The 57,671-nt window shown below is 51.9% G+C and carries 47 protein-coding genes and 1 tRNA gene (1 of these 48 running past the window's edge); 28 read left to right on the top strand and 20 right to left on the bottom strand.

Annotation, left to right across the window (positions count from 1 at the left end; genetic code table 11):
• On the bottom strand, positions 1-534 hold the 5' portion of the coding sequence (locus ACN0RL_RS05445; RefSeq protein ID WP_417514496.1) for an ACP phosphodiesterase. It extends 42 nt beyond the left edge of the window; 534 of the gene's 576 nt are visible here — the first part of the coding sequence; the start codon lies at positions 532-534; its stop codon lies beyond the left edge, outside the window.
• 248 nt (positions 535-782) lie between these two features.
• Here ACN0RL_RS05445 and ACN0RL_RS05440 point away from each other — a divergent pair, with 248 nt between their 5' ends.
• Entirely contained in the window at positions 783-2,195 is a 1,413-nt protein-coding gene (locus ACN0RL_RS05440; protein ID WP_417514732.1) for a TrkH family potassium uptake protein, read from the top strand.
• Positions 2,196-2,218: 23 nt separating this feature from the next.
• On the opposite strand, the gene glgP (ACN0RL_RS05435) is transcribed toward ACN0RL_RS05440, so the two are convergent.
• The 5 genes from glgP (ACN0RL_RS05435) to glgC form a co-directional block, all read right to left on the bottom strand.
• On the bottom strand, positions 2,219-4,759 hold the full coding sequence (gene glgP, locus ACN0RL_RS05435) for an alpha-glucan family phosphorylase (protein ID WP_417514494.1): 2,541 nt from the start codon (positions 4,757-4,759) through the stop codon (positions 2,219-2,221).
• Between the two features lie 36 nt (positions 4,760-4,795).
• Positions 4,796-5,152, bottom strand: a complete 357-nt coding sequence (locus ACN0RL_RS05430; RefSeq protein WP_417514492.1) for a PilZ domain-containing protein — start codon at positions 5,150-5,152, stop codon at positions 4,796-4,798.
• Between the two features lie 104 nt (positions 5,153-5,256).
• On the bottom strand, positions 5,257-6,744 hold the full coding sequence (gene malQ, locus ACN0RL_RS05425) for a 4-alpha-glucanotransferase (protein WP_417514490.1): 1,488 nt from the start codon (positions 6,742-6,744) through the stop codon (positions 5,257-5,259).
• Entirely contained in the window at positions 6,741-8,480 is a 1,740-nt protein-coding gene (locus ACN0RL_RS05420; RefSeq protein WP_417514488.1) for a glycoside hydrolase, read from the bottom strand. The genes malQ and ACN0RL_RS05420 overlap by 4 nt, the downstream gene beginning before the upstream one ends.
• Positions 8,470-9,735, bottom strand: coding sequence for a glucose-1-phosphate adenylyltransferase (glgC, locus tag ACN0RL_RS05415; protein WP_417514486.1), 1,266 nt, complete (start codon positions 9,733-9,735; stop codon positions 8,470-8,472). The genes ACN0RL_RS05420 and glgC overlap by 11 nt, the downstream gene beginning before the upstream one ends.
• A gap of 191 nt (positions 9,736-9,926) precedes the next feature.
• Between glgC and glgB the strand changes: the two genes are divergently transcribed.
• The 3 genes from glgB to glgP (ACN0RL_RS05400) are packed head-to-tail and all read left to right on the top strand — an operon-like array spanning position 9,927 to position 15,896.
• Entirely contained in the window at positions 9,927-11,840 is a 1,914-nt protein-coding gene (gene glgB / locus ACN0RL_RS05410) for a 1,4-alpha-glucan branching protein GlgB (RefSeq protein ID WP_417514484.1), read from the top strand.
• Positions 11,837-13,288 (top strand): glycogen synthase GlgA, encoded by a 1,452-nt coding sequence (gene glgA / locus ACN0RL_RS05405; protein ID WP_417514482.1) that lies wholly within the window; start codon positions 11,837-11,839, stop codon positions 13,286-13,288. The genes glgB and glgA overlap by 4 nt, the downstream gene beginning before the upstream one ends.
• A gap of 55 nt (positions 13,289-13,343) precedes the next feature.
• Entirely contained in the window at positions 13,344-15,896 is a 2,553-nt protein-coding gene (gene glgP, locus ACN0RL_RS05400; protein ID WP_417514480.1) for an alpha-glucan family phosphorylase, read from the top strand.
• 17 nt (positions 15,897-15,913) lie between these two features.
• Here glgP (ACN0RL_RS05400) and ACN0RL_RS05395 read toward each other — a convergent pair whose 3' ends face one another.
• Positions 15,914-16,573 (bottom strand): alpha/beta hydrolase, encoded by a 660-nt coding sequence (locus ACN0RL_RS05395; protein WP_417514478.1) that lies wholly within the window; start codon positions 16,571-16,573, stop codon positions 15,914-15,916.
• A 36-nt stretch (positions 16,574-16,609) separates the two neighbouring features.
• A complete protein-coding gene (locus ACN0RL_RS05390) occupies positions 16,610-17,803 on the bottom strand; it encodes a 1-acyl-sn-glycerol-3-phosphate acyltransferase (RefSeq protein ID WP_417514476.1) in 1,194 nt (397 codons plus the stop codon).
• Positions 17,804-17,990: 187 nt separating this feature from the next.
• Between ACN0RL_RS05390 and recQ the strand changes: the two genes are divergently transcribed.
• The gene (recQ, locus tag ACN0RL_RS05385; RefSeq protein WP_417514474.1) at positions 17,991-19,859 is read left to right on the top strand and encodes a DNA helicase RecQ; all 1,869 of its coding nucleotides are present in this window, start codon (positions 17,991-17,993) and stop codon (positions 19,857-19,859) included.
• 20 nt (positions 19,860-19,879) lie between these two features.
• Here the strand turns inward: recQ and ACN0RL_RS05380 are convergent, their stop codons facing one another.
• Positions 19,880-20,434 (bottom strand): DUF4442 domain-containing protein, encoded by a 555-nt coding sequence (locus tag ACN0RL_RS05380; protein ID WP_417514472.1) that lies wholly within the window; start codon positions 20,432-20,434, stop codon positions 19,880-19,882.
• A 175-nt stretch (positions 20,435-20,609) separates the two neighbouring features.
• On the opposite strand from ACN0RL_RS05380, the gene ACN0RL_RS05375 reads away from it, so the two are divergent.
• From ACN0RL_RS05375 to selD, 5 genes are all read left to right on the top strand, one after another.
• On the top strand, positions 20,610-21,587 hold the full coding sequence (locus ACN0RL_RS05375; protein WP_417514470.1) for a hypothetical protein: 978 nt from the start codon (positions 20,610-20,612) through the stop codon (positions 21,585-21,587).
• A gap of 165 nt (positions 21,588-21,752) precedes the next feature.
• Positions 21,753-23,273: a GNAT family N-acetyltransferase gene (locus ACN0RL_RS05370; protein ID WP_417514468.1), complete on the top strand. Its 1,521-nt coding sequence runs from the start codon at positions 21,753-21,755 to the stop codon at positions 23,271-23,273.
• A 115-nt stretch (positions 23,274-23,388) separates the two neighbouring features.
• A complete protein-coding gene (locus tag ACN0RL_RS05365; protein WP_417514466.1) occupies positions 23,389-23,787 on the top strand; it encodes a hypothetical protein in 399 nt (132 codons plus the stop codon).
• Between the two features lie 42 nt (positions 23,788-23,829).
• Positions 23,830-24,453 (top strand): phage tail tube assembly chaperone, encoded by a 624-nt coding sequence (locus ACN0RL_RS05360; protein ID WP_417514464.1) that lies wholly within the window; start codon positions 23,830-23,832, stop codon positions 24,451-24,453.
• Positions 24,453-26,729, top strand: coding sequence for a selenide, water dikinase SelD (gene selD / locus ACN0RL_RS05355; protein ID WP_417514462.1), 2,277 nt, complete (start codon positions 24,453-24,455; stop codon positions 26,727-26,729). The genes ACN0RL_RS05360 and selD overlap by 1 nt, the downstream gene beginning before the upstream one ends.
• Before the next feature lie 2 nt (positions 26,730-26,731).
• Here selD and senB read toward each other — a convergent pair whose 3' ends face one another.
• Entirely contained in the window at positions 26,732-27,745 is a 1,014-nt protein-coding gene (gene senB, locus ACN0RL_RS05350; RefSeq protein ID WP_417514460.1) for a selenoneine biosynthesis selenosugar synthase SenB, read from the bottom strand.
• 204 nt (positions 27,746-27,949) lie between these two features.
• On the opposite strand from senB, the gene ACN0RL_RS05345 reads away from it, so the two are divergent.
• From ACN0RL_RS05345 to ACN0RL_RS05335, 3 genes are read left to right on the top strand one after another with little or no spacing between them, the layout of a single operon-like run.
• Positions 27,950-28,825, top strand: a complete 876-nt coding sequence (locus ACN0RL_RS05345) for a putative selenate ABC transporter substrate-binding protein (protein ID WP_417514458.1) — start codon at positions 27,950-27,952, stop codon at positions 28,823-28,825.
• Complete coding sequence (locus ACN0RL_RS05340; RefSeq protein ID WP_417514456.1) at positions 28,825-29,475, top strand: ATP-binding cassette domain-containing protein; 651 nt, start codon at positions 28,825-28,827, stop codon at positions 29,473-29,475. The genes ACN0RL_RS05345 and ACN0RL_RS05340 overlap by 1 nt, the downstream gene beginning before the upstream one ends.
• Positions 29,476-29,491: 16 nt before the next feature.
• On the top strand, positions 29,492-30,958 hold the full coding sequence (locus ACN0RL_RS05335) for a PhnE/PtxC family ABC transporter permease (RefSeq protein WP_417514454.1): 1,467 nt from the start codon (positions 29,492-29,494) through the stop codon (positions 30,956-30,958).
• A gap of 23 nt (positions 30,959-30,981) precedes the next feature.
• Here the strand turns inward: ACN0RL_RS05335 and cls are convergent, their stop codons facing one another.
• Genes cls through ACN0RL_RS05320 form a run of 3 tightly spaced genes read right to left on the bottom strand, consistent with a single transcriptional unit; the run spans position 30,982 to position 33,282 of the window.
• The gene (cls, locus tag ACN0RL_RS05330) at positions 30,982-32,412 is read right to left on the bottom strand and encodes a cardiolipin synthase (RefSeq protein ID WP_417514452.1); all 1,431 of its coding nucleotides are present in this window, start codon (positions 32,410-32,412) and stop codon (positions 30,982-30,984) included.
• 39 nt (positions 32,413-32,451) lie between these two features.
• The gene (locus ACN0RL_RS05325; RefSeq protein ID WP_417514450.1) at positions 32,452-32,751 is read right to left on the bottom strand and encodes a hypothetical protein; all 300 of its coding nucleotides are present in this window, start codon (positions 32,749-32,751) and stop codon (positions 32,452-32,454) included.
• A gap of 30 nt (positions 32,752-32,781) precedes the next feature.
• Complete coding sequence (locus ACN0RL_RS05320; protein ID WP_417514448.1) at positions 32,782-33,282, bottom strand: hypothetical protein; 501 nt, start codon at positions 33,280-33,282, stop codon at positions 32,782-32,784.
• Positions 33,283-33,386: 104 nt separating this feature from the next.
• Here ACN0RL_RS05320 and ACN0RL_RS05315 point away from each other — a divergent pair, with 104 nt between their 5' ends.
• Genes ACN0RL_RS05315 through ACN0RL_RS05305 form a run of 3 tightly spaced genes read left to right on the top strand, consistent with a single transcriptional unit; the run spans position 33,387 to position 35,590 of the window.
• Positions 33,387-34,307: an ABC transporter ATP-binding protein gene (locus tag ACN0RL_RS05315; RefSeq protein ID WP_417514446.1), complete on the top strand. Its 921-nt coding sequence runs from the start codon at positions 33,387-33,389 to the stop codon at positions 34,305-34,307.
• Between the two features lie 24 nt (positions 34,308-34,331).
• A complete protein-coding gene (locus ACN0RL_RS05310; RefSeq protein WP_417514444.1) occupies positions 34,332-35,093 on the top strand; it encodes an ABC transporter permease in 762 nt (253 codons plus the stop codon).
• Entirely contained in the window at positions 35,093-35,590 is a 498-nt protein-coding gene (locus tag ACN0RL_RS05305; RefSeq protein ID WP_417514442.1) for a DUF192 domain-containing protein, read from the top strand. The genes ACN0RL_RS05310 and ACN0RL_RS05305 overlap by 1 nt, the downstream gene beginning before the upstream one ends.
• Here the strand turns inward: ACN0RL_RS05305 and ACN0RL_RS05300 are convergent.
• On the bottom strand, positions 35,587-36,369 hold the full coding sequence (locus ACN0RL_RS05300; RefSeq protein ID WP_417514440.1) for an enoyl-CoA hydratase: 783 nt from the start codon (positions 36,367-36,369) through the stop codon (positions 35,587-35,589). The genes ACN0RL_RS05305 and ACN0RL_RS05300 overlap by 4 nt on opposite strands.
• Positions 36,370-36,811: 442 nt before the next feature.
• Here ACN0RL_RS05300 and ACN0RL_RS05295 point away from each other — a divergent pair, with 442 nt between their 5' ends.
• The 6 genes from ACN0RL_RS05295 to drt3b all read left to right on the top strand — a co-directional run bounded on the left by ACN0RL_RS05295 (position 36,812) and on the right by drt3b (position 45,407).
• Positions 36,812-38,020, top strand: a complete 1,209-nt coding sequence (locus ACN0RL_RS05295) for a tyrosine-type recombinase/integrase (protein WP_417514438.1) — start codon at positions 36,812-36,814, stop codon at positions 38,018-38,020.
• Positions 38,007-38,837 (top strand): hypothetical protein, encoded by an 831-nt coding sequence (locus tag ACN0RL_RS05290; protein WP_417514436.1) that lies wholly within the window; start codon positions 38,007-38,009, stop codon positions 38,835-38,837. The genes ACN0RL_RS05295 and ACN0RL_RS05290 overlap by 14 nt, the downstream gene beginning before the upstream one ends.
• Before the next feature lie 1,128 nt (positions 38,838-39,965).
• Positions 39,966-40,163: a helix-turn-helix transcriptional regulator gene (locus ACN0RL_RS05285; protein ID WP_200371812.1), complete on the top strand. Its 198-nt coding sequence runs from the start codon at positions 39,966-39,968 to the stop codon at positions 40,161-40,163.
• A gap of 427 nt (positions 40,164-40,590) precedes the next feature.
• Positions 40,591-42,210, top strand: coding sequence for a replication endonuclease (locus ACN0RL_RS05280; RefSeq protein ID WP_417514434.1), 1,620 nt, complete (start codon positions 40,591-40,593; stop codon positions 42,208-42,210).
• Between the two features lie 13 nt (positions 42,211-42,223).
• Positions 42,224-43,423: an antiviral reverse transcriptase Drt3a gene (gene drt3a, locus ACN0RL_RS05275; RefSeq protein ID WP_417514432.1), complete on the top strand. Its 1,200-nt coding sequence runs from the start codon at positions 42,224-42,226 to the stop codon at positions 43,421-43,423.
• A complete protein-coding gene (gene drt3b, locus ACN0RL_RS05270; RefSeq protein ID WP_417514430.1) occupies positions 43,416-45,407 on the top strand; it encodes an antiviral reverse transcriptase Drt3b in 1,992 nt (663 codons plus the stop codon). The genes drt3a and drt3b overlap by 8 nt, the downstream gene beginning before the upstream one ends.
• A gap of 467 nt (positions 45,408-45,874) precedes the next feature.
• Here drt3b and ACN0RL_RS05265 read toward each other — a convergent pair.
• The 4 genes from ACN0RL_RS05265 to ACN0RL_RS05250 form a co-directional block, all read right to left on the bottom strand.
• Positions 45,875-45,961, bottom strand: a tRNA-Leu gene (locus tag ACN0RL_RS05265).
• 97 nt (positions 45,962-46,058) lie between these two features.
• Positions 46,059-47,072: a c-type cytochrome gene (locus tag ACN0RL_RS05260; protein WP_417514428.1), complete on the bottom strand. Its 1,014-nt coding sequence runs from the start codon at positions 47,070-47,072 to the stop codon at positions 46,059-46,061.
• Positions 47,073-47,086: 14 nt separating this feature from the next.
• Positions 47,087-47,731, bottom strand: a complete 645-nt coding sequence (locus ACN0RL_RS05255) for a c-type cytochrome (protein WP_417514425.1) — start codon at positions 47,729-47,731, stop codon at positions 47,087-47,089.
• A 51-nt stretch (positions 47,732-47,782) separates the two neighbouring features.
• Positions 47,783-48,406 carry a class I SAM-dependent methyltransferase gene (locus ACN0RL_RS05250; protein WP_417514423.1) on the bottom strand — a complete coding sequence of 208 codons (624 nt, stop codon included), beginning with the start codon at positions 48,404-48,406 and terminating at the stop codon, positions 47,783-47,785.
• A gap of 184 nt (positions 48,407-48,590) precedes the next feature.
• Here ACN0RL_RS05250 and ACN0RL_RS05245 point away from each other — a divergent pair, with 184 nt between their 5' ends.
• From ACN0RL_RS05245 to cydC, 4 genes are read left to right on the top strand one after another with little or no spacing between them, the layout of a single operon-like run.
• The gene (locus ACN0RL_RS05245) at positions 48,591-50,018 is read left to right on the top strand and encodes a cytochrome ubiquinol oxidase subunit I (RefSeq protein ID WP_417514421.1); all 1,428 of its coding nucleotides are present in this window, start codon (positions 48,591-48,593) and stop codon (positions 50,016-50,018) included.
• 2 nt (positions 50,019-50,020) lie between these two features.
• Positions 50,021-51,022, top strand: a complete 1,002-nt coding sequence (cydB, locus tag ACN0RL_RS05240) for a cytochrome d ubiquinol oxidase subunit II (protein WP_417514419.1) — start codon at positions 50,021-50,023, stop codon at positions 51,020-51,022.
• Positions 51,023-52,738 (top strand): thiol reductant ABC exporter subunit CydD, encoded by a 1,716-nt coding sequence (cydD, locus tag ACN0RL_RS05235; RefSeq protein ID WP_417514417.1) that lies wholly within the window; start codon positions 51,023-51,025, stop codon positions 52,736-52,738.
• Positions 52,731-54,350 carry a thiol reductant ABC exporter subunit CydC gene (gene cydC, locus ACN0RL_RS05230; RefSeq protein ID WP_417514415.1) on the top strand — a complete coding sequence of 540 codons (1,620 nt, stop codon included), beginning with the start codon at positions 52,731-52,733 and terminating at the stop codon, positions 54,348-54,350. The genes cydD and cydC overlap by 8 nt, the downstream gene beginning before the upstream one ends.
• Before the next feature lie 10 nt (positions 54,351-54,360).
• Here the strand turns inward: cydC and ACN0RL_RS05225 are convergent, their stop codons facing one another.
• A complete protein-coding gene (locus ACN0RL_RS05225) occupies positions 54,361-55,602 on the bottom strand; it encodes a saccharopine dehydrogenase family protein (RefSeq protein WP_417514413.1) in 1,242 nt (413 codons plus the stop codon).
• Between the two features lie 188 nt (positions 55,603-55,790).
• Between ACN0RL_RS05225 and ACN0RL_RS05220 the strand changes: the two genes are divergently transcribed.
• Both ACN0RL_RS05220 and ACN0RL_RS05215 read left to right on the top strand, forming a co-directional pair.
• Positions 55,791-56,132, top strand: a complete 342-nt coding sequence (locus tag ACN0RL_RS05220) for a hypothetical protein (RefSeq protein ID WP_417514411.1) — start codon at positions 55,791-55,793, stop codon at positions 56,130-56,132.
• Positions 56,133-56,144: 12 nt separating this feature from the next.
• Positions 56,145-56,621, top strand: a complete 477-nt coding sequence (locus ACN0RL_RS05215) for a hypothetical protein (RefSeq protein ID WP_417514409.1) — start codon at positions 56,145-56,147, stop codon at positions 56,619-56,621.
• Between the two features lie 16 nt (positions 56,622-56,637).
• Here ACN0RL_RS05215 and ACN0RL_RS05210 read toward each other — a convergent pair whose 3' ends face one another.
• Positions 56,638-57,480, bottom strand: coding sequence for a putative RNA methyltransferase (locus ACN0RL_RS05210; protein WP_417514407.1), 843 nt, complete (start codon positions 57,478-57,480; stop codon positions 56,638-56,640).
• Positions 57,481-57,671: the final 191 nt, after the last annotated feature.

Below are 57,671 nucleotides of genomic sequence, written 5' to 3'. Positions count from 1 at the left end.
TGATAAAAAATGATCTTCAAGTTCAGAATGCAGCGGTCGTATCTCGTTAATGATTCCTGCAAAGGAATTCTGGAACCGGATGCGGGCTGCGACTCTGTCGAGGGCATATCCAATGTTGTCGAGACTGCGGTAGGACCCGAACCAGTCGTGCGAAACCATGTGTCGGGTTGCCCTGCTCATATCTGGCGTCATCAGGTCTTCGTTGGCTTGTAGTTCGGTATAGACGTCTCTAATGAAGGTGTTCTGGTCGGCATCGGTAAACTCGCTCCAGTGGCGCAGAAGAAAATGGTCGTACAGAACATCCAGAGCCACCCCCGCAAATTTGCGTCGCTGTCCGGAAAAAAGCCGTTTGCTTGCAAGCACATCGGGATGTTTGTCGGTAAAACTGTCCACCGCCAGATGGTGACGAACGCCAAGTCTTACGGTGTGCGGAAGCGCCGTGAGATCGACGCCCCGGGTGAAGTCCCCCAGCAGGCTGCCCACCCGCGCTTCGGGCGAGTCCGGGGCAAGAAAAAGATGGGCAAGATGGTTCAACGTTCGATTCCCGGGTTGCTCATGTTGATAGTCACTAACGAGACTGCATCAAACTGCGTTGTTTTTCCATATCGAAAGGCTTTATCAGGCCATAACTGACGGTGTTTTAATGCTGGGTTCATAAAACCTCAGGCCCCCGGTTTCCTTGCGGATGAGGTCCACCGCAGGTATTCTGACGCATCTCTCGGTTCAGCTGATTCGGGCATCCATTGCGAAACCTCTATCCTGTTGTTTTTATTGTCAGCCTTATGTTTGTGCTGTTGAGCATATTCATGACGCTGCCGGTATTTTTGTTGCTCGGCTCAGGCGCGCCGAACGCAGCGTCATTTGTGGAATCAGCTGCCATTGTCTTCGGCATCGGTATGTTGGGTATTGCATCCACGTACAGGCAACCCCGGGACCTGAAACCACGTTATATGTTCGTGCTTACGGTATCCTCCTGGTTCATTATCGCCCTGCTCTCTTCACTTCCTTTTTATCTTAGCGGCCATGGCATTTCTGCAGCAGACGCATTTTTTGAGGGTGCCTCCGGTATAACCACAACCGGTGCGACGGTGTTCAGTGGTCTGGATACCATGGATAAGGATCTGCTTCTTTGGCGCTCTATTTTGCAGTGGATAGGCGGGATCGGGATTATCGGCATGTTCGTAGCCGTGCTGCCGTTTCTCCGTGTGGGCGGAATGCGGTTGTTCGCCACAGAATCGTCGGAATGGACGGATAAAGCGCTTCCGAGAATGAAAACACTGAGCCGCGGACTGCTTTTCGTCTATCTTGGTTTTTCAATCATTGCTGTGGTGACCTACTGGTTTTCAGGCATGACGCTCTTCGATGCGTTCAACCACGGCTTGACCAGCATCGCCACGGGTGGCTTCTCCACATCAGATCTGAGCATGGGCAAGTTCAACGATCTGATCCTGATGGAAGCTTCATTCTTCATGATGATCGGCAGCTTGCCGTTCTTCCTGTTCGTAAGGGAGCTACACGGCCAGCGTGGGGTGCTCTTCAGGGATCAGCAGGTCAGATTGTTCCTGACTATATTGCTTGTGGTGCCTGCGCTTCTCACGCTTTACCGGTGGTCTGTTTCTCCGGTGCCTTTTGATCCCCTGCACAATTACGTTGCAACGCTGTTTAATGTCACATCTGTGGTTACAACGACCGGCTATGCGTCAGAGGACTATTCGGCCTGGGGGCCTCTGGCTTTTGTGCTGTTTTTCTTCCTGATGTTCATCGGTGGGTGTTCAGGTTCCACCTCAGGGGGAATGAAAATTTTCCGTTTTCAGTTGTCACTGATCGTGCTCCGCGAGCAGATGATCCGTTTATTGCACCCCCGGGCGGTGCTGACCCGCAACTACAACGGCCGCGCTGTCAGTGACGATATTATCGCGTCGATGATCGCCTACACCTTCATATTCCTGTTGTGTCTGTTGCTGATCACCGTATCGCTGGCCGCTATGCAGCTTGATTTCGTAACATCTTTGTCCGGGGCGCTGACAGCGTTGACGAACGTCGGGCCCGGGTTGGGCGATATTATCGGCCCTGCGGGCAACTTCGGCCCCCTGCCCGATGCCGCCAAGTGGGTTCTGGCTGTCGGCATGCTCATGGGGCGGCTGGAGATTTTGAGCGTGGTAATTGTTCTATCACCGGCGTTCTGGCGTAGCTGAGGCAGAGCAAGCCGCTCATGGCGTCACTTCAGCCAGAGAACTGCCTGGTTTTCCATCGGTAGAGTGAGGCGTTCGTCTTTCAGGCGAAGACGAGGCGTGTAGTGACCTTCCGGCCTGGCTGGCACGATGCATTCGTATACAAAGCCGTGGCTGGATCCGCTCAGTGCGTATTTCATGTCCATTACGGTAACGCTCCGGGGGCCATATTCCGAAGCTTCCGCCACTAATTCAACTGCAATACGTGGCTCGGGAATACCATCCAGGTAGGCATCCACGGTAAATCTTTGCGTGCCATCTGCCTCCTGAACGTTTACGGCACTGAAACGCAACTTTGGCCAGTGGCTGTCTATTTCGCGGTATTCCCTCACGATTTCAGCTGCGGTTTTCGGGTCGCGCTGACGCCCCAGCTCGATCATTGGTAAATAGAAAGCGTCTATGTATTCCCGCACCATCCTGTTGGCCGAATACTGCGCCGTTAATTTATCCATGCTCATTCGAATTCGGTTCAGCCATTTCCTGGGTAGTCCATCCTCGTCTACCTGGTAGAACTCCGGTATTACCTGTTGTTCCAGAATTTCATAGAGCTCCCGCGCATCGTCATCATCGTGCTTGTCGGAGTTTTCGAGTTCGTCAAATGAAGCTCCGGGGCGGATAGCCCAGCCCAATTCATCAGTCCAGGCCTCAGCCCACCATCCATCATGTTGCGACAGGTTGAGACCGCCATTTACGAGTACTTTCATGCCGCTGGTACCGCAGGCTTCCCAGGGGTGTCTGGGGCAATTCAGCCAGACATCTACGCCCTGAACCAGCTGGCTGGCCACGCCCAGATCGTAATCCTCAACAAAAACAACTTTGCCCTGAACTTCCGGCCGCCGTGAAAACTTTTTCCAGAGTTTGATCAGTTGCTTGCCATAGCGATCATAGGGGTGCGCTTTACCCGCAAGAACAATCTGCAAAGGTCGGTCGCGGTTGTTGAGCAGGCGTATCAGGCGTTGTTCGTCCTTCAGGAGCAAATCAGGCCGTTTGTATTCAGTGAAACGACGCGCAAAACCAAGAGTCAGTGTTTCGCTGTCCAGAAGCAAGCCACAGGCGGCGGCCTGCCCTTTTCCGGACGCATCTGCAGTATCGTGCTCACAATGCTGGCTGGCCAGGCGCTTCCGAAGATACTGGATGAGCCGAGAGCGCTGCGCGAGGCGCATGTTCCAGAGGTCCTGGTCCAATGTATCGGCCATCGGACAGGTTTTCAGAAGCGAACGCCGCCACCTGTCTTTGCCGCACGCCTGAGTCCAGATTGTATCGGACTCCGGAGAATCCCAGCTGGGGGTATGCACGCCATTCGTTACGTATCCTGCAGGTATATCTTCAGCGGGCCAGCGCGGAAAAAATGGCTGAAAGATTGCTTGCGTTACTTTCCGGTGAATTTTACTGACACCGTTTACCCGGCCACTCATATTCAAGGCCAGCCAGGCCATATTCAGCGAACCGGCGGCGGTAGTTTCAGAACTTGCATCATTGGAGCTACCCAAAGCCAACAAATGTTCAGGGGTCAGCTCACTGCTTCTCAGCCAGGGTTCTACATACAGCTCTATCAGAGATTCAGGAAACACATCGAATCCTGCTGCTACGGATGTATGTGTGGTAAACAGATTCGTTGGCCGGTTGGCCATGCGAGCTGTATCAAAATCGGTCTGGTGATCCGCTTGCCAGCTTAGTGCACGCTCAATCAGGGCAAGTGCGCAGTGGCCTTCGTTCAGGTGGCAAATGGCCGGTTGAATGTCCATCTGCCGGAGCAGTCGCCAACCCCCGATGCCAAGAACCATTTCCTGTTGTAACCGCTTTTCCGGGTCCCCACTGTACAGCTCGCTCGTGATACCGCGATCTCCGGGTTCGTTAAGAGGGTCGTTGCTGTCCAGCAAAAGCAGCTGGCAGCGTCCGACCTGAGCTTTCCAGGCTCGCAGCCGAATATCCCGGCCGGGAAACGGCACGGTTACTCGCTGCCACTGCCCATCCTCGTCTCTTAGCGGTGAAACCGGGAGCATGGTCGGATCGTTGTAGGGATAGAATTCGAGCTGATCGCCTTTCGTATCTATAGCCTGACGAAAGTAGCCTTGCTGATAAAGCAGACCAACGGCAGTAACGGGTACGCCCAGATCACTGGATGCTTTGAGAAAATCACCCGCAAGAACACCCAGCCCCCCACTGTATAGCGGCAGGCATTCACTGAGCCCGTATTCCATACAGAAGTAGGCAATGCCACGCTCAAGATTCCCGGAACAATCGTTCGAGTACCAGGTTTCGGCCAGAGTAAATTCATCGTGAGCCTTGACCTGTTGCTGGTAGTGCCTGAGAAATGCGGGATCTTTGGCGAGTTCTTCCATGCGTTCGCCGGAAACACTGTTCAGTACCAGCCAGGCATTGCGCGTGCTGTCCCAGATTTCTGCGTCGAGGGCTCGCCAAAGCACATCACCGCCGTGATGCCAGCTCCAGCGCAGATCCAGTGCCAGTGAAAACAGACCGGCCAGAGACTCTGGTAACGACCGTGATGTATAGGCTGCCAAAGTCACTGAGCCGGCCCCGTGTGAGATGAAAAAGCGATGTTGTTAACCCTGCTTGAGAGCAGGAGAATAATAGCTGGACATCTGATGCTTATCTAACCATTGGATGAGTTTGGATATAGCGAAAGCATCGCTGTTTGTTTCGCCAAAATCCAGCCCTAACCCCTTGTCAATCTTGCGCACAACATAAGCTTTGAGGCGGATAAATTTTTTCTCTGAGTCACCTGGAAACTGTATTTCGATTTCCAGCATCTGGTTCAGTTGAACGTCCAGATAGTCAGTGTTGATGAATAGTCCGCGCTTTGAAGCATCACAGATTTGCCCGGTCGCAACGGGTATCCCCTTTCTGTAAATCAGAAGCTTGATCTTGCCTGGTATGCGTTTACTGAGTCGATGTTCCATGTATCCCCCTTGAGTCCAAAACGGCCTTTACGGGTAGTTCTTCTTTCAGTATCCATGACTGCCTGACGCGATAAGTTGATTGTGGTCAAAAAATGAACAGCGCGTCAAGTAAGGCGGTTGTAATGCTCGAGCAGGCCCCGAATCCTGCTAGCCAGCTCTGGCGAACACATATTTTGATCCAGCCGCCAAACCCAGTTGTTGATGATGGTGCCAGGGGTATTGAATCGGGCGTCAGTTCCCAGGGCCAGAAGATCCTGCATCGGAACCACTGCCAGCACGCTGGCTGAATCAAAGACTGCCCGGATAACCGGCCAGGGCATATCATCACCATACCCGTTAAGGTTTTCATTCACGTTATGGCGGGTATGTTCATCCAGGCTCTGGTACCAGCCAAGAGTTGTGTCGTTATCATGGGTACCGGTATACACCAGATTATGGGGCAGATGATTGCGCAGCAGGTGGGGATTGTCAGCGTTGCCATCAAATCCGAACTGCATAACCGTCATACCCGGCATATCAAAGCGTTGCCTCAACTGTTCGACGTCATCGCCTATAACACCCAGGTTTTCCGCAACCAGTGGTAAGCCGGGGAAACGATTGAAGCAGGCCTCCAGAAAGCTGTCTGCAGGGCCTGGTACCCAATAGCCGTTCCGGGGTTCCGGTTGGTCTGCGGGAATTTCCCAGTAGGCCTGCAGTCCCCGGAAATGATCAATGCGAATCAGATCAAACAGTTGGCGTTGGCTGTTCAGTCTCTCCAGCCACCACTGAAACCCGTTCTCTGACATGACGTCCCAGTCGTAGAGTGGGTTTCCCCAGTGCTGTCCTTCCGAGCAAAAATAGTCTGGCGGCACACCGGCAACCACGGTCGGTTTGCCCTCCTTGTCGAGTTTGAACAGATTGCGGTTTGCCCAGACATCTGCGCTGTCGAGGGCAACAAAAATGGGTATGTCACCAAACAGCAATATGTTTCGCTCACGGGCGTACTGTCTGATTTGGTGCCACTGGTAGTGAAAGAGGTACTGCTCAAACCGTATCCGACGAAGTGTTTCTGAATGTACTCCGATAAAATCCTGTAATGACTGAGGGTTTCTGTCCCGAAGCGCTTGCGGCCACTCAAACCACCGGGATCCCGCATGGGCTTCCCGAATGGCGCAAAATAGCGAAAAATCTTCAAGCCAGTGCTCGTTTGCCTGGCAGAATTGCAAGTAGCCGGCATGGCTGAAATCGACCTCATTGTCTTGCAGATCAAAAAACCTTTGGCTGGCAATACTGAGTATTTGCTCTCGTGCTTTCTTGTAACCGCGGCCAGAGAGCTCATCAGCATTGATCAGGCCGGCCGGAATCAGTTCTGCGAGATCGATAAAATAGGTGTTTCCTGCGTGGGCACTCAGAGACTGGTACGGAGACAGGTCTCCATGGGTCGGGCCTATTGGCAATGTTTGCCATACGCTGATGCCACTGTCGGCGAGGAAATCGAGAAAATGCCGGGCGCTTGAGCCGAGTACACCCCACTTGCTACCGAGGCACGTGGGGTGCAACAAAACGCCGGCCCGCCGTGTACTGAACAGATCCTCCATAACCATTGGCGTCATGAAGCTCCGTCCTTCTCATGCCCTCGCCGCATGGTACTTCGTTCGACATGTTGATCATTCACTCGGCTATTCTGATTGAGTGGCAGAAAGACCGAGGCCGGAACCGGACAACCAATGAATTCGTAAAGATTTACCAGGTGTCGGCGGTAGAGATCCTCAAAATCCCGGACAACCTGCTTCGGATTGTAATCCCCGAACCACCAGAACCAGTCAGACCCCTCGCAAACAGCCAGCTGCTTACGGGCGATTTCTGCCTGCTCTGCACCAAGTTTCCCCTCGGCCATTGCCTGGTCGAAGTGGATTTTTGCCTCGCAAAGGAGATCCCAGGCACAGTTCTTGGCCGGATCGCCAATCCAGGTTGAAAACGTACCGTAGATCCAGCTTCCAGCAACCAGGTATGGAAGATTTTCGGGCTTGGTAAGCGGTGCCTCTATCTGCTTCTGATAGGTAGTGAGTTCAAGCTGCGGATGATTTGCCAAAACACGATAAAGCTCGCTGAGGAAATGAAAGCCGTTCTCGGGATAATATTCCCAGGCGTTTTCTCCGTCCATGATGATGGAAATAACCGTATCCGGTTTACCGGAACGGGCGATATTCTCCATGTGATGAACCAGATCCCCCACTGCGTCTTTCGCATGCCAGTCCGAGTAGGTAAAACCAATCAGATCTGACAGTGCGTCATCCCGGAAAAAAACGGTAACGTCGGAGTCCCCGAAGGTATACGGCTGGTGGGTGCCACGATCTGCAAGCTGCCTCGTTTCTGGCGAATTGCTTGCTGCGTGCTTGAGGCTGTTGTGAAGAACCGAGTCTCCCGTGGCGGTCCAGCGAAAACCATGTTGCTCAAGAACACCCAGAGTTCTCTGGCTCACCCCTCCTTCTGAAGCCCAGCATCCGACGGGCTCAATATCAAAGAAGCGCTGGAATACGATTCTTGCTTGCTGGAGCTGCCAGTCAACCCTTTCCTCGCCGCCGGGGTATCGGGAGTGCTCTGGCAAAGTGATATCTGGCAAAGCCTCCCGGGCCGATTCCTGATCCAGAAGTAAGGGAATCATAGCGTGGCTGTATGGGCTCACGGCGAGCTCAACCTGGCCGTTAAGAGCGAGCTTCCGGTACCTCGGCCCAATGCTGGCAAGCTCTTCGAAGATAACATTCAGTAACGCTCTGCGGTCTTCCAGAGTAAATTTTTGCCCTTTTACCTGGAGGCTCTGTACGCACTGATTTTCAAGGCGGACGGTTTCACCCATCCAGCCAAGGTGATACCAGACCAGCAGATCGGCGAGAAAGGCCTCCGACATGTAGCCTTGTAGCTCGACTTTTTTACGATAGAGGCTTGCCAGCTCTGCCAGCCTGGCGAATGCGGGATAGCGCTGAATGATTCGCTCCGGGTTAGCTTTCAGGCATTTCTCGATAAGATCATTAAACGCTGGCGTCCCGGCTTCGGGTAATGAACCGGATACCAGTGCGGCCAGTAACGGGTCACCAATTGCTCCTTTCCCGTATCGCCATTGCTCAATCTGCAGCAGGTAAGTCTCGATCTGTTCGAGCAATGTCGGCGCAAAGTTTACAACAGCCCTGGCGTCGGGTTGGTTTTCGATATGGGCCGCCATGTCGCCGTAATCCTTGATGCTGTGCAAATACACCCAGGGGAACAAAAACTCACCGGTATCCAGATCCTGGTAGCAGGGTTGGTGCATATGCCAGCATAGAACGACGGGCGTTCTGGTATCAGAGGCCATGTGGATAATCCTGCCCGAGCATTTCGGGAGTCACCAGAACAACACCTTTGGGTGATACATGAAAACGGCGGCGGTCTTCTGCTTCATCAAAGCCGATCCGGCTGTTGTCCGGAATTCGGCAACCCCGATCAATCACCGCATTCTGAATATGGCAGTGGCGGCCAATCTCCACATCCGGAAAGATGACTGCATGTGAGATTTCACTATAAGAGTGCACGATAACTTTCGAAAAAATAGAAGAATGACGGACCATAGATCCGGATATAATAGAGCCGCCTGCCACCATTGAATCCACCGCCATACCCCTGCGATTATCGTCATCAAAAACAAATTTTGCCGGGGGTAATTGCTCCTGGTAAGTCCAGATCGGCCAGTTTGCGTCATAAAGGTTGAGTTCCGGGCTAACACCGATCAGCTCAAGATTGGCTTGCCATAGCGAATCAATGGTTCCCACGTCGCGCCAGTAGGCAGGCTTGTTCTGAATGGGGTCCCGGAACGGAAAGGCTGTAACCCGGAGGCGTTTGATAACTGACGGAATGATGTCTTTGCCGAAATCGTGGGACGAACTGCCATCCAGTTCGTGGTCGGCTGCCAGCTCATCAAACAGAATCTGGGCGCTGAACACGTAGATGCCCATGGAAGCGAGCGCTTTGCCCGGGTTATCCGGCATCGACCTCGGGTGTTCGGGTTTCTCGATAAATTCTGTGATGCGCAGTTCATCGTCAACAGACATCACCCCGAACGCCGATGCCTCGTCAATCGGCACCTCGATACAGCCAACGGTTATATCTGCACCGCTTTCAACATGTGCGGCAAGCATGGTGCCATAATCCATTTTGTAGACATGATCGCCGGCAAGAATCAGCACATATTCGGGATGGTGGCCGCGGATGATATCGAGGTTTTGCAAAACCGCGTCAGCCGTACCTTCATACCAGGATGTCTCAATCCGCTGCTGGGCCGGCAGCAGCTCCACAAACTCATCCAGCTCACTGCGCATAAATCCCCAGCCCCGTTGAATATGACGCATCAGCGAATGGGATTTGTACTGTGTGATGACTCCTACCTGACCAATTCCCGAATTGATGCAATTGGAAAGGGGAAAATCAATGATCCTGAATTTGCCACCAAAAGGAACCGCGGGCTTTGCCCGCCACTTGGTCAGATCATAAAGGCGGGAGCCACGGCCACCGGCGAGAACCAGGGCGAGGGTGTGTCGGGTCAGACGACTGACATAGCGTTTGGCCGTTTGCATGGTTGCTACCCTGAAATCTGCAAGTTTGTTTTATCAGTGTGCAGCGGAATTCCAAGAATTCCCGGACAATTTTGACTACTCTGATGATTGTAGTTGAAGGTCAGCAAGTTATAAGTCAAATTTTGCACAAGCCTGCGGGCTTTTTATAAGGCTCCTTAAAAGAGCCTCTCCCAGACGGAGCCCTGGTTGTTATGCAAAGCCCCACCCTCAGCAACTCTGACCTCCAGAGCTTCTCGGAAGGCCGGCATTGGCATATTTACAATGTAATGGGAGCTCACCCGTGCCAGTACGGTGATCGTTACGGCGTTGGCTTCGCAGTCTGGGCCCCGAACGCTGAAGCTGTGGATCTGGTGGGGGATTTCAATAACTGGCAAGCGGGCTTTCACCCGATGGAGCTCCACGAAGGCACCGGAGTTTGGTCACTTTTTGTTCCGGACATTAAAGTTGGCGCTCTCTATAAGTTTTCCATTTCCAGCGCATCAGGCCAAAAGCTACTGAAAACCGACCCTTATGGCCGTGCGTTTGAGTTGCGGCCCTCCACTGCATCCGTCGTTACACAACCTGAGAATTACGCATGGAGCGATGGTGGCTGGCTTTCACTTCGAGCGCATTGGAACTGGCAGCATTCGCCGATCTCGATTTACGAAGTTCATATTGCATCCTGGCGTCACCATGGTTCCGGCCGGTGGCTGACCTATCGGGAGTTTGCGGATCAACTTGTTCCTTATGTACGGGAAATGGGCTTTACGCACATTGAGTTATTGCCGATAACGGAGCATCCGCTGGATGAATCCTGGGGTTACCAGACCACGGGATACTTTGCGCCCACCAGCAGGTTCGGCCAGCCCGATGATTTGCGTTATCTGATTGATCTCTGCCACCGCAACAGCATAGGTGTGATCCTCGATTGGGTACCGGGCCACTTCCCGACCGATGATCATGCACTCGCCCTCTTCGACGGAACAGCGCTTTACGAGCACGAAGATCCTCGCAAAGGCCGCCATCAGGATTGGGGTACCCTGATTTACAACTACGGGCGCAACGAGGTAAAGAACTTCCTCATTGGCAGTGCCCTTTTCTGGCTCGATGATTTTCATATCGACGGGCTGCGCGTAGACGCAGTAGCCTCAATGCTTTACCTCAATTACTCTCGCAAGGATGGTGAGTGGGTACCAAACGCTTACGGCGGTCACGAAAATCTTGAGGCGATCGATTTTCTGCGGGAGCTGAACCAGGTTTGCCAGAGCCGGTTTCCAGGAACCCTGATCTGCGCTGAAGAGTCCACATCCTGGCCAGGTGTAACGCGACCACCGGAAACCGGCGGACTCGGATTTAACCTGAAGTGGAACATGGGTTGGATGCACGACACGCTGGATTATCTGCAGCAGGACCCTGTCTACCGCCAGTACCATCACGATAAGCTCACGTTCGGGCTGATCTATGCCTTTTCCGAGAACTTCCTGCTGCCGCTCTCTCATGATGAAGTCGTGCATGGCAAAGGCAGCCTGATCAACAAAATGCCAGGCGATGAATGGCAACAGCGAGCCTCGCTTCGGCTGCTTTTTACGTACCTGTTCATGTATCCGGGAGCAAAGCTTCTGTTTATGGGTGGTGAGTTTGGCCAGCGCCGCGAATGGAGTGAATCGCGGGAGCTCGACTGGAGTCTGCTGCAATATCCAGAGCATCAGGGGCTGAAGCGCCTGGTTCAGGACCTGAACGGTCTGTATCGCAACGAAATCTCCCTCCACGGACAAAGCCATAACCCCGATGGTTTTGAGTGGATTGATTGCCATGACTCGCCCCAGTCGGTGATCAGTTTCGTGCGCAAAGCCGGGGGCGAGACCACGGTTATCGTGGTGAGCTTTACCCCCATGCCTCGCCACCATTACCGGATCGGAATGCCCTCCGGCGGGGTCTGGAACGAGATCTTCAATTCAGATTCCGAGTACTACGGAGGCAGCAATCTTGGAAACCCTTTTCCGGTTCAGGCGTCAGACCAACCGTGGATGGGGCGTGGCTGGTCGATTGAGCTGACGCTGCCTCCTCTGGGAGCTATTGTGCTGAGGCAGGTGGTGGAGCCGGCGGCAGAAGGAGCAAAATCTTGATCCGGGTGCTTTTCGCAACCAGTGAAGTTTATCCGCTGGTCAAAACCGGAGGGCTTGCGGATGTGTCGGCGAGTCTTCCTGAGGCCCTTTGTCGCCTCGAGTACGATGTGCATATTCTTCTGCCTGGATATCCTGCAGCTATGGAAGCTGCACGCAGTGAACACGCACTTAAAAAAGCCAGTATTCAGGTTGGTGAATACGGTGTGAGCATCTGGCAAACCCGGCTGCCCGGCAGCGCCGTCACTTTATGGCTGGTTGACTGCCCTGCTCTGTTTGATCGCCCTGGGAACCCCTATCAGAACAGCAAGGGTGAAGACTGGTGGGACAATGCCCAGCGTTACGAGCTGTTTTGCCGGGTTGCAGCACAGATTGCTCTCGGCCAGGCAGGTATTCATTGGACGCCGGATATCGTGCACTGTAATGATTGGCAAACCGGGCTGATTCCGGTTTTTCTCGAGCGCCATCAAAGGCGCCCGGGTACGGTATTTACCATTCACAATCTTGCCTATCAGGGCCTGTTTCCACAGGAGATATTCCGCGCTCTGGCTTTGCCTGACTCGCTGTGGAATATGCACGAGCTTGAGTTTCACGGCCAGTTGTCGTTCATCAAAGGTGGGCTGGTATTCGCTGACAGAATCACCACGGTAAGCCCGGGCTACGCCCGCGAGATTCAGACACCGGAATACGGCTATGGGCTGGATGGATTGCTGCAGCACCGACGCGACCGGTTGTCTGGCATTCTTAACGGCATTGATACGCGAGTCTGGAACCCGGAAGACGATCCCTGTCAGGACTTTCACTACAGCCGCGATTCTCTTGAAAACAAACTACTTTGTAAGGCGCGACTGCAGGAGCAACTGGGTCTTGCTCCGGGTAATGCACCTCTGCTGGGTTTTATCGGGCGCATGGTGGAGCAAAAAGGGCTGGACTGGTTAGTTGCCGGCATGCCATCACTTCTGAAGCTGGGCTGTCAGTTTGCCCTCCTGGGTTCTGGTGAAACCCGCTACGAAGAGCCTTTGAAAGCTCTGGCGCAACAGTGGCCAGATCAGGTATCTCTGACTCTGGGTTACGACGAGGTGTTGTCGCATCGCATTACCGCAGGTTGTGATCTGTTTGTGATGCCATCGCGATTCGAGCCTTGCGGCCTGAACCAGATGTACAGCCTGCGCTATGGCACTCTGCCGGTTGTGCATTCAGTTGGCGGCCTGAAAAATACGGTTTTCGATCCTTCTGATGTGGGGCTTGATGAGGCAAACGGCTTCTCTTTTCAGGAGCCAACGGCCAGATCGTTTCTGAGCGCCATTGAGAGAGCCCTCGAATATCGTGACAACCAGAGAGCCTGGCGGCGTATGCAGCACAATGCCATGTCTGGCGAATATTCCTGGCGACTGAGAGCCAAAAGCTATGGCGATCTCTATCAGCAGGTTCTGGCAGAAGCCCGGCAGTAACGGCTGTAATACACAGATTCTTTGAGAGGCTAACTTATGCGAGGTAATCATCAGTATGCATAACGCAACTGAGTTTCGTCTTGAAGCCCGGCCCAGAATTCCAGAGGCACTGGCTCGCCTCGAAGAGCTGGCAAACGACCTCTTCTACAGCTGGAATTATGGCGTGCGGGGCCTGTTCGCCCGGATTGACCTCACACTTTGGCAAAAAGTAGAACACAATCCCAAGCTGTTTCTCCGCCGTGTATCTCAGGAACGACTCAATGAAACCCTTGAGAACCGGGCGTTTCTTGGAGAGTATCTCCGGATTCTGAGCAGCTACGATGCTTATCTGGCCGCTGAACCCGGCCCGGAGGTAACCGAAAAGCTGAACCCGGAAACCTCTCTGGTGGCCTACTTTTGTGCCGAGTTCGGCTTTCACGAAAGCTTTCCTATTTATTCGGGAGGGCTGGGTATTCTGGCGGGAGATCACTGCAAAGCGGCCAGTGATCTGGGCCTTCCTTTCGTGGCGGTTGGCTTGCTGTACCGTCAGGGATACTTTATCCAGAGCATTGGTGCACAAGGCCAGCAAATTGCACGCTATCAATCCCATTCCAGTGATGAGTTACCAATCAGGCTCGCCGAGAAAGATGGCAAGGTGCTGCAGGTTGCTGTGCCCTTTCCCGGCCGCACGATTGTTGCGCGCATATGGGAAGCCCGGGTTGGACACATCCGCCTTTACCTGCTGGACTCAGACACTGAAGAAAATAACGCAGACGATCGAAACCTGACTCTGCAGCTATATGGTGGCGATGAGTCAACAAGGATTTTTCAGGAAATGCTGTTGGGTATTGGCGGCACCCGAGTCCTTCAGGCTCTGGATCTCAAACCGACCGCCTGGCATATCAACGAAGGACACGCAGCGTTTCAGGTACTGGAGCGCTGCCGCCTTGGAATGGCAGAGGGTCTGAGCTTTGAAGCTGCACTGGAAGCGGTGGCGGCTGCAACACTGTTCACGACACACACACCGGTGGCTGCCGGCCATGACGTATTCAATCGTGCGTTGGTCCAGCATGCACTGGGCGCATGGCTGCACGAGTCCGGGCTTGATTTCGACAAGGTGTTCGCAATGGGCACCAAAGCTGGTCAGGATTCCTTCAGTATGACCAGCCTCGGCTTGCGTGGCTCCCGATTTCACAATGGCGTAAGCCGAATACATGGTGATGTGGCCGCAAAAATGGAAGGCGATATCTGGCCTCAGATTCCGCCGGAAGAAAACCCGCTTGGCTACATAACCAACGGTGTTCACGTGGCTACATTCCTTGCGCCGGAATGGTCGAGCCTGTTCGATATTCAGGCGCCGAACTGGAAAAGTGAGCTGAGAAATCCCGGCTTCTGGGAGTTTGTAGAGCAAATTCCGGATTACCATTACTGGAGCGTACACAAGGCACTCAAGGAGCAGATGAGCGACTTTGTAGTGCGCCGGCTCAAGCGCCAGCATAGTCGTAACGGCATCGGTCGCTCGGTTACCGACCGGATGGCCAGACAGATTACTTCATCTGATAAAGATCCCCTTGTTATCGGCTTCGCCCGCCGTTTTGCCACATACAAGCGCGCCACTCTGATTTTTTCTGACCTTGAGCGTCTGGAAAAAATTCTTACCAATCCTGATCAGCCTGTCGTTCTGGTATTTGCCGGTAAGGCCCACCCGAAAGACACACCAGGCCAGCAACTCATAAAGGTTGTGCACGACCTCTCAATGCGGCCTTCGCTCATGGGGCACCTGATACTGTTGGAGGATTATGATCAGGCGATGGCTCGCCGCCTGCTGAGTGGTGTAGACGTGTGGCTGAATACGCCGGAATACCCGAAAGAAGCCAGTGGCACCTCGGGTGAGAAAGCAGCACTTAATGGTGCGCTCAATCTCAGCGTTCTAGATGGCTGGTGGGGAGAAGGTTACAACGGCGTGAACGGCTGGGGCATAGCACCCCGTGATACTGATCTGGATCCTGAGTTCCGCAATGAGGAGGAGGCGCGCGATCTTCTGGATATTCTGGAATACGAGGTAGTTCCACTTTATTACGCACGGGCATCGCAAGGTTATTCTGCGGGCTGGGTGAAGCGCTCCAAGGCATCTATGAAAACCATTACGCCAAGGTTCAACAGCGAGCGCATGGTAATGGATTATGTCCGTAATTATTATCAACCCGCATCACGCCAGGGCGAGCAGTTGATTGCTGACAACGGCAAGCTGGCCACAGAACTGGCGGGCTGGAAAGCGCGGGTTCGTGCGGCCTGGCCCGGCGTTACTCTTAATGTTCAGGGCTGCGTAGAGTGCAAGTGTGCCTTTGATGAGACAGTTGAGCTGCGAGTTGAAGCCATGCTGAATGGTTTGAGTACGGACGATGTGCGAGTGGAATGTCTGGTTACCCCGGAATGTACTGGAACACACAAGGGGTCGGCGCGTGACTGTTTCTTACTCGACAAGGAAGGCGAAGAAAATGGCAAAACAGTGTTTGCCATTCAACTCCGCCCTTCGTACCCCGGACTACAGACTTTGCGTTTGAGAATGTACCCTTACCACAAGGCCCTGAGTCACCCTCTGGAAATGGGAGCCATGCTCTGGGTCTGACTCCGGCAGCCGGGCTGTCAGAGAACGTGCTTACGGATAAAGCGCCCGATATCCTGAACTTCCTCGAGGCAAACACTGTGCTCCATCGGGAAGGTCATGTAAGCAGGATCGTAGCCCATGTCTTTCAGCGCTGCTACGCTGCGAACGCCGAGTGTTTCCGGAACCATCGGGTCGGCAGTGCCATGATAGATATTTACTGGAATGCCGGCGTTTGCTTCCGACGGCCGCACCGTTTTCGCTGTGGCGAAGTAAGTGGAGAGCGCCAGAATACCGCCAAGCCGTTTCGGGTAAGTCAGGCCAAGTTCATAGGCAACCGCCCCACCCTGCGAAAAACCGGCAATAATGATGTTCCCGGCAGGAATGCCGCGTTCGATTTCCTGGTCGATCAGTTTGCCCACCGCCCGGGCTGAGTCCATCAGTTGGTCTGTGTCCACAATCCGGTCGATGTCCATTGCTTTTATGTCATACCAGGCGGGCATGGTCATGCCACCGTTTATGGTGACTGGCAAGTTGGGTGCGTGTGGGAAAATAAAACGTACGGCGGCATCGCCTGGCAAACCGAGTTCGGGCACTACGGGTTCAAAATCGTGGCCACTGGCACCGAGACCATGCAGCCAGATAACAGCTGCCGTTGGGTTGGCCCGGGTTTCTACTTCAATATACTGAAGATCCTGCACGCAGTACCTCGTCTGTAAAAGAATGTGTTATCCGGATCAGTCCGGAATGCTCTCGCTGGCAACTGCATTCAACGCGGTCTGAACCGGGTTGGCATACATGTCCAGTAGGTAGGGTCGGATAGCGGGATCACAAGCCTCCAGCCTTTTTTCCATTTCCAGTCGTGCGACCTGCATGTCATCTTCAGACCAGTTTCCGGCAGTTACTACAGATTCGCGAATGTTCTCCGGCTCCCTGATTCCCCCGGGTTGCAGTCCGCGTTTTTCGTAGGCCACCAGATTAGATGGATGCAGGTGGTAATTCGCATGTACTTCACGGTCGATCAGGCCTGCAAGCTCTTTCGCATTTTCAGGCGCATCAACGATGGGTGCACCAAAATGAACGTGTACATGGCCCTTGAAACCGGTCAGGCCTTTCATGATCTGTTCGGTGTCTTCGCCTTCTGCTTTTTTATAGCTGCCAGCCCGAGCTTTGGTTTCCAGCTCGCGGGCTTTGTCGCCATCGCATGGATCGTATTCATAGGATATGGATACCGGAACGATACGGAGCTTGTTCATTGCTTCGGCGAAGCTGAGGCCGCTTTTTTTGCAGCTCATATAAAACATCTTGATGATCGCAGGGTCGGTAAAATCCAGGCCGTCTTTTGCTCGCCCCTCACGCTGGGCGATCCAGATATTCTCGTTATTCGCGATGCTGTGGTTAATAAAGCCGGAGAGCAGAATATAGGCGTCACGCATTTCCCGTGGGCTTGTCATGTTGCGGCGAACAATAAAACTCTTGTTCAGGCGCATCATTTCCGCAAAAACACGGTTGGCCAGCAAGTTGTCGCCAATGGCTATGCGAGTAGTGCGCAGACCGTTCTGGAACAGTAGGTAATTGACCACCATAGGATCAAACACAATGTCCCGGTGGTTGGAGATAAACAGGTAAGCACCTTCTTTGCTGAGATCCTTTACACCGCTGGTGGTAACGCGGGTGGTCGTGCTTGTGATCAACTCACCGATATACCCGGAAAGCCCGGCTTGCAGGTTATCCACCTGTGTAAAGTGGCCAAAATGGCTGGCAAGCCAGCGGCGCGTAAAGAACCGCAGGGGTGCGGGAGCCCAGCGCGCCAGTGCCGGCGACTTGAAGCGCCCCACCATGTCCAGAAATTCCTGGTCGTTGACCAATCGTTGAATTGCGGGGCCGGTTTCGTCGTCCGAATACGGACGGATGGCGTCAAATTCCTGCATGGATGCCCTGTTGTTATCAGTAACGATTATGTTGAGCCGTGAAACGGTAGTTTGAAACCGCGGTATTGTATCGTTTCTTCTCTGGTTTTGCCTCCCCAAAGGTGGCCTCTGAGGCCATTCCTTGCGCCGAATCTGGTATGATCCGCTACCAGATTTCACCTCAGCATCGCGATTAGCCGGTTATTCTATGTATCCCGACCAAGACTTTGAACAGCTTTCTGCCCACCGACCAACTACCTCAGGCAGAAGCCCCGAGCAGGTTTTGCATGAGGTGTTCGGGTATGAATCCTTTCGCCCGCTGCAGGGTGAAATTATCCGTGAGGTAGCCTCCGGCGGAGATGCTCTGGTTCTGATGCCCACCGGCGGCGGTAAATCGCTTTGTTACCAGGTTCCTGCCCTTGTTCGCTCAGGCACGGCCATCGTCATTTCTCCGCTGATCGCCCTGATGCAGGACCAGGTTGCAGCGCTTCGGGAACTGGGAGTGCGGGCGGCCTTCCTGAACTCAACGATGGATTTTGAGCAGGCCCGGGCTACGGAATATGCACTGAGCACCGGTGAGCTGGACCTTCTGTATTGTGCTCCGGAACGCTTGATTCAGCCCCGTACTCTGGAACTCCTGCATGACGCTTCCATCTCGTTGTTTGCCATCGACGAAGCCCACTGCGTTTCCCAATGGGGGCATGACTTCCGATCCGATTATCTGCAGCTGGCGGTGCTGGCGAATGAATTCCCGGCTGTTCCCCGGGTTGCACTGACGGCGACCGCTGATGAGCGCACCCGTAAGGAAATCGCCGAACGGCTCTCGCTGACCGAAGCCCGGCATTTTATCAGTGGTTTTGATCGCCCTAATATTCAGTATCGAATAGCACCTAAAACTAATGCAAACAAACAGTTGCTTGATTTTATAAAAGCAGAACATGAAGAGGATTGCGGCATTGTGTATTGCCTGTCGCGCAACAAAGTTGATGCCACAGCAAAGATGCTGGCGCAGAAAGGCTATACCGCACTGCCCTACCATGCAGGGCTCCCCGCTAATGACCGGGCTCATAATCAGGAGCGGTTTTTGCGTGAGGACGCGGTGATTATTGTCGCCACTATCGCTTTTGGCATGGGCATTGATAAGCCCGATGTGCGCTTCGTTGCACACCTTGATCTGCCTAAAAGTCTGGAAGCCTATTACCAGGAAACGGGCCGTGCAGGCCGTGATGGCAAGCCGTCTACCGCATGGATGGTTTACGGCCTTCAGGATGTGATCAAGCTTCGGCAGATGCTGGAAGCCTCTCAGGGGAATGATCATTTCAAGCGTGTAGAAAGGCAGAAGCTGGATGCCATGCTGGGCCTATGTGAAGTCACAAAATGCCGGCGCCAGGTATTACTGAACTATTTCGGTGATGAGCTTGAAGCACCCTGCGGCAACTGTGACACCTGTCTTAACCCGCCTGAAACCTGGGATGGAACAGTTGCTGTTCAAAAGGCGCTATCCTGTGTGTTCCGCACCGGACAACGCTTTGGTGTTACCTATCTGATTGACGTCCTGCGCGGCTCGGAAAACGAGCGGGTTATGCAGTCGGGTCATCATCAGGTATCAACCTACGGCATAGGAACTGAGCTCTCCGTTAACGAGTGGAAATCCGTGTTTCGGCAACTGGTGGCTAACGGTTACCTGCGGGCCGACCCGGAGGGCTATGGCGCGCTTCAGTTGACTGAGCAGTGCAGGCCGCTGCTGAAAGGCGAACACAAGGTTGAGTTGCGCAAGGACCCGGTCGTTAAAGCATCGCCCGGACGCACTTCAGGTGGCAGAACAGGCAGCGCGATCAAGGATCAGATTACGGATCATGTCGGCTGGGAGGCCTTGCGAGCCTGTCGCAAGGAACTTGCCGACAAGCAGGGAGTGCCGCCCTACGTTATTTTTCACGACACTACCCTGTTCGACATGCTCGAACGCAAACCCCGAACCCTTGACGAGCTTGCGGGCGTAAGCGGCGTGGGCGCAGCAAAGTTGGAGAAGTACGGTGAAATATTCCTCGCGGCGATTGCCCGGTTGGATCCTGCCTGACGGAATATCAGGACCTTTATTTATGCAGCCTGCTGGAATCCTTTCTTGCGTACCCGGTACTGTGCAACGGAGGTGGCAACATGATTTCCATCACTATCGCGCAACTCCCCTTTCAGCGTAAATTTGGCACGGCCGGTAGCATCGGCATCTGCACGGATTGCAGCAACATCTTCCGGTGACAGAGAGAACTCAACTGTGACATCAGAGTTGGCCGGCTGCAGAAATTCAAGGGTCATTTCCTTCAGGATCGGCGTGTACGCCGGGCCCAGATCAAATAGCGTCAACACCCCACCAGGAATTTCCGCAACAAGAAAGTAGGCACCGGCATACAAGCTGCCGAAGTGGTTCTTGTTACCCTTCAACTGGATGCGCGCTCGAACATAGCCAGGGCGAACCTCTTCGACACTGAACCGGTTCCGGGGCGCAAATGGAATAGATAGACCAATAATTCGGTTCACGGCCGCGTAGCCTCCGGTTTTCTTCAGCCATTCCACCGGTTGTGCCAGGGTTGCTTTTGGATCCGTTGTGGAAATCCAGTTTCCCGTCGCACCGATAATGCTGTCTATTAAGGCCATGATTCCGCTCCTGAGTTTCGCTTGGGACGAATCATTGCAATGGCTCCTGCGCATGGCAACACTCTTTTACAATATTTTTGATGGATTCACATTCACCACATTCATTCTGATCTAGAGTAAGGGTGGAGATGTATGAAACTGCGATGCGCTTGCGATCCGGTTTGGGATCGCAGGAATGGATTCAGAGCAGACACGAAAAAGGATTCAGAAATTGGGATATGGCCACGGCTTGTCAGCTTGTGATCGTTTGAGTGTCAGGCTCATGGCCTCCGTGGCGCTATTTTTCGTATCCTTATCTACGCCACTGTGGGCTGCTGATCATTCGGTTAACCCGCCTTTGCAAGACTATGTACTCTGGTACCGGAATTACGACAGCCCGGCAATTTACGCTTTGGTTAGCCTCGCACTGCAGAAAACGCCTGAATATGGGGATTTTCGCATTCTTCGAAGCCAGGAACTCAGCCAGGGGCGCGCGCTGCGTGAGCTCGCGCAAAACGATAATCGCCTGGTGGATATAGCGAATGTGGCAACTTCTGCAGAGCGTGAAGTTTTTCTTACGCCCATTCCGGTTCCCGTGGATGGAGGGTTGCTTGGCTTTCGCGTGTGCGTCGTTACACCCGAAAATCTTTCGTTATTTGAGGGTATTCATTCTCTTGATGACCTTCGAAACAGGGGCATTCGGATCGGCCAGGGTTCACATTGGCCGGATACCCCGGTTCTCATTGAAAATGGAATAACAGTAATCACCCATTCCCGCTACGAAATTCTGTTCGGGATGCTGAAGAAAAACCGTTTTGACTGTTTTGCCAGAGGCGTCAGTGAAGTTCTGAATGATCTTGAGATTCAGAATGATCCCGGGTTGATCATAGAACCCGGGTTTGTGCTGGCTTATCCGATGCCTTCCTACTTGTTTGTAGGGCCAGAGGACCACCCTACAGCACACCGCCTGCAACTGGGAATGGAGCGGGCTATCCGGGATGGCAGTTTTGGTGTTTTTCTCCAACAATATTACGCCGCAGCAGTGTCAGCACTTAATCTTGGTGGTCGCACGATGATCATTCTGGATAATCCGTTCCTGAGTGATGAATCGGATAACGTTGGGCGCCAAACACTGCGGAATCTGCGCTGGCGGCTTGATTTGCTTGACCGCTGAGTTGGCTCTGTACTGAACCAATCAGCAATGCCCGGCGTACTCTGCGTCTCGCTGCTTTTAAGCAAGGTCCGACACAGGTATTTGGAAGCTTGTGCGAACTCTTTAAAGCCATCTGATAGACTCGGTTCACCAAATCCATTCCCAGCCATACAGGAGCCTCGCTGAATGGCCCATGAAGAACTGCATCTAAATCTTCGCAACCTGACACTTGATGACTACGAACAACTCCAGGTTTTGATGGACCGGGTGTATGACGACATTGGCGGTGCCTGGCCCAAAGACACCATCAAAGCACTGGTTGAACAGTTCCCGGATGGGCAGATATGCATTGAGGACAAGGGTCAGCTGGTTGCAGTAGCCCTCACCGTATCCGTCAAATATGAGCGGTTCAGCAACCCTCACACCTATGACGACCTGATCAAGCACAACGAACAAATCAGGCATGATCCCAAAGGCGACTCCCTGTATGGGCTGGATGTCTTCATTCACCCGGACTATCGTGGCTACCGCCTTGGGCGGCGTTTATACGAAGCGCGGAAAGAGCTTTGTCGCTCCATTAACCTTCGCGCCATCCTGGCTGGCGGGCGCATACCTGGCTATTTCAAGTATTCAGATCAGTACTCACCTGCTGAATACATTGACCGGGTTGACCGCAGAGATATCTACGACCCGATTCTGAGTTTCCAGTTGTCGAACGACTTTCAGGTCACCCGGCTAATGCACAAATACCTTCCGGAGGATGAAAAATCCCAGGGGTATGCAACACTGCTGGAATGGCGAAACATTCTCTATACCCCTCCTTCCTCGGTGCTCAACGAAAAGAAAACCCAGGTTCGTATGGGTGCCGTTCAGTGGCAGATGCGTGAGTTTTTGTCAGTTGAAGAGGTGCTGGAGCAGGTTGAGTATTTCGTAGATGCGCTGTCCGATTACAAAAGCGATTTTGCTTTGTTCCCGGAATTTTTCAACGCCCCGCTGATGGGGCTGACCGATCAGGTAGATCAGACCCGTGCTATCCGGTTCCTCGCCGGGTTTACCCAGCAGTTCCGGGATCGTATGTCTGATATGGCCGTGAGCTACAACATCAACATCATAACCGGCTCTATGCCTTTGCTGGAGAACGACCGGGTCTTCAATGTCTCCTATTTATGCCACCGTGATGGCCGGGTAGACGAACAACGCAAGATTCATATTACGCCCCACGAACGTCGTGACTGGGTTATAGAAGGCGGTAACAAATTTGAAGTCTTCGATACAGATGCAGGGCGTGTGGCGATTCTTATCTGTTATGACATCGAATTTCCGGAACTCGGCCGCATTGCAGCCAATAAGGAAGTCGATATTATCTGTGTGCCTTTCTGGACAGACACTAAAAACGGCTATTTGCGGGTTCGTCATTGTGCCCAGGCTCGTGCGATCGAGAACGAATGTTACGTGGTGATCACCGGCAGCGTAGGGAACTTGCCCAAGGTAGAAAACCTCGACGTGCAATACGCGCAGTCGTCAGTGTTCTCGCCGTCTGACTTTGCCTTCCCTCACGATGCCGTTATGGCAGAAACAACGCCGAATACCGAGATGATCATGTTCTCGGATATGGATCTTGAAAAGCTTACATTAGTGCGCAACGAAGGGTCGGTTACCAACATTAAAGACCGCAGAATTGACATGTATGAAATTATCACCCGGTAGATGTTGAACAACCGCCTCAAAGGTTTATCGTATGACACTGATGGCGTTGCAAAATAGTTAGCCAGTGTCTATTGTTTAAGCAATATCAAGTTATCTCTTTAGAGACTCAGCATTCATGAAAGAAGCGTTGCCCGATCTTGTCGCCCGATTCAGAGTACGGCACGGTCTGTTCCGAAAGGAACGGGTCGAGGCCGCGCTTTTCGAATTGGACGCCTATGGTTGCGTTATGAAGACGGACAAGATGTTCAATCCCGGTGACACTGTAGTACTCGACCTGATTATGGACATGCCGTTTGATAAAATCCGTGCGGAAAACGTTACGGGATTGATCACCGAACGCAGAAAGCACTGCAGCAACTTCTTCTACTCTATTGATTTCGTTGAATTGAAATCTGACGGCGGCACAGCTCTTGAAGAAAAGCTGCGTCGTATCAGGGAAGTTCTTTCCAAAAAGCAGTCGTTAAAATCACGTCGTTCCTCAGGTTCCATGCCCGGATTCCGGCAGATGGCCTGATTACACAACATCCGTTCTATTTTTCTGCGAGGAGACAATCCCATGGCGAAAAAAGCCAAAGCGAGCGTTGATAAGATCGTAAAAAAGGTCAACAAAGAATTTGAGAAAACATCTTCTCAAATAGAAGGGCTGATCAGCGATGCGCTGAAACAGCTCGATACCCTGCAACACCAGGTTCAGGACCCTGTTCGCAAACTCTTGAAAGAAGTTGATGAGCTCCGCGAGCGGGAAATGAAGCGTTTTAACGACGAGTTTGAACGCCGCCTGGATGAGTTCCACGAGCTGCAGTCCAACATACTCGAACGTTTGGGGGTCGCTTCTAAAGAAGACATCCGCAAGGCTGAAAAAGAGAGCAAAAAAGAACTCAAAAAGGCGCCTGCCAGTAAGAAGCCAGCCAAAAAAGAGGCTGCCCCCAAGAAAGCTGCTGCTAAAAAGCCTGCAGCGAAGAAGGCGCCAGCGGCCAAGGCCAAAAAATCGGTTGATAAGAGCGACCTCACTCTCGTGAAGGGTATCGGTCCGGCTACAGCGAAAAAAATGAAAGAGGCCGGAATCACTTCTATTGATCAGATTGCCAACCCATCAGCTGCCGATCAGGAAAAGTTGAATGGTTTCTCTAACATCAAGGGTTTTGACCAACTCTCAGCTGAAGCCAAGAAAATCAACTGATGCGAACGCCTGACCAACCAGTTTTACGGGATATTGTTCTGATTGGTGGCGGGCACAGCCACGTCGGGGTACTCAAACGGTTTGCAATGAAACCGGTTCCCGGCGTCCGGCTGACCCTTATTTGCCGGGACACACACACACCCTACTCCGGGATGCTGCCAGGATACGTGGCAGGACATTACAGCTACGATGATGTTCACATTGATCTGAGCCGCCTGGCGGAGTTTGCAGGCGCACGTTTTTATCGCGCAGAAGCAACTGGCATTGATCGCAACAAAAAGCGTGTGATCTGCAAGGGACGGCCAGATGTGCCATACGATATTCTGTCGATCAATATTGGTTCATCTCCCCGAGTGAATGACGTTGAAGGTGCTTCGCAGTTCGCTGTTCCGGTAAAACCAATTACGGGTTTCAACAATCGCTGGCTTGCCCTTCTCTCGCGTATTGAAAATCACGAAGGTCCGCTCACTGTCGGAGTTGTCGGCGCGGGTGCCGGTGGTGTGGAGTTGACACTGGCAATGCAGTATCGCCTGAAAAATGAACTGAAACAGCGCGGTCGGGATCCTGACCAACTGCATTTTCATCTTTTTGATGCTGCCGAGGAAATTCTCCCTACCCATAACACCAAGGTCCGGGAAATCTTCCGTAAAACGCTTTCTGAGCGGGGGATAAAACTCCATCTTGGATCCCCTGTTGAAAAAGTTGGCGAAGGGCTTTTGCGCACTGCCGCCGGCGAATCTTTGCAGACGGACGAGGTTCTGTGGGTAACCCGAGCCGGGGGGCCGGCCTGGCTTGAAGAAACCGGCCTGGCTCTCGATGAAGGGCTCTTCCTGCGTGTTCGTGATACTTTGCAGGTTGAAAATGATGACAGTATTTTTGCTGCGGGCGACATTGCCAATGTAATCAATCACCCGCGTGAAAAAGCCGGTGTGTTTGCAGTACGCCAGGGGCCGCCTCTTGCGGATAACCTGAAACGAATGGCCCTCGGTAAAGCGCCCAGAGATTTTCATCCTCAGAAAAAATGGCTGGCGCTGATCAGTACCGGCGATAAATACGCAGTAGCCTCTCGCGGCGATATGCAGTTTGACGGCGCTATGGTGTGGCGCTGGAAGGACTGGATTGACCGACGGTTTATGGGAAAATTCACAGACCTTCCACCCATGAAGGAAGGCGCTGCCCTGCCCGATACCGCCGCAGCACAGAACCCCGAAGAAGCCTCTCAGGCAATTTCCGCCGTTGCGATGCGCTGCGGTGGTTGTGGCGCCAAAGTCGGTAGTACCGTGCTGTCACGTGCGCTGGGTGAACTCCGACCCATTGATCGGGACGACATTATTATCGGCCTGCACGCACCGGATGACGCTGCTGTTTTGCGGGTTCCTCCCGGAAAGGCTGTGGTGCACACTGTTGATTTCTTCCGGGCGTTTATTGATGACCCTTATACATTTGGTCGTGTTGCTGCGAACCATAGCCTTGGTGATGTCTTTGCCATGGGTGCGGAAGCTCAGAGCGCGACCGCTGTGGCTACGGTGCCCTACGGCATTGAATCCAAAGTTGAAGATGTGGTCTTTCAGATGATGTCCGGTGCCGTGGATGTATTGAATGAAGCCGGCTGTGCCCTGGTTGGTGGCCATACGGGAGAAGGTCGCGAGCTTGCGCTGGGCTTTGCGGTAAACGGACTGATCGATCCTGATGAGGTGATGAGCAAGGGCGGCTTGCGGGCCGGCGATGTCTTGATTCTGACCAAGCCGATCGGGACCGGAACGCTGTTTGCGGCTCACGCGCGCCTGGCTGCCAAAGGCCGCTGGATTGATTCCGCCCTGGCCTCCATGGTTCAGTCCAACAAATCCGCAGCGGACTGTTTGCGGCGCTATGGATCAAAAGCCTGTACAGACGTTACCGGGTTCGGATTGCTGGGCCATCTGGTTGAGATGACTCGGCCCTCCGGTGTGGACGCAGAACTGGACCTCTCAGCAATTCCTGTCCTTCCCGGTGCGGAAGAAACGGCGGCAGCAGGCATTCTCAGCTCCTTGCAGCCGGCCAACATACGGCTTCGACGCGGCATCCGGGATCAGGACAAATGGGTAAAGCACCCACGCTACCCTTTGATCTTCGATCCACAAACCGCAGGTGGCTTGTTGGCAAGCGTGTCTGCAGATAAGGCGGAAGACTGTGTTCGGGAGCTCAAAGCTCTGGGTTATCCGCATACCGCCATCATCGGGCGGGTATTGCCTCAGGATGAAAGCGGGCCGATTGAGCCGATTACGTTACGAGATTGAGTTCAAAGGCGTTTCCCGGAGCGGCGCTGCACTGCCAGTGCAAGGGCCTGCTCCAGGGATTTCTGCTCTTTCTCTGGTGTAAACCGGCTGGCGAGTTTGCCAACCTGCTCTTGCAATTGCATCAGAAATCCCGCGTCGTTCTCTGCACGTTCGAGTGTATCTGCAAGTGCCTGAGTGTCACCCACGGGATAGTAACCGGTGTAATCCGCTCCAAGTAGCCCTCTATTCCCGGAGATATCGGATGCAATGACAGGCAGGCCGGCACGGCAGGCTTCTGATACCACATTCGCCCCACCCTCCATGATCGAACTCATAACAAGTACCCGGCTATCTGCCATTAGCCGGGCGACGTCGGCCTTCTCCAGCTCGCCGAGCCACCTGAAACGAGGGTTTTCATGCATCTCCTGTTTTGCGAGTTTTTCCCAGTGCGCATTGTGGGCTTTGCCTGCGCAGGAAATATGAATACGGGAGTCGCGTGGTAAAAGTCTGGCAGCCAGGGCAGCCCTGAGAGAGTCTTTTTCATCCCGCAGGTGGCCGAGCACGCACACATCAAAATGGCTCGTTACAGAATCTGTTTTGCCCTTGTAAGAATCAGGCTGGCCAGCAGACTGGAAAAGCGTGATCAGTTTGTCCCGGAAAACTTCCGGTATGTCGTCACCTACTTGTGCATGCAGGCCAATCAGGGCATCTGCTACCTGCATGGAGCCAAGAGTTGGCTCAGGGTACATATGTTGATGGTAATAAATATCTGTTCCCGTCAACGCCACAACCAACGGCTTTTCCGGGTATTTCTCCCGAAACAAGTGGATTGCCTGGTGGCTGCGCCAGGCGTGAAGAGCCAGAAAGAGATCACAAGGTTCACCTTGATACTCGGTAACAACGGCTACCCTGTGCCCAGCTTGTTCCAGCAACAGTTTCCAACGATCAGCGGTAGCCCGGTTGCCAGCTTTTGAGCCCGGAATAGCCGGCGTGATCATGATGATATCCATAGCGCTCTTCGGTATAAGAAGACCCATTAAAGGTCTGGATAGAATTTTGATAAGCTGTGACGCGGTTTTAGGAGAATAATGCCCTGATACCTGACCTATTTATACCCGTAATCCGTATAGCTGTTTAGCGTTACGAAGAATCAGAGTATCCTCCGGCTCGCAGATGCCTGTGGCTTCAATCATGGGCAACGTTTTTGTTTAACCATCCATATAACAAATCAAGGAATTCAAATGGCTTTGAATATTATACGGAAGTTGATGCTTTCCAGCTTTTTATGTTTCTCCGCTGCTGCGGCATCGGCTGAGACGTTTGTATTCACGGCAATCCCGGATGAAGACGAAACCAAACTGGTTGAGCGTTTTCGTGGTGTAGCGGATTACCTTTCCGACCAGCTTGATGTGGACGTACGCTACATTCCGGTGAAGTCCTATGCCGCTGCCGTTTCAGCGTTCCGCAACAACCAGGTTCAGCTTGCATGGTTCGGTGGTCTTTCCGGAGTTCAGGCCCGCAGACTGGTACCCGGCTCCGAAGCCATCGCTCAGGGTGTTGAAGACAAGGCGTTCGAAACCTACTTTATTGCCAACACCAACACGGGTATCGCACCAGCTGATGAACTTTCAGACCTGAAAGATGATTTGCAGGGTAAAACCTTCACCTTTGGTTCCAAGGGTTCGACGTCTGGCCGGCTGATGCCAGAGTTCTATGTGCGTGACACTTTTGACTCGAAGCCTGAAGACTTTTTCTCCCGCGTGGGCTTCAGTGGCAACCACACACGCACCCTTCGTCTGGTTGAAGCCGGCACCTATGATGTAGGCGCCCTGAACTTCCAGGTTTGGGAAAAAGAATTGAGCGACGGAAACATTGATACAGATGCCGTTCAGGTTGTCTGGAAAACGCCCGCCTACCCCGATTACCAGTGGACTATCCGTGGGGACGTGGATGAGCGCTTTGGAGAGGGCTTCAAGCAACGTGTAACAGACGCGCTGCTGAAACTCGATAACCCGGCACTTCTGGAAAGCTTTCCGCGTTCAGGTTTCATACCTGCTTCCAATGCCGACTATGAGCCAATCCGTAAAACAGCTCAAGAGATCGGAATCCTCGATTGATGCCAGGCTTCGATCTTACTGGCCTTGTGGCTTCATTCAGCGGCAGGCGGGTCATTGGCCCGCTGTCGCTGCATGTTAATCAGGGTGACAAAATTGCGCTCGTGGGTAAAAGCGGTGCCGGTAAATCTACGCTGATCCGGCTGATTCATGAGCGGGTCAATCGTGATTCTTCTCTTATTCCTCAGGATCTTGGTCTGGTGAATGCCCTTTCGGTGTTCCATAACGTGTTTATGGGGCAACTGGACAAACACCCTACCTGGTACAACACGGTAACGCTCGCACGGCCATTCGCCAAAGACCGGGCTGAAGTGCTCACTCTGCTAGAATCTTTGGGCATGACCGAAAAACTGTGGTTGCCTGCAGCCTCACTTTCAGGCGGCCAGCGACAACGTGCAGCCATTGCCAGGGCGTTATACCGTAACGCAGCATTATTACTTGCAGATGAGCCGGTTTCAGCCCTCGACGGGCCCATGGCAAACTCCGTAATGACGCATCTGCGGGATCGGTTCTCTACCAGTATTATCGCGCTGCACGATGTAGATCTGGCGCTTGGTTACTGCACCAGAATCGTTGGTATACAGGATGGCCAGATTGCTCTGGATCAACCCAGCGAGAATCTTTCGGCTTCAGATATCATGTTTCTCTACTAGGTAGCACAGCCGTTTCATGTTCTCTTCTCCTACGGTTCGTACCAGCCTTATTTTCCTCGCCATCGCGCTGGTGGGGCTTCTGTTTGCGGATATCGCCATCACCGCCTCCAATCCCTGGCGGGACTTGGGTAATTTTTTCCTCGGCATCGTAACGCCGAACTTTTTCAGCAGCGGAGGGCTGATGACCGCGCTTCTGAGAACAGTGGCTTTTGCATTTGTCGGCGTGGCTCTTGGCGGGTTTTTCGGCTTCTTGCTTGCACTGGTGTACCGATCTCTGCCCGTGCGGACGTTCTGTGCTTTTATCCGGGCCATCCACGAACTTTTCTGGGCGTTGATCTTCCTTCAGTTCTTCGGGTTTCACCCCCTTACGGGCGTGCTGGCCATTGCCATTCCTTACGCAGGGATCTTTGCCAAAGTGTACTCGGAGATACTGGAAGAGGCCGATCCAGAGCCAGGTCGAGTTCTCCCACCCGGTACCGGGAACATTACGGCGTTTCTCTATACCCGCATTCCGGATTGCTGGGTAAAGATGCGCACTTATACGGCGTACCGGCTGGAATGTGGTCTGCGCTCCAGCGCGATTCTTGGCTTCGTTGGCCTTCCCACTCTGGGTTTTTATCTGGAGGCGTCGTTCTCTCAGGGGCTGTATTCAGACGCCGGCGCAATGCTGATCCTGTTCTACGTGCTCATAGCCACCATGCCCCTGTGGGTCAGACCAAAACTTTTGCCAGTCTATATACTTGGCGCGCCTTTTTTCCTGGGTGAGGGACTGCCAATAGTATGGGGTAACGTACAGCGCTTTTTCACCGAAGACATAGTGCCGGCACCATTGCGAAATGGTGAAGGTTTGGCAGGGCTGACGCCCTGGCTGAGTGACCTATTGGTCAACGAAGCTATGCCGGGTATCTGGAACACCGTTGTGCTGACCCAGATCGCTCTTGTGGCTACGGGCATCCTTTCCCTGCTCGCATTCCCGCTGATCTCCAACCACTTTGGCGGGCCCATACGACGCAATGTCGGCCACGTGGCGCTGGTCATTGCGCGCTCCACGCCTGAGTACATTCTGGCGTATATCCTGCTGCAACTCTGGGGTCCTTCAATGCTGCCTGCGGTGGTTGCACTGGCGTTGCACAACGGTGGGATTATCGGACATCTGATTGGCAGGCAAACAAATTCCATTCAGCTCCGCTCAGACGCAGCAACCGGGTTTAACCGGTACAGCTGGGAGCTGGTGCCCCGGGTGTATCGGTCATTTCTGGCGTTTCTGTTCTATCGCTGGGAAATTATTATGCGGGAAACCGCCATCCTTGGGATTCTGGGTATCTACACACTCGGGTTCTATGTGGACAGCGCCATTCAGAACATCCGGTTTGATCGAGCCATGGTGCTGATCCTGGTCACCGCTCTGCTCAACATTGGCGTTGACGCCCTCGGGCGCTACATTCGCCGCAAGCTCGCCCTCCAAACCATGCCAACCTGCTGAAATCGAAAACCAGGGCCCTGTTTTTAAAGGACCGGGCCAATAGTCGCAATAACGTTGTGCCATATTCTTTCGTGGTAGTGCCAGGCAAGGACCGTGGGTAACGTAACAATTTCAGATCGGCTGATATAACTTTGCTGGCGCTCAGTGATCGCCAGAGTCGTCGCTTCATCCTGCAGAAGAATGTTGTTTTCGTAGTTCAGATCAAAGCTGCGTAGATCGAGATTAGAGGAGCCGATCAGGCTGATTTTTCCATCAATTGTGAGGGTTTTTGCATGCAGCAGCCCTCCCTTGAACTCATGAATGACGCACCCCGCATCAAGCAGGCGGTGATAGTAGCTGCGGCTGGCAGCCGCCACAATCCAGCTGTCATTTACTTTGGGAAAGATCAGTGCAACCGCAACGCCACGGTAAGCGGCCGCACACAGAGCTTCAAGAACCGTCGCATCCGGAACGAAATACGGCGTAGTGAGAGTCAGCTGAGTTTGGGCGCAGGCAATCAGGTTGGCAAACAGTTGCGGCGTGGCGCCGTGGCGTTCGGTTGGCCCCACACCCATAACCTGCGCCGGAAAGCCGCCTTCGGTGGGCGCGGAAGACAATACAATGCCATCGAGGGATGCATTGGTGGCCTGCATCCAGTCACTGGCGAACAGCAGTTGATTCTGCACCACGACCGGCCCGGTAAACCTGAGCATGATATCAACCCAGGGTGCGTACTTTGCCTTCACCAGAAAACCCGGGTCCGCCGAGTTACGGCTGCCACAATAGGTGATGCGCGAATCAATTACAGTGATCTTTCGGTGATTCCGCAGGTCAAGCCGGCTGGTCAGAATGGTTCGTATGGGGTGCTTCAGTGAAAGTGCGACAGCAAGCTTGACTCCGGCATCTTTCATGCGCTGCCACAGTGCGGAGTTGATCATCATCCGCGAACCCAGACCGTCAGCCATGGCCCTGCAGGTAACCCCTCTTTGCGCCGCACGGATCAGTGCCTCGGCGATAGCATGGCCGGTGTTGTCATCAAGCCAGATGTAATACAGCACGTGCACGTGATCCATGGCCGCATCAATGTCTGCAACCATTCGGGTCAGGGTCTCGTCGCCGTCGGCCATCAGTTCGGCGGCGTTACCGGCTGAAGGATAAAACCCGTTGATCGAACCGGCATATCGGAATGCGGGCCGATAAACCGGCTCGATGAGTTTTTCTGTGTTCGTCGCTTCGCCCATGAACCAGGACGCTTTAGATCTTATTTCATCGAAGATTTCTTTGTGCCGCTTATCCGCCCGGTTTCCCAGATCTATTTCACCAAACAGAAAATAGATAGCGCTGCCGAAGTAAGGCAAAAGGTTGAGCACAATAAACCACGCCAAACGCCCCGGAGGCGAAAGGTCATCACGGAGCAGAATCCGGACAGTGAAGGTAATCACCAGAAGTGTGTGGAGTACCAGAATAATGGTCATCTGACTTTCTTCGGGGATATCAAACCCATCGTTTTTTCATTAACCTCTTCGTGGCTCCGGAACCCAGTCGGTTCCCAGTTGAACGCTCTCAACCTGGTCTGGTTTGTCTATGGGAACACCCGCTACGGCCGGGCGGGTAAATGTACCCTCCTCAGTAGAAACCATGGAGTCTACATCTACAGAGAGCACCAGATAAGTGACACCCCCTGAAACGACTCTCGCCCGTTGTGCCAGCCCAAACACAAAGCGACAGTAGTCCAGCTTCAGCTGCATCAGATCCTGTTCAGCTTTACGGATTTTTCGCAATAGCACTTTTTGTACACTTTCACCGTAATCCATCACATTTTCTCGGAAGTTAGCGTCAATTTATCAAGTCTGGTTATCTTGGGCCTGGAACGTCAGTTTCATTGGAGCGGGTTCCGAGAGTGCATTCTGACCTGCCTGCAGGTCAATGCGCCACACCATTTCGGAGCCTGTGGTGCATAGCGGCGCAGTGAAGTGAGCAGAGTAAATGCCTTCTTTCTCAATCCTCAGCGGAACCGGGTACTCTCCCATATACATGGATTCGCCGCGTAATACCGCGAGAAACCGATCCGGTGTTGTTGGCGCATTCACCCGAAGCCTGTACTCCGTGCCCTGCCCCTTGTCGCCCATGGTTTCCAGTTCCACCTGCCAGCGCCCGGACTTTGTCTCCCAGCCACATGGTCCTGCATGAAGATCACAGGCGGGTTGGTCGGTATCAGTGGTTTTATTATCTGTGGTCTGCAACCAGCTGGGGCCAAAAACAATGACTGAAATCAGGCCCACGATGAAACCTACAACCACAATTGCTCGTAACATACCCACACCCAGTTGAAACAGATGAGCCATTATGGACACTATCTGCTTCAATTCAAAAATTTCTAAACCGGCGCCATACATGAGAAAATGCCGGGCTTTCATTTACGACCCATCTTCTGGAACAGGATACACCCGTGCAGCCGGATATTTCCGTTAAGAACCTCAACAAGGTTTACGAGGGCGGCTTCCAGGCCCTCAAGAATATTAATCTGGACATAAACCGGGGCGAAATATTTGCCCTGCTCGGCCCCAACGGGGCGGGTAAAACCACGATGATCAGCATCATTTGTGGCATCGCCAGTCTGTCGTCCGGTGAAATCAAAGCCGGTGGTTACGACATAGTGAAAGACTATCGCAAAGCTCGCGAATCAATCGGCCTTGTACCGCAGGAACTCAGTACAGATTCGTTCGAAACCGTCTGGAAAGCTGTATCCTTCAGCCGCGGTTTGTTTGGCAAAGCGCCCAAACCCGAGCACATCGAGAAGGTACTCAGAGAGTTGTCGCTCTGGGATAAGCGCAATAGTCGCATAATGACCCTCTCCGGCGGAATGAAACGCCGGCTGATGATTGCGAAGGCGCTCTCCCATGAACCCCGTATACTGTTCCTCGATGAGCCCACCGCTGGTGTCGACGTAGAGCTACGTCGGGATATGTGGGAGATGGTCCGTAAACTCCGGGAAGACGGCGTAACCATTATTCTGACAACCCACTACATCGAAGAAGCCGAAGAAATGGCGGATCGTATCGGTGTCATTCGGCAGGGCGAAATTATTCTGGTTGAAGAGAAGAGCACGCTGATGAGTAAGCTGGGCAAGAAAGAACTGCGCCTGCAACTGCAGCACAAGCTCGACAAAGTGCCCGGAGAACTCACGCTGGAGCCCGTGGAACTGTCAGAAGATGGCTATGAATTGATCTATACCTTCGATTCCCAGCAGGAACAGGCCGGGGTAGCGCGTTTGCTGCGAACCCTTGGGGATATCGGGATTGATTACCGTGATCTGCGCACCCGGGAGAGTTCCCTGGAAGAGATTTTTGTCGGCCTGGTTCATGAATAATTGGCGGGCTAACTGGAGAAAGGCATGAATTTTTACGGTGTTAAAGCCATCTATAACTTTGAAATGTCCCGCATGGGGCGCACGCTGATGCAAAGTGTGCTCTCGCCGGTCATCTCTACCTGTCTGTATTTTGTTGTCTTCGGTTCTGCCATCGGTTCGCGCATGGGCAATATCGACAATATCGAATATGGTGCCTATATAATCCCCGGTCTGGTGATGCTTTCCCTGTTGATGCAAAGCATTTCAAACGCCTCCTTTGGCATCTACATGCCAAAGTTTTCGGGCACAATCTACGAGGTGCTTTCTGCACCTGTGTCCTATGTAGAAGTGGTTCTGGGCTATGTGGGGGCTGCGGCCACCAAGTCGGTAATACTCGGGTTAATCATTCTTGCAACTGCCAGGCTGTTTGTTGACTACAGCATTCTCCATCCGTTCTGGATGCTTTCCTTCCTGATACTCACCGCCGTCACCTTCAGCCTGTTCGGATTCATCATCGGAATATGGGCCGACGGTTTCGAAAAGCTACAGGTTGTTCCCATGATGATTGTGACGCCACTGACCTTTCTTGGCGGCACCTTTTACTCCATCGATATGCTGCCCGAAATCTGGCAGACCATCAGCCTGTTTAATCCGGTGGTTTACCTGATCAGCGGTTTCCGCTGGGCATTTTATGGCGTTTCCGATGTGCATGTGGGAATAAGCGTGGGTATGACCCTGCTTTTCCTGGCGGCTTGCATGGCCGGCATCTGGTGGATTTTCAAAACCGGCTACCGGCTTCGTTCCTGATGCGTAACTGCAACGCCCTGCTCTGCTCCATAGCCATCCTTGCAGGCTGTTCGGGTGGTTCCGGGGCTGCAGAAACATCAACCGGTTTACCGGTTGTCGCTGCCTGCTTCGTTACAGGTACCAGCACAATCGACGTCAGCCTTGAGCTCGCAAGATCGCCACAGGAGCGGCGAAAAGGATTGATGGGCAGAGAATCTCTCGCGGCCAACTCGGGCATGCTGTTTCAGTATCAGGAACCGCAGAGCCCGGATCACGGCTTCTGGATGTTCCAGACACTCATCCCTCTGGATATAGCCTATCTTGGTGTAAACGGTGAAATTGGCAGCATTCGGCAGATGAAGCCCTGCGCATCAACCAACGGTGCCAGGTGCCCCAGTTATCCGGCAGGCGTCGAGTTTATCTCTGCAGTCGAAATGAACGTTGGTTTTTTTGAGGCGAATGGAATTACTCCCGGAGACCGCCTCATTCTGGGTGAACAGAGTTGTAAAACGCCCTAGCTGTCTTTCCATTCCGGCTTGCGTTTGTCCAGAAACGCACAAATTCCCTCACGTGCGTCGTCTGCACGCAGGTTTTCTGCCATAACGTTGGCTGTGTACTGATAAGCCTCAGCCAGCGGCATTTCCATCTGCTGGTAAAACGCACCCTTACCGATCTTCAGGGTATGCCCGGATTTGTCCGCAATTGTGCGGGCCATGGCGTACACCGTCTCATCCAGCAGTGACTCATCAACAATGCGATTTACCAGTCCAAGTTGCTCTGCACGGGCCGCGCTGATCATCTCACCAGTCAGCAACATCTCCATGGCATGTTTGCGTGACACGTTGCGCGACAGAGCCACCATGGGCGTCGAACAGAACAGCCCGATGTTCACACCGGGTGTAGCAAAATGGGCTGAGTCCGCAGCCACCGCGAGATCACAGCTGGCTACCAACTGGCACCCGGCGGCAGTAGCGACGCCTGCTACCCTCGCAATCACGGGCTTTGGCAGATTTACGATTTGCTGCATTACCTCACTGCACCGGTTAAACAACGCCAGCTGGAACTCATGACTATCAAGCTGATCACGGATCTCCTTGAGATCGTGCCCGGCACAAAAGACTTTGCCCGCAGCTGCTATCACGACCACCCGCGTGGCTTCGTCTGCAGCAATACTGGCAAGTGCCTCAGACAGCGCATCAAGCATACCCATAGAAAGGCTGTTGCGCCGATCGGGCTGGTTCAGTGTGATGGTGGTAATGCCGTTGTCGTCGGTATTTCGCGCAAGCAGGTTTGTCATTACTAACTACCTCGTATCCGGGAGATTCAGAGCTAACTTGAGCCAACCAGTATCGTCCAGGAACACCAGGCTGTCGAAGCGACTTTTGTAGAACCCGGCAGTGCTTGCCGGAAACATCAACGGCATTCAGACATTGCCGAAGCACGACAACCCATGTTGGACCGCAAAGAGAGGTAAGGATTTTTAATACAATGGTGCTCCGGGCCGGAATCGAACCGGCACGACCGTGAGGTCGAGAGATTTTAAGTTATTAGAGCCCTTCTTTTAAGAAAATGGAAAATGTTTTAATACGACTTATAAAACAGTGCGTTACAGAACATTCCTAGAAAACGATGTTTGCAGTTGTTTGAAGAAATCCGCTAGAATTTGACCGATTTTGTCTACATAGTGTCTACATTAAGACACATGAGACTTTCCGGCGAATTCGAGTGGAGCCGTACCTTTGAGAATTACCAAGAGCTTTATCGACAAAGTTCCCCTGCCCCAGATCGGCCCGGATGGTAAATCTAGCCAGGCGTTTTATCGGGATTCAGTCATCTCGGGTTTTGGTTTACGGGTGACCAGTGGCGGAGCTAAATCGTTCATAGTGGAAAAACGAGTGGATGGCCGGGTTACGCGAAAGACACTTGGCAGATATGGCAACCTGACACTTGAACAAGCTCGCAAGGAAGCGCAGAAATACCTGGGTAAAGTCGCAACCGGTATAAACCCGATTCGAGAAGCGCAGGAGCAGCGCGCCCAACGCGTAACGCTAAAAGACGCCTTTGAAGATTATCTGGCCACTCGCAAAACCCTAAAGCCGAATACACTCAACGACTACAACCGCTCCATGCGGGAAATGTTTAAGGACTGGCAAAGCAAAGCCCTTAAAGACATTAACCGGGATATGGTGCTGAACCGCCATGCAGAATACGGACAACGCAGCCCGGCGCGGGCTGACAATGGGATGCGAATTCTACGAGCCGTTTTTAATCACGCCTTACAACGGTATCAGGACGCATCCGGCAAACCCTTTCTGGTGGCAAATCCGGTAGACGTATTGAGCCATCAGCGTGCCTGGTACAAGGTGGAGCGCCGACAAAGCCTGATCAAGGATCATCAGCTCAAGGCCTGGTATGACGCGACGATGCAATTGAACACCCAAACTACGCGGGACTATCTGCATTTGGTATTACTTACTGGCCTGCGCCGCACAGAAGCGGCAACCCTTACCTGGGAACAAGTGGATTTCAAAGACAAAACTCTGACGATTACTGAAACCAAAAACGGACGCGTTCATCGGTTACCTTTCAGTGACGCCATCGAAGCATTGTTAGAACGTCGATTCAAAGAACAGGAAAGCCCGTATGTGTTTCCCAGCGACGCGGAGCGTGGACACCTCTCAGAGCCCCGTACGGCGATCAAGCGCGTCTGCGACTTGTCCGGCGTGACGTTCACACTGCATGATCTGAGACGAACCTTTATCACCGCTGCTGAACGACTCGATATTCCAGCCTACGCCCTGAAACGGCTAATGAATCACAAGGATCCGAACGACGTGACTGACGGTTACATCATCTTTGATGTAGAGCGCCTGCGCCTGCCTATGCAAAAGATCACTGATTTTTTTATTAACCACTTCAACAAGGAATCTGTTGATGTCGCTTCTTGACCCTGAGCTTTTTGATCGCCGAGATCCGTTTGTCCCTTATGACATGTGTTTGGAAGCGCCGCTTCAAGCCAAGCATAAAGATTTCACTATGGCATTTGGCTATCTTATTGAAAGCAGCCAAGAGCAATTACAGGGACGATCACTTGCTGAACTGCAGTTTGCGATCGAGTTCTCGAACTGGCTAATGACGAACGCCGAGCAACGATTTAGACACGAACGTATATTTGGGCAGAGCCGAGAGAAAGCGGTAGTCTTTCTAACGGATCCTCGGAAAATACTGGCACTGTTTGAAGATTACGATCTTAACGACCAAGCGGAATTTCCAAACGGTACACCAGAGGACTATTTTGCGGTTCTCGCCTTGGGCAAGTGTTTTGAAGCAATTGAAACCCATGAACGGTTAACCGCGTATGGTCGCGGAGAAACACAGTATATGGATCGCTCTTGGGGAGATAATAGCGAGTTTGATGTGCAGGATTCGCTCTATCACACAGCCATCAGCGCACGTGATAGCTTGTTATCTGAGGCACGTGACTTGATTGCCTTCATCGATGGAATCCACTTTTCCCAATTACGGGCAAAAAATTCGGGCAAACGTGGTGCCAAAGCCAAGAACAGCGCATTCGCAACGTTGAACACAAAATTGATGGCGGTCTATGATGAAAGATATCAGCACCTCACAAACCGACACGCAGCATCGCGGCTATATGATGATTTTATTAATGAAGTGGATCATGTGTTGAGAACCGACGATCCTGCCCACCGAATAAGCATTTGGATTGGAATTCACAAAAAAAAGCTTCTTAGAACACTTTAATTTTTTGTAGTTGGTAGTTGACTGCCTCCAACTACAAACGGCGCACTGTCGCAGTATTTAGCTCCACCTAAGCTGAAAGTCCGAACTAGGAAGGCCAAGACTGTGGCATAGCCCCACTGGCATCGACAATACTGCATTCAAACCAGTTCTTATGGATGCTGAACCTGCATCCCTCGCGCCATTGTAAGTTGGTTTCAATCGAGGCTATCCACGCCGAGGCCTGCTCTAGCGTGACGAAGCCAACGCTGCGACAGATATAGTTGCCTGACAATAAGAACCAGTGCTTTTTATTTTGGTGGCCCAAAGAGTCTCGAATAATCGATCTATCTCCAAGGTCGCCCAGTCTCAGTTTATTTTCTAGTTGAAATAGGGAGGCATCGTGGTCAAACCTCTCTTCAGACCAGTCAAGGTTTTCAAATCGATTGACTCTCATCCAGGGGTTATCAAACAACGGTTTTCTAGAACCGATGAATCTCACTCGATCACCGATCAAATTATGGGTAGAAAAATGCTGAAGACACTGACCTCTCCAATAGCCAACCAGCTGTTCAGATATTTTGAATGGAGACTCTCTCAGGTCTGTATCAACCTGAAACAACACTTGATTTCCATAGTTTTCGAAACGCGTTATGGCACCTTCGTACCTACGTGCCTGTAATGGCATCGGGGGCATTGACCGGAAGGATTCTGACGCGAGTTCACTGTATGCTTTATGCACTGCGTCCCAGCAAGACTTATCGCTTGGTTTCACGTAACTCGGATCGATTTCGAGGTCATCATCCCGTGCATCTAAAGACTCTGCGTTACCGCGCCCACCACCAGATGGATTGCCCGTTGTACTTGGCCAATTCCCTCCCTCGTATCCTTCAACTGATCTCCTGCTCACCTACGCCTCCAAATTCCTAATGCGTAATCACATTATCCCTTAGTGCTCTCGATCATACCGCCAATAAACACAGCTTTCGAGATCAACCATTGATATAGACTCACCCAAAATACAGGCCTTAGTGAGAGATACCCACTTATATTCCTACCCCCTAGGAATATATCTCTACCCCCCAGGCGTGTTCCAACCCCCTCTCACTCATAACAAGCTATGCGTCATACGATCCAGACAGGAGTATGACCATGATCCAAAATTTACTTACCACAAGTGAAGCCGCTAACTACCTTGGCGTCAGCAAAGCGTTCCTTGAGCGCGACCGTTGGGCCGGTGCCCGGGTTCCCTTCATCAAAATCGGTAGTCGCGCCGTTCGGTATCGGCTGAGCGACCTTCACGACTACATCAACAAACAGGTTCGACTCTCCACATCTGAGATTGCGTGATGGCTACTTTCCGTCACGTAATATCACAAAGTGAGAAACCTTCCCCTATTAGGTATATGTTTCAGAGCGTACTAGGTTCACCTCAGGTACGCCAAAGGGTACATGCCAGAGTACCCACCTACGCCGTTAACCTACAGGTAGGTCAAAACGCAGATAACGACCTAACGAAACCTGTTCCGATTGTTACGTTAACGGCTTATCCAGCCGAACAGCTTTTCGTTACGGTAACGAAGCCAAACCGTTACGGGAGGATTCAATGACCTCCCCTAACCAACGAGATTTCCGTTACTACCGCTCTGAAGGTCGCCTATACACCATTGGCACCCGACAAACCCGAATGGCAGTAACAGACTTTCGGCAACGACTCCCCCAGGTATTTCCAAAGCTTGAACCTCGCCTGTACCTAATAGGTCAGGAACAGGGTTGCGTGGCATTGGAAACAACTCTCGAAAACCTAATTGAAAAACTCCAACGGCGAGACCTCAAACTTACGGTAGACGATGCTCAGATCATCGATTTCGCAAAAGCAAAAGCAAGAACCTGTGGAGAAATCAGCGCGCGAATCAAAGATCCCGCCACTGCCCTGCAAGCTATTGCCAAACTGCTCGCTCGCTATGGCTTTTCTCTTCCAGACGGTGATACGGACAAAGGCCGGATTGAGCGAACTAAAAACGATCGATGGTGGCGCCGTCTGTTGCGGAAAGAGCAAAAGCAAGTGCTGGACAACGTCGCACGCGACTACGGTCTGGTCTCAAAACAAAAAGGCATCTATGTATCAGACTGGGGGTTAAAACTTCATCTCGAACAGCTGACCAGAAATCACTCGTTGCTTGAAGAAATGATAGCTGTGAACGACCAATGCCAGGAGTACACCCTTGCAGAATTGGCTTCGCTGTCTGTCAGTAACCCTTACGTTCGAAGATCAGAACTGATTGTTCGAGCTTCCGGCTTCGAGACCATCGCCCGCCAACTGGATCACGATGGAGTGTTCCTTACCCTAACGACGCCAAGCAAATACCACCCAGTTAAAGCCACTGGCCAACCAAACCCAAAGTACAACGGTTCGACACCTAAAGAAGCCCAACAATACCTCACGGGAATTTGGGCGCGTATTCGGGCTCAGTTAGATCGTGAAGACATCCGCATTTACGGATTTCGCATCACCGAACCACACCACGACGGAACTCCGCATTGGCATCTTTTATTGTTTGTTGAACCGAGCGAAAAGAACCGCCTCGTCGAGATAATGCGTGGATATGCTTTGCTTGAAGATGGCGATGAACCTGGAGCCGACGAGTTCAGGTTTGATGCAGTGGATATCGACTACGAACGTGGCTCAGCAACAGGCTATATCGTGAAGTACATTTGCAAGAACATCGACGGTGATTTCAAGGAAGACGGGAATGACGCTGAGGATTGGCATGGCAACCTCACCAAAAACGTGGCTCCCCGTGTTCGCGCCTGGGCAAGCATTCACGGAATTCGCCAGTTTCAGCAAATTGGAGGGCCACCGGTTACCGTTTGGCGGGAACTTAGACGTTTAGAGCATTCAGATGATGAAACCGTAGAAGCTGCACGAGTTACAGCAGATAAGAGCGACTGGGCGGGATTCATTACGGCTATGTATGGCCCTTGTGCCAAGCGAGCCGACCACCCTATAAAAACGGCTAAATGGCTGGAATTTGATCAGGACACCGGAGAGTACCTTGATTGCCCTGTTAATCAGTATGGCGAGCCATCTAAAGGAAAGTTGTTTGGTCTCTATGCTCGGGGCCGATACTGGATTACGAGGGCTTTACGATGGGAGGTGAAACGACCGCAGCGAACGAAAGAATTAACCTCAACATCGAACGATTCTTGGCTCGAACGTGTTAAGCGCCTCACTCAAGTTCGCGAAGTGACGCAAGCGGAAATCGACGCACTTCCTGACGATACTGCCTATGCCTGGGAGAAATTGAACTGTGAGAATTTCCCGCCACCTTGGAGTTCTGTCAATAACTGTACGACCGGGCATCTGAGCGAGTACACTGCCATACAAACTTTATGACACCAATGGACTGATGTTAGACCAAACCTTTTCTGCCAGATCATTACATAGGCTCTGCTCTGTTTCCGAAGTTGTTGAACACAAACTCGGTTCGACACCCGAGCAGCAACTATCCTCACTGTCGACAATCGCCGAAAAAATAAACAGCGATAGCTTTGAGTTTTCTGATTTCAAGTCGTTTCAACGAAACGGAAAACTGGTATTCAAACCTCGAAAGCCAGAAGATCACTTCGCTATAAAAAAGATAAACCAAAACCTCAAAAAGATACTAGGCGTTCGACATACCGATAGGAATACGTTAGTCAATCAAGTAAAAACTCTACTAGAAGAAAAGTCTCCATTTATTTTATTTAAAGTTGATATTGCGTCATTCTATGAATCAATTCCGTCGCAAAATTTGATATCAGCGTGCTGGGACGACCCTCTTCTGTCCTATAAGACAAAGGTATTGTTAAACGATCTCTTAACAAGCAGCCAATTCGTAAGCAAACCAGGTTTACCAAGAGGACTATCGATAAGCTCGACGCTTTCAGAATTTTATTTGTCGAAGCTCGATGAGTCTATTAAAGGGCTAGAAGGAGTATATTATTCAGCGCGCTATGTCGACGACATATTGGTATTCTGCGTGCCCAACCAGACCAATGTTATGAAAGTCGTTGAATCTTTCATAATCGATATGGGGCTAGAAGTAAATTATAAGAAATGTGATGAATTTCAAAATAAAGTTGGTCCAAAGCCAATAGATTTTGATTACCTTGGTTATAGATTTCAAAAGATTAGTGACAGCGTAAAGATAGACATATCACCTAAAAAGGTGAAAAAGATAAAATCTCGAATTGCAAAATCATTCTATGCTTTTTCAAAAGACAGAGATTTCGACCTTTTGACTAAGCGACTCAAGTTTTTGACGGGAAATTTTAACCTAAAGTCTAGATCCAAGGTCATTGGTAACGACCTTAAGACTGGTGTCTATTACAACTATTCTGAAATACCTGAGCAATCGGAAGCATTAAAAGACTTAGATCATTTTATGCTTAAATTTATTTATGCCAAGCGCGGAAAATTTGGGCGAACGTTAAGCTCAATTCTAAGCAGTAAAGACAAAAGATACTTACGAAAGTTTTCATTCTGTACTGGATTTAGAGAAAGAATTAGTCATAAATTCACATACGATGATGTAGTGGAAATAAGGAAATGCTGGACCAATGGGTAAAGTCAAGAAAGTAAATAGAAGCGATAAATATCGAATCCTTTTGACTGAAACTTTACCCTACGAGGTTCCGGTCCTGTTCTCGAACGACTCATTTCATAAAAAATTAAGAAATGGCGATCTTGATAAGTTCCACGATTGTTTTCTAAAATTGATTTACAATGAATCGGAATCCTATCCATTCACCTATAAAATAGTGAAAAACTCAAGCTCAACTCGTAAAGTAAGCCTGCCTCATCCTGCTATCCAGTTCTCGTTCGTAGACTTTTATGATAGTTTTCAGTCGATAATTACATCGCTCTGCAGCAGGAGCAAAGCCTCGCTCAGGGCACCATACAAGGTTGCATCACATTTTATTGAAAAGCAGGCCACTCTTCGCTTCACAAGAGTTTTAAGAGACGATTTGGTTGAACATAAAAAAAATGCCATTGATGATGACAATCGACATGCTTCATCCTTTTTTCAATATAAAGACTTCCCCTTACTATTTAAGTTTTATGACTCTTATTTATTTCAGCGTCTAGAGCGCCAATTTAAAGTCATGCTTCGCTTCGATGTATCAAAGTGTTTTCAAAGTATCTATACGCACTCCATAACCTGGGCGGTTAAGGATAAGCAGTTCGTAAAAGATAATTTACCTGATATTAAAAGCTCCTCTTTCGAGGGAAAGTTTGACAGAATAATGCAACGCTCTAATTCAAATGAGACCAACGGAATATTGATTGGGCCAGAATTTTCCCGAATATTTTCTGAGATAATTTTACAGCGGATAGACGAAAATAGTCGTAGACTTCTTCACCAAGAAGGATTTGAGAACTTTAAAATTAAAAGATATGTCGACGATTATTTCGTTTTTGCTCAGAGCGAAGAGCAAGCTAGAGCTATAATGCAGGTCTTTAGGAGTGAATTGGAGAAATTTAACCTACACCTAAATGAGTCAAAGATTAATTTATCTTCTAGACCCTTCATCACAAACGAATCGGTTGCGAAACAACAGGCAAGCTCATTGGTCAATGAGCTTTTCGATAGATTCGTTGAGGTCGAAAAAGAAGATTCCACTTCCTCTCATTTTCGTTTTATAAACAGCCATCAGAATCTACGAAATTTGGATCTAATTTATATTTCAAAATATAAATCTATCGCAAAACAGAATGGTATTGGCTATGAGGCGTCGACAAACATATTTCTTACTGGAATGCGCAACAGACTCGTACAATTACAGAACACCATTTTATCAAAATCACTAAACCCAGACAGCGTAAGAGGATTTACATACCTTAAGTCAATTATTACGTTATGTCTTTATTGTTTTTCCATGGATATGCGTTACAGGCCTAGCTATCTCGTTTGTCAAATATTGCTCGTAATTATATCTATCTCGAAAAAGCTTGGCATTGATAAAGAGGAAAGCTTAAAAAAGGTTATTTCTGACGAAATATTAACAACGCTTAGAAGTCCAGCCAATAATGACTCCAGCTTCCCTCACGAGTTTCTCAACCTCCTCATCTTACATAAAGAACTTGGTGATCGTTACCGATTTTCACCAGAGGTGTTGTCTTCATTCCTACCGAAAAGAGTTATTTCAGAGGATTCTATCGACCTTGATTACTTCTCCGCGATGTCATTAATGTATTACCTCGGAGATAACGAATCAGCCAAGGAATTGAGATTCAAAATTGAAAATGGAATTATAGAAAAGCTTGACCTTCAGGCTAGGCCTCTCAAGCATTCGGAACTTTTTTTATTTTTCGTAGATAGTTTAACTTGTCCTTATATCGCTTCATCTACGAAAACAAAGCTGAGGGAGCAATTGATGCGGAAGCACATGGATGGGGTTCCCAAAAGTCAAAAACACGCTATCGCTAAGGAAATTTGCGACCACTTCGAGAACGATACCTGGTTCTTCAGCTGGGACAGTGATAAGAGTATTTTCTATAATTTAGCGAAAAAAGAGCTACGTTCGCCGTACTTGAATCTCAACTACTAACACCCTACTCTAACGTTTGTTGGAAGCGTCGGCAGCCTAGCCGTAATTGGTTGGGTTACCGAAACACTGATCTTTAATTAGATCAGAATTCCTCTAGCACACTGGCCCGGTCTGCAGCTTGGCTGAGAGCGAGGAGGATACACACGAAGCTTGCAACCGTTACCCTATAGCAGACTTAGTTTTCCGGGGTGCCTCGGAGGCTGGGTCTGTTTATAGGGTATCGATCGTTCTTCCCAGCATAAGCCCGCCATCACAGTTTTAACATTCCCAAACCAACTTCGCTGGAAATCAGCACCTCCACTGTTACGTTCTCAGAACGCCAGTTTTAGTTATCGTGTAACTGCTTCTACCGGGAACGCCCGGCTAATTATAGGCAAAACGAATCACTTGGCGTCTACATAACGTCTACATCATGAAAAATCAACCAAAGTGTAGATGAAGCAATATTCACAAGCTATTGTTTTTAATGGTGCTCCGGGCCGGAATCGAACCGGCACGACCGTGAGGTCGAGAGATTTTAAGTCTCTTGTGTCTACCAATTCCACCACCGGAGCAATCGGGGGGAGGTTTTGAGCGCCAGAATTGTATAAGGCCTTGGGCAATAACGCAATTCAAAACGCTGCCGACCATTAGGCTAACGGCGCCTGAAGACTATTCCGAACTATAAGTACGTGGCCGCAATGCGTCTGGCTTCAAGACGTCTTTTTCGCCGCCAAGATTATCGTGGTCCCCGAGTAGCTTACCGTTAACCTCTAAACCGTAGTTTGTATATTTATGGAAAGTGTCGAGGTATTTCTCCCGGGTTTCCTTCACATTGCCGGTATATCGGGGATCCTGCGGCCGCTCGTGGCTGTTGATATAGTACGCAACATCCCAGGATTGCTGATCGGTCAGGCTGTTAGGCTGGCCCAGCGGCATGTTGTGCTTGACGAATGATGACAAGGTAAAGTTGCGCGTGATTCCGGCACCCCAGTTGTAAGAAGCATCGCCCCATACTGGCGGAAAAACGACTTGTCCATTCTGTACAAGGCCGCTGCCATCTTCAGCATGGCAGATGCTGCAGTTTTCCTCGTACACCTGCTTGCCACGCTCAAAGCTCATACCCTTTTCAGGTTCCGGGAGCTTTGGAAAGCCACGGCCATACATGGATTTACCGCTTTGATACATTGGCACACCTTTAGCGAGCCACTGATGATACGCCGCGAGAGCAAGCATATTGTCACTGCCATACTCTGGCGGCTTGCCGTTCATCGAAAACGAGAAGCAGCCTGCGATTCGCTCCTCAAGGTTATTCACGTGATCGTTTTTCGCGCGATAGTTCGGTAAAACGACAGCTGCTGGCCAGATTGGCGCCGAGAATGGCTGGCGCCCTTCTCCCAGATGACAACTGTTGCAGTTCATATCGTTAAAAACGTTCTTGCCCCGCAATTGTTGCGTGTTAACGAACAAGTCGTGTCCACGCCTGATAACCCGTTTTAATTCCGGGTGCATGTCGCTTTTTTCTAAGTCGTCCATGGTTGGTGGCACATGAACGAACTGCCCTTCTTCAGGCTGAGGGATGTTGGTGGGTAAACGCTGTTCGGTGCTTGCTGCTTGAAGAGTAAAGCTGAGTACTCCGGCAGCAACCGCCAATGACAGGCTGCTCTTGGTGAAAAGGCCGTCCATTAGTATATCCTCCCTTACTTTGCTGGCTTGGCAGGCTGACGTGACAACCAGGCTGAAACTGCGATGATGTCTTCATCATTCATGCGCTCAGCAATCGCTAACATAAGGTGCTGTGGATCATTGTCCCGCTTACCACTTTTCCAGGCGCGTAACTGGTCCGCAATATAGCCCGCATGTTGACCGGCGATGGCCGGGAAATGATCGCCTGCCCCCTGGTTGCCGGGGCCATGACAGCTGCTGCATGGAACGATGTAGCGGCTCCAGTCGCCATCAGTGGCAAGCTTTTTGCCACGCGCCAGTTGCTCGTCGTTAGCGCTCTCCCCACCTTTGCCTCCGGTCGGCGGAAGCTGGCTGTAATACACTGAGACGTCTTTAAGCTGCTGTTCATTCAGCATATCGACGAATGGGTTCATTGTAGGGCTTTTGCGTGTGCCCTCTTTTACATCGACCAGCTGCTTGTAAAGATAACTGGCATTCAGCCCCGCTAACTTCGGCCAGGACTCGCCTCCGGGGATATTCATTCCCGAACCGTCAGGCTGATGGCAAGACTGGCACACAGCTGCCGCTTGCTTCCCAGCCTCAGGGTCGCCTTCAACTCCATGCGCTGCCGTAAAGCTGAAAGTCAGGGTTGCAAAGGCTGTAATTACTTGGCTTTTCATGCCCATTTTCGTTACTCCTTTTCCTTTTTCAGTACAGATTTTCTGTCATCCTCAAACTGTTTTCCGTGCGATGCCTTTATAGATATAGCCGGCTATTTTCGGTGCTTTTGGAATGTAGAGGTTTTGCAGCTCAATCAATTCAAATCCCGCGTGGCGGATGAGGTCTGCAATATGTCGGTTTAGATGGCAACCACCAGCCAGTTTCTTCCAGCCGGGTGTAATTCTGTGTTGCCACTTTCGGGTATGCTCGTGGGGGGATTCACCATGCTCAAGAAACAGAAGTTCGCCTCCTGGCTTCAGTACCCGCTTCATTTGCAGAAGTGCAGAGTTCCAGTCGGGTATGGTGCATAACGTGAAGGTGAGCAGAATGGTGTCCACGCTGTTGTCATCCAGCGGAATCTGTTCGCCCGGCAGGCCCAGCCACTCAACATGTATCGGCGAGCGCTTCAGGTTAGGTATAGCTTTGCGTCGCATGCCTTCAGAAGGCTCAAGCCCATAGATCATCTGAACGGCTTGCGGATTGTAGAATTCCAGATTAATGCCCGAGCCCATTCCTACTTCCAGAACCCGGCCTTTTGCACGAGGCACCAGCTGGCTGCGCAATTTCATAACCTGGCCCATTGAGCAGGCACGGTCTATGATATGTGGAAGGATTCGTTCTTCGTAAAAACTCATGCTCTTCACCATAATTGCTTTTAGTCAACAGGTGCGACAATCCGCCCTACCTGATCTGCTACCATATCAAGTAGCATGACTCTCATCTGCCGGTAATAACAATATAACAATTAAAGCTAAGGCAGCGGCTGAGCGGGTGTGCTGTGCTCGCTTATTGTTACATTAACATTACCGAGGTGTTCCTGTGGAACTAGATCCTCTTATCTTATCGCGAATTCAGTTTGCGTTTGTGGTGTCATTCCATGCCATTTTTCCGGTGTTTACCATCGGTCTCGCCTCCTATATTGCTGTCCTTGAGGGGCTTTCGTACAAAACGAGAAACCCGGTATGGATAAAGCTGTCGTCCTTCTGGACTACCGTATTCGCTGTGGTCTTCGGGATGGGCGTGGTATCCGGCATCGTAATGTCGTTCCAGTTCGGAACCAACTGGAGTAATTTTTCCCAGGCTTCTGCCAATTTCCTCGGTCCCATGCTGAGCTATGAGGTCATTACAGCCTTCTTCCTGGAAGCAGCCTTCCTTGGGGTTCTTCTGTTCGGGCGGGATCGGGTACCTCCGGGAGTTCACCTGTTTGCCGCGATCATGGTCGCAACCGGCACCTTTATTTCTTCGTTCTGGATTCTCTCCGCTAACAGCTGGATGCAGACTCCTGCGGGAACTGAACTACGGGAAGGCGTTTTCTACGTAACCTCCTGGAGTGAAGCAATTTTCAATCCGTCATTCCAGTTCCGTTTTGCCCACAAGGTTATCGCGTCTTTCCTTACCGGTGCGTTCGTTGTTGCAGGCGTGAGCGCCTGGTACCTGCTGAAAGGTCGCGAAGTAGAGGCTAACCGCAAGGCCTTGTCAATGTGCCTTTGGCTGATCCTGTTCATCGCGCCTACTCAGTTGGTGGTCGGTGATTTCCATGGTCTGAATACCATGGAGCACCAGCCCACCAAGGTGGCAGCCATGGAAGGTAACTGGGAAACTTCGTCAAACGTACCTCTTTTGCTGTTCGCTATCCCCGACCAGGAAAACCAGACCAACCACTTTGAAATTGGCATTCCCAGCATGGCCAGCATGATCCTGACCCACGAATGGGACGGTGTAGTACCCGGCCTGAAGGACGTTCCGCGGGAAGAGCAACCGCCGGTTGCCATTGTGTTCTGGTCTTTCCGAATCATGGTTGCGCTCGGCATCCTGATGATCCTGATGGGGTTCACTGGCCTGGCATTGCGAGCAGGTGGCCGCTTTTGGCGTGCTCGCTGGTTTCTCCAGGGAATGCGCTTCATGAGTATTGCACCATTTATTGCGGTACTGACTGGCTGGTTTGTGACTGAGGTTGGTCGTGCACCCTGGCTTGTATACGGCATGATGACTCAAGCTGAGGCCCTGACACCGTCATTGACCGGAGGCATGGCGCTTTTCACGTTGATTGGCTACGTGGTGGTGTATGCACTGGTGTTCTCTGCTGGCGTTTATTATCTGATGCGGGTCTTGTACGAGGGCATGGAGAAAGATGCCAAAGAACCAGATATTCAATCTGAACGCGCCAAGCGGCCAATGTCTGCAGCGCATACCAGGTTTGAAGTACACGACTCCAGCAAGCAGCCGAACAAACAGGGAGGTTACTGATTATGGAACTTTTTGATCTGGTACTGATCTGGGCATTTATTATCGGTTTTGGCGTCATCATGTACGTCTTGATGGACGGCTTCGACCTGGGGGTGGGGATTCTATTCCCTTTCGCCCCGTCGGAGCAGGATCGCGACACAATGATGAACACGGTTGCACCAGTGTGGGATGGCAACGAGACCTGGCTGGTGCTGGGCGGTGCCGGGCTTCTTGGAGCCTTCCCTTTGGTCTACAGCATTCTGCTGCCGGCGCTGTATATTGGTGTTTTCCTGATGCTGGCTGGTCTGATTTTTCGGGGTATTGCGTTCGAATTCCGTTTCAAGGCGCGCAGTTCTCGCTATCTCTGGAATTGGGCTTTTGCCGGAGGTTCGACCGTGGCCGCGTTCGCCCAGGGCGTAGTTGTGGGCACTTACATTCAGGGGTACGAAACTGCTAATGGTGTGTTCACAGGGGGCGCTCTGGACTGGCTGACACCCTTTACCGTTCTCACAGGCGTTGGTTTGCTAGCAGGCTATGCGCTGTTGGGTTCAACCTGGCTGATCATGAAAACTGAAGGTCGGCTTCAGGACTGGGCTTACAGGATCACCCTGCCCTTGCTAGCCTCTGTACTTGTGGTCTTCGGGATTATCAGTGTCTGGACACCGTTTATTGACGACATGGTTCGCGATCGCTGGTTCAATAACCTGAGCGTAATCTGGGTGTTACCCGTTCTGACCCTGTTATGTGCATTCCAGATTTTCCGGTCGGTCCGAAACCGGTTTGAAGGTATGCCGTTTGTCGCCACTATGGGGTTGTTCATCACCACTTACCTGGGGCTGATTGTCAGCCGATGGCCTTATCTGGTACCACCTGACTACACGGTTTGGGACGCAGCCTCGGCATACAATTCACAACTGTTCCTGCTGATAGGTTTGCTGATTGTAATTCCATTTGTGCTGGCTTATACCGCCTGGACTTACTGGGTGTTCCGCGGCAAAGTGCGCGCCGGCGAGGGCTACCACTAAGTGGCTGAAGTGCAGGTCGAGAGCGGCGCTGTGAGGCGCTGGCTCTCCGGGCTTGCCAGAGGAAACCGACGCTGGATCCATGGATCGGTTGTTGCCGGCACATTGGCCGGTGTCGCTACCATTGTTCAGATGGCCGTTCTGGCCAGAATTGTTCACCTTGGTGTGATTGAAAAAGCGTCAGCTGAGATGCTGGCGCCTCTTTTTGCCGGCCTTGTGCTGGCGATCGTTTTACGAGCAATCGCCCAGGGTGCTCAGACCCACCTGGCAGCAAAATGCAGCGAACAAGTGCGTCGAACTGCACGCCGGCAGATCCACAGATACTGGCGCAACTGCGGTCCTCTGGCACTGGGGCAAACTTCTGCAGGCAGTCTCGCGCGGGAGTGGATTGACCACGTTGACGCCTTACACGGCTATTTCGCCCGCTTCCTTCCGCAGATGGCGCTGTCCCTTATTGTGCCTTTGATGATTCTGGTGCTTGTTTTTTATCTGGACTGGCTCGCGGGGATCTTTCTGATTCTCTCCGCCCCGCTTATTCCTCTTTTTATGGCACTTGTAGGCATGGGTGCGGAGAAGCTTAACCAACAGCACTTCGAGGTCGTCAGCCGGCTGTCCGGCCAGTTTCTTGATAAGGTTCGAGGGCTGACGACTCTGCAGTTGTTCGGACAAACTGACAGCGCCGCAGAACTGATCCAACAGAGATCAGATCACTACCGCAGGATTACACTGAAGACCCTTCGTATCGCATTTCTGTCATCCGCGGTTCTGGAATTTTTTGCCTCTGTCGCCATTGCAGTGATCGCCATCTATATCGGTTTTGGTCTTCTGGGTTATATCACCTATGGGCCATCCCCGGATTTGACGCTTTTTTCCGGCCTTTTGATTCTGCTACTCGCGCCAGAGTTCTTTCAGCCGTTGCGTACGCTTTCCCAGTACTACCATGACCGTGCCGCAGCTCTTGGCGCTGGCGCCGAGATTCTGGCCAGACTGGGTGATGAGGAACTCGCGCCCCCTGCCGGAAACCACGAAGATGAAGGTATCGATGAACACCTTTCATTTGCTGCGCCAGATTCTGATAGTGGAACGATTCAACTGAATTCCGTATCTCTCGCGTTCCGTGCGGACCATTCTATCCTCACCGATGTTCTACTGACCGTTGCAAAAGGCGAGGTGATCGCCCTTACGGGTCCTTCTGGCAGTGGCAAATCCACACTCCTGCATCTTCTGGCGGGTTTTCTTGCACCCGACAGCGGCGACATTCAGGTGTTTGGTAAACCAGCGGGAAGCTTTGCCTTCGGCTGGCTTGGCCAGAGTGGTTTTCTGGTTCACGGTACCTGGGCAGACAACCTCCGGCTCACCAGCCCGAATGTATCCGATGTAGCTATTGAAACCGCTCTGCGCAATGTTGGTCTAGGTCCTTTGCTGGATAGCCGGGAAGAAGGCATTTACAGCAAGGTTGCTGAAGATGGTCAGGGGCTTTCAGGAGGCCAGGCCAGACGCCTCAGCCTGGCCAGGATTTTCGTGGCCGATTATGATTTGATTCTTCTGGATGAACCGACTGCCGGCCTCGATAGCGACACTGAAATTTTTGTGCTCGAAGCTCTGCACAAGCTTGCCCTGGCCGGCAAGACACTGATCTTTTCCACCCATCACCATGCTCTGCTGGCTCTCGCTAATCGAGTGCTGCTGGTTTCTGGCGGAGAGATCAAAGATGTCTGAACTGAAACCCTGGCTGAAGTTGATCCGTGCACGCCCACAAAGGCTTTTTATCGGTGCCGTGCTGATGCTGGCCGCCCTGCTCTCAGGCCTCGGGCTTCTTGCGCTTTCAGGCTGGTTTATCACTGAAACTGCGCTCGTGGGCATTCTCCTGGCTGCCGGTTTGCCCGCTACTATCAACCTGTACGTTCCCGGCGGTGGTATCAGGTTTTTCGCGGTATCACGCACGGTTTCCCGTTATGTGGAGCGGCTTTACAACCATGACACGGTGTTGAGGCTGCTAACGGACATTCGCGTGGCCCTTTTTCGCAAGCTGTCTTCTGCTGGCCGCGTCCAGAGACGGGAACTGACAGGAGCCCAGTGGCTTTCTCGGCTGACCAGCGATGTGGACGCGCTGGATACGTTATATCTTCGCCTTATTGCACCGGCGGCTCTTGCGGCTTTCGTGACCTTGCTGGTAGCCATGTTGTCAGCAGTGCTGTTTGATATCCGGATAGCTGCTGGAATCTGTCTGATACTCCTGGCTGCGTTCGTACTCGCGACACTCGCTACGTATTTGCGCACAGTAACGATTGCGTTTCGCCAGAGTGATCAGCAGGAGTCTCTGCGAACTGCGGTTATTGAACACCTGGAAGGCTTTGCTGAACTTACGGCCGCCGGGCGGACTGGTAAACATGGTGCCTGGCTCCTGCGGCAGGCGCATCGATCTTCGTCCGAGCAGGTAAAGGCGGATTCACGTATAGGCTGGCACCAGGCCGGCTCGAATTTGTTGATCAATCTGTCGGCGGTGTTTGCGCTCTGGGCTGGTTTCTCGCTGTTCCGGTCAGAGATGATTTCCGGGCCTGTTCTGGTTTTGCTACCTATCGCTCTGCTCGGGCTTGCGGAAGTCTACAGCATGTTGCCTGATGCCTTCGGTAAGCTGGGGGCCACACAAGCCTCTGCCGCCCGCCTGAACCGGGATTGTCGAAACCCTGACGCCATACCAGAAGCTGAAGTGACTCCTGGCCTTCCTGCGAACTCAGCTCTCATCGTGCAGAATCTGACGGTAAAGTACCCTGATCATGCGCCGCTGTTCACGCAGTTTAGCCTGCAGGTCAACACAGGCGAGCGAGTGGGCATTCTCGGGCGTTCCGGTAGCGGAAAATCATCGCTTGCGGATGTTTTCGCCGGGCTGCTATCGCCTTCAAGCGGTTTCTGCACCAGCCTTTCTTGTGTCTATCTCACACAAAAAACCGTGTTGTTTGAAGATACCTTGCGAGCAAACCTGCTGTTGGGTAATCCCGGAGCAAGCGATGCTCAGCTCTGGCGTATTCTGGAACTGGTTGATCTGGCCGAACGATTTCGCACCGAAAGCAACCAGCTGGATACCTGGCTGGGAAGTGCAGGCAGCCGGCTTTCTGGCGGCGAGGCACGTCGTGTCGCTCTGGCCCGGGTACTTTTGAGCCCGGAGCCACTGGTGATACTGGATGAGCCATTTACCGGGGTTGATGCAGCCACACGAGAAAGGATAACCCGGCAAATTGATGCCTGGCTGGAGGGTAAAACGGTCATTAGTCTGGCACACGGGCCGGATGCCCTGCCGGGCACCGACCGCGTGATTCATCTGGCAATTTGAACCGACACGCTTAACGGGTTTCCACAACCTCAAACGTGAGTCCGGCTTTTTTGGTCAGCCGGTCCAGCAATTTTTCGCCCAACACCGATGCCGGAGTCCAGAAACCGCCCGGCTGATCAGCGGGAATGTCGAATGCCAGGCACATGCCGGCTTCGCCCAGCATTTTACTGGTAGAGCCGTAACCCGGGTCAGCATCACCTGTCACTTTGGATATCATGGTCTTCCCGTCCTCGGTGCGCCCTACAAAGCGAATGTCGTAGAATCCTGCTTTCTGCGCTTCAGGGGTCGGGCCTTCACCGGGTTGAGGTACAAATTTCTCCACCAGCCAGCGAGTCGGCTTAATTGCAGATGCCGTAAAGAAGCCTGCAAGAGCGGCTGTTACGCCGTAAGCCGCCAGGCGGCCCTTTGTGCCACTGCCGGTCATCATGGCCTCATCGTAGGTGAATTCCTTACCATAACGGGCATTTTGCATGGCGTTGGAGCGGTGCACTATGCGGGTGTTAATAGCCCCCATAACAAATGGCGCCAGCCAGGCGTTGAATGTCTTGTCGAACTCTGCACCTTTCAGGCTCGGCTGGCGCACCTTCGAACGGTGCTCAGGCGGGCAGATAGAGAACGGGTTGGCCAGTTCCTTGCGCAGTTTCGGATCCGCTGCAGCTTCTTTGGCTATGTTGATCATCGAGGCAACGGTGCCACCGGAAAGGCCTCCTTTAGCGACCTTCACGCGCATACGCACGTCCCGGCATGTTTCTCCAAAGGTCTTTTCAGCCTGTTGCTGCAGGAACCACACGCCCATATCTGACGGAATAGAATCAAAGCCGCAGCAATGAACGATTCGCGCCCCCGATTTTTTGGCCTGGTCCTCATAGCGTTCCACCATACGGCGAATCCACTGCACTTCACCGGTCAGGTCGCAATAATCGGTGCCGGTTTCAACACAGGCTTTGACCAAAGGCTCTCCGTACAAAGCGTAAGGACCAACCGTAGAGATAACCACGGAAGCCTGCTCGCACATGGCCTTCAGGGCCTTATCGTCAGTGGCATCTGCAAGGATCACCGGCAGTTCGACAGCACCGGTTCCCAGGTTGGACTTGAGGTCGCCGAGCTTGGATACTGAACGCCCGGCAATCGCCCATTTGACCTCCCCTGCAACGCCATATGAATCGAACAAATAGTGGGTAAGAATCTGTCCAACAAAGCTGGTAGCCCCGAATATAACCAGGTCGTAGGTGGTTCCTGTTGATTTACTCATTGCCTGTCCTTTTGATGCGTATTACGCGGATTATCCACTGAAAATCGTATTGGTTTAATGTTAACAGTTTTGAGCCCGGGTTCTAACTTGACATTGACAGCCCCGGCTGCGGCGTCACGGCCAATCGCAGAGCCCCACGTATGAGGCACACTGCTGAATATTGTTTGGACGAATTCCCGGAGATATAAATGGCCACGTTTCTCTTGATACTCAGCTTGATTCTCGCCCTTTTCAGCGGTGTTCTCTGCTGGCAAGTGTTGGAGCAGCGCAAGATAATGACACGCATGATGGCGGAATCCGGCGAGAATGACCCGATCTCGGGCATGGAGAAAGAACCAGAGCTGATCCTTACGCTGAAAGTACTCAATCCGATTGCTGTGGCTAAGCGTGAATCCCGCTCCGCCCGGATTTTGGCAGACAAGCTCCCGGTGATGGTCCGTAAAATGGTTTATCAGGGTGTAATGAAAGAGCTTGAAGAAGAGATGAGTCAGAGAGACATAGACGTAGAAATTAATATTGAATATCGCTAGGAGAACCGCACCGTGACTTTTCAGTTAGTCCTGGCGTTACTTTTTCTGACTATCGCGTCCGGAAGCCTTTGCTATGGATTCTGGCAACTTCAGCGCTCCAGGGCGTTGGTGCGCAGGCTGAATTCACACTATATCGCGATCAACAGCGCTGTTCAGAAACGCCGTATGGATATCTATGAGGTTCGCAACCGAGCGAAACTCCTGGAAGACACAGTTTCCGGCGGTGCCAGGGCAGTCGAAAAGATGCACAGAGTCATTTCCGATACGACGTTCAGCCTGGTTGACCGTTTTTCAAAAGATGACGAGTTCCGGCAAAGCGCGCATAAAGCCCGGAAAACCCATGATCAGGCCAGTAAGCAGGTCTACCATGCGGTGCGCACCACCAATAAAGCTATACATATTCTCGCTGATACCCTGTTTATCACGAAGGCAGAAAAACGGGCCGTAATGAGGAAGGGTGCCCACACGGAGATGCCAGAGAAGGATTGATAAGCAACAACACTGGTCAGTTTTTTCTGAAGCGGTTGATGGTGGCTTCTACGGTGACAGTTAGCGATTCAAGCTCTGCCGCGCGGGACAGGCCTTCCGCACTTGCCCGATACATGTGTGGCGTCATAGCCAGCAAGTCGGCGATGGCACTTTTGTCCGGGAGTATGAGGCTATATCGGACAGAGGATGTGCCCATCGTTTTAAAATCGTTTGGCACTGCGTTCGGCGATTTTCGGGCCTCTTTCAGTTCAGGATAGATGATTCTCCGCAGTTCTATGAGGTGGTCCGGCCCTGCATCCACCTGAACAATCTCGCCGCCCTGCCTCAATACTCGGGCGAATTCGTGATAAACAGGAAAACCGAACAGGCACAATACTCTATCCAGCGTTTCGGGCAATATCGGCAGGTTGGCATTGCTTCCGACAACCCAGGATGGCGTTTTTTCCTGTTTGGCAGCGGACAGAATTGCCCACTTGGATATATCCAGCCCCATAAGAAAAAGATCTGCGGTTTCTGGCGCCTTATTGGCGAGATACCGCATGTAGTATCCCTCTCCGCATCCGGCATCCAGACAGCTTAAAGAAGATACGTTGTCAGCTTCATAAAACACAGCGTGGCTGAGGGCTTCGGCTATGGGCTGATAGAAACCCGAGGTCAGAAATCTATGGCGCGCCGCAACCATCTCTTTGTTATCACCGGGATCTTTAGAGCGCTTGTTCTGTACCGGGAGCAGATGAATATAGCCCTGGCGGGCAATATCGAAATTATGGCCATCTCCGCACTGCCAGCTTGTGCCATTCAGTCGCAATGCAGAGCCATCGAGTGGGCAGGCGAAAGCTTCAAACGGGCTGATGGTCATTGTGCGGCATCCGGTGTTGCAGGCGGGTTACGGGAACAGACTCACAGTTTATGGATCTGCAACAAAAAAGACACCCGAAGGTGCCTTTTTTGAGGTCTGAGAGAAAGTTACAGAACTTTCTTCAGCTCTTCTTCAAATTGCGGTACTGCTTCAAACAGATCCGCCACCAGGCCGTAATCGGCAACCTGGAA

This window comes from Marinobacter sp. (assembly GCF_048259445.1).
Lineage (GTDB): Bacteria > Pseudomonadota > Gammaproteobacteria > Pseudomonadales > Oleiphilaceae > Marinobacter.
This window is presented reverse-complemented; position numbering and strand designations above follow the sequence as displayed.

What these genes read in the sequence shown, in the direction of transcription:
- ACN0RL_RS05325 (WP_417514450.1), bottom strand. Translation starts at nt 32,751, where the DNA reads ATGGATTACGGTGAAAGTGTACAAAAAGTGCTATTGCGAAAAATCCGT.
- ACN0RL_RS05285 (WP_200371812.1), top strand. Translation starts at nt 39,966, where the DNA reads ATGATCCAAAATTTACTTACCACAAGTGAAGCCGCTAACTACCTTGGC.
- cls (WP_417514452.1), bottom strand. Translation starts at nt 32,412, where the DNA reads ATGACCATTATTCTGGTACTCCACACACTTCTGGTGATTACCTTCACT.
- ACN0RL_RS05320 (WP_417514448.1), bottom strand. Translation starts at nt 33,282, where the DNA reads ATGGCTCATCTGTTTCAACTGGGTGTGGGTATGTTACGAGCAATTGTG.
- ACN0RL_RS05260 (WP_417514428.1), bottom strand. Translation starts at nt 47,072, where the DNA reads ATGGACGGCCTTTTCACCAAGAGCAGCCTGTCATTGGCGGTTGCTGCC.
- ACN0RL_RS05370 (WP_417514468.1), top strand. Translation starts at nt 21,753, where the DNA reads ATGGCCCATGAAGAACTGCATCTAAATCTTCGCAACCTGACACTTGAT.
- ACN0RL_RS05390 (WP_417514476.1), bottom strand. Translation starts at nt 17,803, where the DNA reads ATGCAGGAATTTGACGCCATCCGTCCGTATTCGGACGACGAAACCGGC.
- ACN0RL_RS05375 (WP_417514470.1), top strand. Translation starts at nt 20,610, where the DNA reads ATGGATTCAGAGCAGACACGAAAAAGGATTCAGAAATTGGGATATGGC.
- ACN0RL_RS05310 (WP_417514444.1), top strand. Translation starts at nt 34,332, where the DNA reads ATGAATTTTTACGGTGTTAAAGCCATCTATAACTTTGAAATGTCCCGC.
- ACN0RL_RS05290 (WP_417514436.1), top strand. Translation starts at nt 38,007, where the DNA reads ATGTCGCTTCTTGACCCTGAGCTTTTTGATCGCCGAGATCCGTTTGTC.
- ACN0RL_RS05430 (WP_417514492.1), bottom strand. Translation starts at nt 5,152, where the DNA reads ATGGAACATCGACTCAGTAAACGCATACCAGGCAAGATCAAGCTTCTG.
- ACN0RL_RS05255 (WP_417514425.1), bottom strand. Translation starts at nt 47,731, where the DNA reads ATGAAAAGCCAAGTAATTACAGCCTTTGCAACCCTGACTTTCAGCTTT.
- drt3a (WP_417514432.1), top strand. Translation starts at nt 42,224, where the DNA reads ATGTTAGACCAAACCTTTTCTGCCAGATCATTACATAGGCTCTGCTCT.
- ACN0RL_RS05440 (WP_417514732.1), top strand. Translation starts at nt 783, where the DNA reads ATGTTTGTGCTGTTGAGCATATTCATGACGCTGCCGGTATTTTTGTTG.
- cydB (WP_417514419.1), top strand. Translation starts at nt 50,021, where the DNA reads ATGGAACTTTTTGATCTGGTACTGATCTGGGCATTTATTATCGGTTTT.
- glgC (WP_417514486.1), bottom strand. Translation starts at nt 9,735, where the DNA reads ATGCAAACGGCCAAACGCTATGTCAGTCGTCTGACCCGACACACCCTC.
- glgB (WP_417514484.1), top strand. Translation starts at nt 9,927, where the DNA reads ATGCAAAGCCCCACCCTCAGCAACTCTGACCTCCAGAGCTTCTCGGAA.
- ACN0RL_RS05420 (WP_417514488.1), bottom strand. Translation starts at nt 8,480, where the DNA reads ATGGCCTCTGATACCAGAACGCCCGTCGTTCTATGCTGGCATATGCAC.
- ACN0RL_RS05335 (WP_417514454.1), top strand. Translation starts at nt 29,492, where the DNA reads ATGTTCTCTTCTCCTACGGTTCGTACCAGCCTTATTTTCCTCGCCATC.
- recQ (WP_417514474.1), top strand. Translation starts at nt 17,991, where the DNA reads ATGTATCCCGACCAAGACTTTGAACAGCTTTCTGCCCACCGACCAACT.
- ACN0RL_RS05305 (WP_417514442.1), top strand. Translation starts at nt 35,093, where the DNA reads ATGCGTAACTGCAACGCCCTGCTCTGCTCCATAGCCATCCTTGCAGGC.
- ACN0RL_RS05300 (WP_417514440.1), bottom strand. Translation starts at nt 36,369, where the DNA reads ATGACAAACCTGCTTGCGCGAAATACCGACGACAACGGCATTACCACC.
- ACN0RL_RS05220 (WP_417514411.1), top strand. Translation starts at nt 55,791, where the DNA reads ATGGCCACGTTTCTCTTGATACTCAGCTTGATTCTCGCCCTTTTCAGC.
- malQ (WP_417514490.1), bottom strand. Translation starts at nt 6,744, where the DNA reads ATGACGCCAATGGTTATGGAGGATCTGTTCAGTACACGGCGGGCCGGC.
- ACN0RL_RS05345 (WP_417514458.1), top strand. Translation starts at nt 27,950, where the DNA reads ATGGCTTTGAATATTATACGGAAGTTGATGCTTTCCAGCTTTTTATGT.
- senB (WP_417514460.1), bottom strand. Translation starts at nt 27,745, where the DNA reads ATGGGTCTTCTTATACCGAAGAGCGCTATGGATATCATCATGATCACG.
- drt3b (WP_417514430.1), top strand. Translation starts at nt 43,416, where the DNA reads ATGGGTAAAGTCAAGAAAGTAAATAGAAGCGATAAATATCGAATCCTT.
- ACN0RL_RS05250 (WP_417514423.1), bottom strand. Translation starts at nt 48,406, where the DNA reads ATGAGTTTTTACGAAGAACGAATCCTTCCACATATCATAGACCGTGCC.
- selD (WP_417514462.1), top strand. Translation starts at nt 24,453, where the DNA reads ATGCGAACGCCTGACCAACCAGTTTTACGGGATATTGTTCTGATTGGT.
- cydC (WP_417514415.1), top strand. Translation starts at nt 52,731, where the DNA reads ATGTCTGAACTGAAACCCTGGCTGAAGTTGATCCGTGCACGCCCACAA.
- glgP (WP_417514480.1), top strand. Translation starts at nt 13,344, where the DNA reads ATGCATAACGCAACTGAGTTTCGTCTTGAAGCCCGGCCCAGAATTCCA.
- ACN0RL_RS05380 (WP_417514472.1), bottom strand. Translation starts at nt 20,434, where the DNA reads ATGGCCTTAATAGACAGCATTATCGGTGCGACGGGAAACTGGATTTCC.
- ACN0RL_RS05340 (WP_417514456.1), top strand. Translation starts at nt 28,825, where the DNA reads ATGCCAGGCTTCGATCTTACTGGCCTTGTGGCTTCATTCAGCGGCAGG.
- ACN0RL_RS05360 (WP_417514464.1), top strand. Translation starts at nt 23,830, where the DNA reads ATGGCGAAAAAAGCCAAAGCGAGCGTTGATAAGATCGTAAAAAAGGTC.
- ACN0RL_RS05210 (WP_417514407.1), bottom strand. Translation starts at nt 57,480, where the DNA reads ATGACCATCAGCCCGTTTGAAGCTTTCGCCTGCCCACTCGATGGCTCT.
- ACN0RL_RS05225 (WP_417514413.1), bottom strand. Translation starts at nt 55,602, where the DNA reads ATGAGTAAATCAACAGGAACCACCTACGACCTGGTTATATTCGGGGCT.
- ACN0RL_RS05365 (WP_417514466.1), top strand. Translation starts at nt 23,389, where the DNA reads ATGAAAGAAGCGTTGCCCGATCTTGTCGCCCGATTCAGAGTACGGCAC.